The organism is Paenibacillus wynnii (assembly GCF_030812855.1).
GTDB lineage: Bacteria > Bacillota > Bacilli > Paenibacillales > Paenibacillaceae > Paenibacillus_AQ > Paenibacillus_AQ wynnii_A.
The window spans coordinates 1-57,671 of record NZ_JAUSTK010000027.1; the positions used below are offsets into that span (position 1 = coordinate 1).

The window sequence follows — 57,671 nt, forward strand, 5'->3', positions numbered from 1 at the left end:
TTCCACGCGTACCCATCCCGAACACGACCGTTAAGACCTCCAGCGCCGATGGTACTTGGACCGAAGGGTCCTGGGAGAGTAGGACGTTGCCAAGCGGATATTCCCTGATAGCTCAGTTGGTAGAGCACTCGACTGTTAATCGAGTTGTCACAGGTTCGAGCCCTGTTCGGGGAGCCATGCTCTCATAGCTCAGTAGGTAGAGTGCATCCATGGTAAGGATGAGGTCACCGGTTCGAATCCGGTTGAGAGCTCCACAGATTTTCATCGGCCCGTTGGTCAAGGGGTTAAGACACCTCCCTTTCACGGAGGTAACATGGGTTCGAATCCCATACGGGTCACCAAATTTTCTTATCATTGCCCCTTGAGGGTCACCATACATATGGAGGCTTAGCTCAGCTGGGAGAGCATCTGCCTTACAAGCAGAGGGTCGGGGGTTCGAACCCCTCAGCCTCCACCATAATTACTCTCATATCTAAGAGGATTATGGGGAATATATATAGGTATCATCAATGGGGATTAGCCAAGTGGTAAGGCAACGGACTTTGACTCCGTCATTCATAGGTTCGAATCCTATATCCCCAGCCAGATGCGAGCCATTAGCTCAGTTGGTAGAGCACCTGACTTTTAATCAGGGTGTCGAAGGTTCGAGTCCTTCATGGCTCACTTTTATTATTATCATGCGCGTATGGCGGAATTGGCAGACGCACCAGACTTAGGATCTGGCGTTTCACGACGTGGGGGTTCAAGTCCCTCTACGCGCACCATATTTTTTTGCGGACGTGGCTCAGCGGTAGAGCATCGCCTTGCCAAGGCGAGGGTCGCGGGTTCGATTCCCGTCGTCCGCTCCAATATTTTTGCGCCCTTAGCTCAGCTGGATAGAGCGTTTGACTACGAATCAAAAGGTCGGGAGTTCGAATCTCTCAGGGCGCGCCATTTATATTCTTCTCCCATTTATACTGTCGGGACGTAGCTCAGCTTGGTAGAGCACCTGGTTTGGGACCAGGGGGTCGCATGTTCAAATCGTGTCGTCCCGATTTTACATTTTTGCGGGTGTAGTTCAATGGTAGAACTTTAGCCTTCCAAGCTAATAGCGTGGGTTCGATTCCCATCACCCGCTCCAACTTTTCATATTGTTTCGGGACGTAGCTCAGCTTGGTAGAGCACCTGGTTTGGGACCAGGGGGTCGCATGTTCAAATCGTGTCGTCCCGATACTACAACTTTATAGTTGTCACTAGACTCTTACTTCGGTAAGAGTTTTTTGTTTATGTAATTGCTAGATTTAGTTTCTATATTAAGGCTCTTTCTCAAAATCAGTGCTAGACTTTCCGTTTGCTTCACTGTACCGGGGACGATTTCGATCTAACTTCGCCTGATGCTCACCGGGTTTGGGGAATTATGCCTTACAGTAGCCGATTCGGGGTTGCGGACCAGTCCTTCGGCGAATTAGAGGGGAAAATGCCCGCTAATACCGACCGAAACGACTTTATTTTGAGATGAAAGGGAAAATATCCCTCTAATCTTAGCCATGCCGCCCCAACGAGGTAAATCCTCAAAATTAGCGGGCGAAATCCCTTCTAATTACCCAATCGGGGTGCCGGGCACAGAAATAGAGGGGGAAAATCCCTCTATTAGGATATAACGGCTTTCTGTCCTTCCCGTCACCTGTCAAGCACTGATTATGGTGTTGAGCCTATATTAATTTAGTTTTTCTATTAACAGTTACATAAAATGAATCTCAGGTGGTATACCTATCCGCGAATAATAGATCTCTAAAGATTCGCCTTGTTCCGGAGAGGTATTGGCTAATAGCAGCTTTACTGCAAAGGAATTTGCTTGTCGTTCCAATTTACCAGGACAAAAGTAAGAACTCTCCTCTAGAAAAAAACGATTAATGCCCTTATGCAAACGATCGTGCCCCAGTTCATGTGCGCAAACAAAGCGCTGCCACTCTACAGGCAACTCATTATGAATGACAATAAACCTTCTTCTTAACTTACGGTAATATAACCCCTTGGTACCTTCCCCCAAATTCATAAACCGAATATGAATGCCGAGTGCTCTGGAAAGCTCAAAAGGGCAATTAGTTTTATACTTTTTAATCAGTTTATCGATTAGTTCATCCATCTTTTTCACCTGCAGCATCTTTAATGTATTGGTGGGCATGCTCTATTCTTCTGAATGGGGTCTATGAATAGGTTTATTTCTTTTGTTCATTTGCTTAGCTTCCCAGAACAAGCCGGTCAGTACGTCCTTAATCCGCTGCTTGTCCTCCTTATTTAATGGAATACCATCAAACATTAATTCTCCGTCATCCTCTAACATTTTCCGAAAATCACGCTTGTCCTTGCTCGTAGCCCATTCTGGAACTACTTCAACAGAAGTCAGTTCAGCCTCTTGCAAGTATCCGGCTTGATCCATTAGTGATTCATAGGGAACTTTAGTCGCTTCAGCAATCTTACGTAGTGTCGAGGGTTTCGGTATTCCTCTAAGTCCATTCTCAATACGTGAAATTTGTGATCCGCTTATACCGGCCGCTGCTGCCAGTTGGTTGATTGTTAGACCCTTTTCCTCACGAAGCTGTTTCAGATATCTACCAAATGACTCTTCCATCTCACAACACTCCTTATTCACTGTCTGCCTCTTATGATTAATATAAGCCATTATTGCCAAGAGGTAAACAAAAAAGTGAACAATTATGCCAAAAGGCAAGAAATCTTGGGAATTACAGCTGTTAATCACCCAAAACAGATGAAAATGGGATTTTACGCAATACGGAAAAAAGTGGTATATTGTTATAAAAGGGGAACATAATACGAACAAAGAAATTTTAACATATCCCGCCGTATTTATCTGCAAAAATAATCTCACATCATTTCAATCCATGAAGGAGTGTTACATCTATGAATATATCTGTTTTACCTGAGTTAGATCGCCGCCGGACACAAGTCGCCATTGAGGGCATGCTGGAGAAGTATCGTATATTTAAGACAGTTACCTTTGAGGCCAAAGAGGCCGGTACTACCTATTCTTATATAGAGAGATTCCATGGACCAACGAATAAGATTACCGATCAGACAGCCTCTATAGCTACTCATAATGTTGACGTACCTGCAGCTAGGATCGCTTACTGTGCCTATATAGATTCAGTGGTGGAGCGACTGGATACTAGAGAACAGCAGTTAATTCGTGAACGATACTTAAGAAGAGATGAAATGTACGATTACACTATCTACAATCATGTGTTTGATCCTCCGGTAAGCAAGGATACGTACGTTAAGATTCGCTCGCGCGCTTTTTACAAAATGGCTCTGGCATTTATGGATTTAAATCTACTGTCCATTTCCTCATTACTCAAAACTAGTACAAGTACACAGCAACGAGAGATAGGAAGTGCTTTTTAAGAATCAACTTGTTATCCATTATCAGAGAAAGGGCTGTATCTCCTTTATGAGGGGGTACAGCTCTTTTAATATATAGAACCTTCCTTATGTAATGAAAATTACCCGCCGAGGAACCCCTCTCGAACCACCTTAACCCAACCCTTGCTCCCCCTTAGGATATCCAAAAGCTCGTCTTTAGATCGCCGGTAAACCGTCTCCATGCGGAAGTAAAAGGGATAAGATTATAACATGGCAAATGAGGCGGAAGAACATCGAGAGGCATGAATGCCTCATAAGGGTTCCGACAAAACAAAAGAGAACTAAACATGCGATGCAGTGTTTCTTTCGGCATTTGCCATAAAATGAAACGGGTCATGTCCTTAACGGATAATAAACGTTCAGCATCTAGGAGGGGATGAACAGCATTAATGATTCAGCAGGTTTAAAGTTAACACCATCAAGGATGGGCCGTAGAACGGTCTAGAAAGGACGTAACAATGTCGGTACAGCAATTGCGGATGGGTATCACCATCGCGCTGGAACAATACTTTCCGGATGTGCCTGTAGTTGTAGACGAGGGAACGACCCAGGGAACTTTTTTTCAACCTAGACTGATCTCGGTTACCTATGAACGGCAGCGAGAGAGCAGAACCGTGGCAATCTACCGTTTTGGTATCCGTTATAAGGGGGGCAATCCTCTGGAGGCTGAAGAAATGGTAGATCAGTTACAGGAAGCTCTTGAGCGAATTCTGCTAGACGGAGGCTCCAATCGGGGTAACAGGCAGATCTGGGCGGCTGGTGAGGAGGGGAATGATCCTCTCTTTACGGTAGAGTACACGTTACACCTGCAAAATGAAAAGTCGGAGGCAGTGATGATGGGCCATGTGATTGGAGGAGAAAGGCTGAAATGAAGACAACGGATCAACAGGCAAGCAGCTTCGGAAAAGTGCAGATTATGCAATCAACGCTGTTCTCTCCCCAGGCTAAGGATGTATTGGATGTTATTTTGGAAGAGAACAAGAGTTATACCTTGGAGAATGCTAAACAATTAATGGAGTTTTTTCTAAAAAAGGAGGCTAACTAATGGCTGGAGGAACATGGACAACGCAAAACAAGGTACGTCCCGGCGTATACGTAAATATTGCATCAAGTAAAAATGTGGTGGGTAAAATGGGTGATCGAGGAATCACCGCTCTAGCTTTGGCACTCCCTTGGGGGCAGTCGGGCTCTATTATAAGTCTCACTCCGCAGGATGATGTGTACAAGCTGCTCGGTTACGAGCTGACACACAGTGTGTTGTTGCCGGTGCGGGAAGCGCTGAAACGGGCAGGTATACTTTTACTATATCGTTTGAATAACGGTGTAAAAGCAGCTGTAACGAATAACGGCCTGCAAGTCACGGCTCTATACGGTGGAGTACGCGGGAATGATATCTCTATCGTGATTGAGAAAAACATTGAGGATAACACGAAGTTCGATGTAATAACATTGCTTGAGGGTGTTGAAGCGGACAAACAAACGGTAGCTACTGCTGCAGGGTTAATATCTAACTATTACATTCAGTTTCTGGCGAACGGCAGCGAAGGATTACAGGTTACAGCAGGCATGCCGCTCACAGGCGGGGCAAACGGGACGGTAACTAATCTGGAGCATAGCCAATTTCTCAGTGCGCTTGAGGTTCAGGACTTCCAGACTGTGGGGTTGGTGTCGCAAGATAATTCGCTGAAGGCGCTCTATACTTCCTTTGTGAAGCGTCTTCGTGATACGGAAGGCAAGAAGGTCCAAGCGGTATTGGCGGATTATGCTACGGCGGATCATGAAGGTGTAATCAGCGTGAAGAACGGCGTTGTCCTGAGTGATGGCACTATTATTGATAAAAATAACGCAGTGGCTTGGGTTGCCGGTGCAACGGCTGCAGCTGCTGTGAACGAATCGCTGACTTATCAAGGTTATGACGATTCTATTGATGCCGACGTCCGCCTAAGTCATACCGAAACAACGGCTGCTCTTTTGAATGGTGAACTCCTCTTTACTTATAGTGCCGGAAAAGCCGTGGTAGAGCAGGATATTAATACGTTTACGAATTTCTCCCCGGAAAAGGGACTGGCTTTTGCTAAAAACCGGGTGCTGCGTGTACTGGATGGTGTGGCCAATGATCTAAAGCGGATTTTTGAAAGCTATTATGTAGGCAAGGTTGCCAACAATGCAGATGGCCGGGGGATGTTCTGGTCGCAATGTGTGACTTATCTGAATGATCTGCAGAACCTTGGAGCGATTGAGAATTTCAATGCACAAAGTGACATTGTTGTAGTAGCCGGAACAGACAGTGACAGTATTGTCCTTGATGTGGCAGTAAAGCCGGTCGATTCCGTGGAAAAAGTATATATGAAAGTGAAGGTGGTATAAGATGGCGTTTCTGAATGCAAGTGACACAATCTCCGGCCAAGAAGGCCGTGCTTTTGCAACCATTGGGACTCAAACAGTAGAAATGTTTTATGTAAAAACTTTGGAAGCTACGGTGGAGAAGCAAAAAGCGGAAGTGAAAACGCTCGGTCGCCGCGGTGTTCAACATAAAGCTACGGGATGGTCGGGCAGCGGATCGATGACGATTTTTTATATGACTAGCCGTTTCCGTCAAATGATGCTGGATTATATGCATACAGGTGTGGACCAATATTTTGATATTGTGGTCACCAATGAAGATCCTTCCTCAAGCATCGGTGCGCAAAGAATCATGCTGAAGGGCGTGAATCTGGACAGTGTAATTATGGCTTCGCTGGATACGGAATCGGATGCACTGGAAGAAGAAGTGAGCTTCACCTTTGAGGATGTACTGATTGAGCAATCTTTCACTGAGCCGACCAAAAGGACGCTGTAATAAGCAGCATGATTTTAAGATGACGTGAGCAAGATCGGCCCGGGTGCGGTTAGCAGCGGGTCTCTTCTCTGTCTTAACAAAAATCTAGGAGGATGAAAATGAGCGAATTGAGTTTGTTTTTTGCGCAAAATGTAGCCTGTGATACGACGGAGGAGTTTGTGGTCTCCCCGCGGTTTAAAGACAAGGAAGGAAATCCCGTAGCTTGGAAGCTGCGCAGTATGAATGAAGATGAGAATCAGGAGTGCCGCAAAGGAGCTACGCGTAAAGTTAAAGGTAAAAATGGCGTCTACACTTCGGAAATTGATCCCAACGATTATATGGCCAAGCTGATGACTGCAAGTGTAGTTCATCCAGATTTGAAAAACGCGGAGCTTCAGCGCTCCTACGCCGTACTTGGTGCTGAATCTCTGTTACGCAAAATGCTGCTCCCCGGTGAGTTCGCTGCGCTTGGTGAAAGGGTTCAAGCGTTGAACGGTTTTGCAACCGATATGAACGAAATGGTGGACGAAGTAAAAAACTAATCAACGAGGGCGACAGTGAAGCGAACCTCGCTTACTACGCCCTCCACGAACTGCACATTCTGCCTCATGAGCTGATGAAGCTATCTGCCCGCGAGCGTGCCGCGATATATGCGATGATCTCGATTCGTGTGGAGAAGGAGAAGCGGGAGCGGGCAAGGAGTAAAGGGAAGAAGAGATGAATGAAGGGGGTGAATGAATGGAAAGTCCGGCAACAAGTATGGCATTGGTTCCGATAACTGCCGTAACGGTATGGCAGGATGTAAATTCACAGTGGGACCGTCTGAATCAGAATTTTAACAGAGCGAGCAACAATTTGAATGATCTTCAGACGGTGTTAGAGCGGATTTATGAGGAAAAGAACAAGTCGTTTATGGAAGGTTTTACCCGAGCGCAAGAAGCAGCCCAAAAGCTTTCCTCACGAACGGGAGGATCAGATGACGAAGGGGCATCCCCTGTAAAGAAAGGATTCCTCGGCAAGGCTGACAAAATACTAAAAGCATTGGACGTCAGCGCTTTCGAAGTCATCACTTACATCGGTGAGAAAGCCGTCGGTTACATTCTCTCCAGACGAAAGGAAGCTGCCGCAGCTGTTGCGGCAGGAGGTGCGGTTAGCGGAGTATCGGCTTCATCGGGGACTGGAAGTGAAGCGGATTCTCCAAGGTCTGTTAGGGAAAAACAGAAGAAGCCGGGGATTCTCTCGAAGACGATGGATTCTTTAGGTTCTTTGGATGTGGGCGGAATATTTGCCGGTGTAAAATCGCTAGGGGAGAAAATTCTCGGGCAGAGTGAAGATTCAAAATATAAGAAGAGCATGGAAGATCTACAAGGCAATATGAATGGTGCACTTGAAGCCATGGGTCAGAAGGCGACGGCAGCATTGACACCCGTGCTTGATATGTTGAATAATGCTTTCAAATCAGGACAAATGACTCAAGTGCTGAATTTTATGGCCAATGTGTTCATGGTAATTACTACGGTTATTGGCCTTGTCATTGAAGGTCTATTCTTCATGATGGGTGTCATTCAGCAAAATTGGGATGTGGTAGGTCCCATTTTGGCGGCAATTGCGTTTGTCTTATTGGCTGCGATGATCATTCAGGTATATGCATTGGCTGTTGCTTGGCTTGCCGCCAACTGGCCTATTCTGCTTATTGTCGCTGCGATTGGTCTGCTTATCTATTGCCTCCAGCAATCAGGTGTGTCTGTCGGCGAAGCGGTAGTCGCGATTGCGGCTGTTTTTGGCTGGCTGAAAGCATTTATTGAGAATATCGTGATCTATTTTTATAATATTTTCATCATTTTCGCGGACTTCTTCCGCAATCTGTTCATAGATCCGGTATTTGCTGTGAAAAAGCTGTTTTATGATATTGCCATAAACTTTCTGAATTTTCTCTTTCAGATGGCAGTAGGAGCAGAGAATTTCGCTGGAGGATTTATTAAAGCAATGGCTGAGGCTATTAATTTTGTGTTGAAGAAATTTAAGAACCTCACGGATTTTTTGAGTAATATACCGGGCTTCGAATTTCTGGCCAACATCAGTCCCAATCTACTGGATACAACCAATCCACATGTGTTCAGTGATTTGATCGGTAAAGCCAAGGATATGATTCCTGAACCTACCAGTGACAAGGAAGTGCATAACAGCAAAAAGAAAGAGTTCGTGGATTATGCCGCTTCTGTTGATAATGCAAGCAAGGGTGCTGAAAAGTTGGTCTCTAATTTTTCTAGTAAAGTTAACTTCAAGAAAAAAGGTGATGAAGATAAAGGCACCTCCGCCACCGCCAACAACATCAACAAAGTGAATGAGGTCGGAAAGATCAACGATACCGTTAACATCTCCAGTGATGATCTTAAATTGCTGCGCGATTTGGCGGAGATCCAGGCGATTCAGAATTTTGTAGAGCTTGCACCTACGGTTCAGGTTACTACAGGTGATATTAACAATGCCGGGGACATTGATACCATTATTAACAAGATCGGACAGAAGCTGCACGAACAGCTCCTTTCTTCGGCTCAGGGGGTGTACACCTAAGTGGAGGAATACGGAATATTTTTAAGCTTCAATAGTCAGGAGGAAGTCTTCCGGCTACCTGTAAATCCGGAGACACTGGAAATTAAAGAGAGCGGAGACAGCAAGAGCTACTCTATTATTAACTTCGGGGAGATCAATGCTATCTCAGCACCTAAGCTGACTGAGCTAACGTTGGAGAGTATTTTTCCGGCCCAAATGTATCCTTTTGTACTCACTAATGACTTTGAAAATGGGAAGCTGAAAACACCTTTTGAGTATGTGCAGATTATTAAGCGTTGGATGGAGAGCCGCAAGCCGATTAGATTGGTGATTTCAGGTGTGAGCAGCCCCGCATATAACAAGACGAATGAACAAGATTGGATCAAGGAATCCAGGGCGGATAGAATGAACAAAACCGATAAGTTCAAGACCTTGTTCGATATCGTCACCATCAACATGCCCGCAAGTATCGAGAGTTTCAGTTGGAAGCTCAGCGCGGGGAACTCGGGGGATATTGATTACTCACTGTCTCTTAAAAAGTACGAGTTCTACCAAGCCGTGCCCGTTAAAGTCGATAAGGGCGAAGTGAAAGCAGACAAAAAGCGGGCCACTGACAAAACATCCCCTGCCACTTACAAATTGAAAAAGGGCGATACATTGTGGAGTGTTGCAAAAAAAGTCCTGGGTGACGGCAGCAAATACAAAGTCATTCAGAAGCTAAATGGCATTACCGATAGCCAGTTGACCAAGCTTCCTGTCGGAAAAGTCATCAAGCTACCGCAGGGGGAATAACCGATGGAACTGCTGGTGAAGAACAAAGAAGGGTTGATCTGGGATATTTCTGGGATTGCTACGGATATATCCTGGAAGACCTCGCGCTCGGGCAAGCCGTCAACATTGGACATTACACTAGTGGATAGCGGGATTTATCAGCATCCTAAATTCGCTATCAACAACGGGGATATTTTGCATTTTCGCAAGGACGGGGTGAATGTATTCTACGGCTTCGTCTTTAGCATCGATACGGGTTCAGATCAGCAAATCAAGCTGACAGCATACGATCAGATCCGATATTTGCTGGGCAACGGCAGTTATGTGTTGAACGATGTGACGGTCAGTGATTTGATTCGAAAAATTGCAAAGGATTACGGACTGCGCACCGGTGTGCTGGAAGAGGCCGAGTACAAGATCCCTTCCCTCATCGAAGATAACAAGAACCTGCTGGATATTATTCTGGGTGCCGTTGGCAGTGAACTGCAGTATAAGGGGCGGCTTATGGCTTTCTATGATGATTTCGGCAAGCTTACGCTGAAGAGTCCGAAGTCGATGGTACTGAACCTGATCCTTGGGGCGGGGCATGATTTGTATGATTTTTCACAGAAAAAAAGCATCGACGACGAAACGTATAACTCGATTTTCCTCTATCAGGATAATAAGCAGACGGGCAAGCGTGAGTTCTACCCGGTTAGCGACAAGGAGAATGTAGCCCGCTGGGGGATTCTTCATCTATACCAGAAGGCCGACGATCAAGCAAATGCCGGTCAGATCATGGAAAAGGCGAATAATCTCCTTAAGCTGCATAACCGGGAAAAGGTCAGTCTCTCCTTGCAAGCGATCGGCGATATCCGGGTACGTGCGGGGAATTTCATTTATATCCTGCTGGATGGGTCCAAGGCGCAGCTGTTCCTGGTGGACCAGTGCAGCCACAAGCTCGCCGGCGGTGAGCATACGATGTCTCTCGATATTAAGGTGGTGTAGAAGCAATGCTGGATATTATTAAAAAAGCGAGCCTCGGAGCCGTATCCAACACGAACCCGGTGGCTTTTTCTTATGGAGTGGTAACCGGAACGGCGGAGCTGCAAATTCAGGTAGATCAACGCTTCACGTTATCTGCCCATGCGCTGGTGCTACCGGAATCGGTGACTGAAAACAAGCTTCTGCTTAATGGACAAGAAGTAGTTCTAAGGCGGGGTCTTGAAGTAGGTGACCGGGTACTGATGGCAAGGATGCAGGGTGGGCAAAGCTATGTGGTGCTGGACAGGCTGGTGAATCCATTATGATTCCGGCAATCGGAAGGGACGGGCCGATCACCAGTCTTTTGCAGGGGGAGATCAGCGCCGGTACAGGGGAAGAACCAAGTCTTACTTATCGTTTGGATTTGGATAGAAAGCGTATCTCCGGCAGTATTGACGGGCTTGAGGCTGTGCAGCAAGCAGCGGTTAAAATTTTGCAGACGGACCGATATGAGCAGTTGATTTACAGCTTTAATTATGGAACTGAGTGGAGACTGGTGCTTGGCCAGGACAGGTTATTGGTAAGATCGGAGATTCGGAGGGTTCTTACCGAGGCTCTGCTTCAGGATGACCGGATCACCGGTATCGAAGATATGGAAGTTCTTTTTAGCGGCGACAATCTAACTGTAGAATTTACTGTTGTTAGCCAGTACGGGGATTTTCAGATGAGAAAGGAGATGAACGGTAATGTATGAGGACCAGACATTTGAGGCGTTATTGGAACGGATGCTGGACCGGGTGCCCGAAGGAATGGACAGACGGGAAGGGAGCATCATTTACGACGCTTTGGCTCCAGCAGCCGCAGAAATGGCCCAGATGTATGTGGAGCTAGATATCAATCAAAATCTTATGTTTGCTGACACCGCGAGTGGCGATTATTTGGATCGAACGATTGCATGGTCAGGAATCGTACGCAAGGAGGCCATAGCAGCCCAACTGCGTGGAGTGTTCTATAGTGCTAATGATGCATTGATGGATATAGCGATTGGCAGTCGATATTCTCTAGACGATATCAATTACAGGGCGATTGAAAGACTTTCATTAGGTACTTACCGAATGGAGTGCGAATCTGTTGGTTTGGAGGGCGGACAACGGTTTGGTTCCATGCTTCCAATCGATTACGTCAACGGACTGGTGCGTGCTGAACTAACGGAGTTATTGGTGCCGGGGGCAGACCGGGAGACGGATTCTAAATTGCGCACTAGATACTTTACTACAAGCCGAAAGCCAGGCACAAGCGGCAACAAATATCATTATCTGGAGTGGGCATTACAAATTACAGGTGTTGGTGGCGCTAAAGTCTATCCACTCTGGGATGGACCAAAGACGGTGAAGGTAGTCATTATTGATACGGATAGTCTCCCCGCCTCCAGTGTGCTGGTGCAGCAGGTGCAAGACTACATTGATCCCTCAGCGGGGCTAGGGGAAGGACAGGCTCCAATCGGGGCGGTGGTAACAATAGCGGCAGCCGCAGGTAAGTTCATTAATATAACTGCGACAGTTACTCTGGCATCCGGGTATGCACTCCAAGATATCGTCAACTCTTTCAACTCTGTTTTGGAGACATGGCGTAAGGGCAGGGTCTTTGCTACTACTTATGTAAGTCATGCCGTAATCGGTGCTTTACTGCTCGGAACGGACGGAGTATTAGATTACACCGGTTTGCTGCTTAATGGCAGCACCGTCAACGTGGCTTTGACGGATGAGGAAGTACCACTGATTGGCACCGTTAATTTGGGGGTGTGATATGTCTTATCCTGATGACATTGATATATTTTTCGATAAATTGAACAAGAACCCGACAGGTAATAACTACGTAGTTGAAGAACAAATAAGCCTTACAAACGGGGCATATAATGGCCCGCTGAAGCATGACAACATAAATAATGGAACATTACAGGTGTACACGGGATCCAGGTTTACCGGGGAGAAAGTGACAAACTTTACGCTCTCTATTCCTGATACTACACCATGGCGGCGCGAGATAAAGATATATACCAGTTCGCCGACAGTATACGTTACCTATGAGACACCGGGTGATACCGTTGAGGCTGATGATATCAATGTGCTGCAGACGGCAGTGTCAGCCACGCAGACCGAGGTCGACAGGTATAAAAGGAACGGAATAATTGACGGTGGATCATTCGTGAGAGGGGTGTAATATGGCACAAGCAATACGAATTAAGCGGGGCACCAAAGCAGAGTTAGGCACATACGGCGCGCTGCAAGCGGGTGAAATGGGCTTTTGTACAGACACCAAGGAAATCTATATAGGAGACGGTACAACCAATTCCATGGTCGGCCGGGTGCTGTCCGGAACGGAGGCATCTAGGCCTGTGGCGGCATCCGTGGGGCGACTGTACTATGTCACAAGCGGTACCAATGCAGGTTATTTGTATTTTGACAGCGGTTCGGCCTGGGTTCGAATAAATGCCCAATCTCTGACAGACTTGACCGGCACGATCGATAATGTTGCTGACGGAACAACTTATGCCAAGGTGCTGAAAGCGGATATCAGCAGCGGACATGTCAATAAGGTGTCGGATGGCACTAACGTAAAGACAGCAGCCGAGATCAAGACCCATATTGATGATGCCACTAAGCACCGAGTGATTAACGATATTGGTACGGCAGTAACAGACATTTGGTCCGCTCAGAAGATTAAGAACGAAATCGAATTAGCGAAACACAATATCGAACCACAAGCATCAGTAAAAGACCAACACTTGACTACTCCGCCAGTAAGCCCGGCAGAAGCCGATCGGTATATTATTCCGGCGGCAGCAACCGGAGTATGGTCGGGCAAGACAAACCAAATCGCCGAATATCAATCCGCAGCGTGGGTGTACTATACACCGGCAGTTGGCTGGACGGCCTACGTTGATGACGAATCCAAGATTTACTCATGGAATGGTACTGCTTGGGTGCGGACCGGAGGAGCGCTGCAGACGATTACGGCCGGAGCTGGGTTAACAGGCGGTGGGCAGGCAGATTCGGTGACCCTGAATGTTGGGGCGGGCAACGGTATCACCGTAGCGGCAGATTCCATAGCTGTCACCGCGTCAAAGGGGATTACTGTAGATGCCAGCGGTGTGGCGGTAAATATTGATGCAGACAGCATTGTGTATGACACGGCGAACAGCAATCGTCTGATGATAGGCACAATTGACGGAGGGACGTTCTAGGGGGGCGGTGAAATGGCAAGGAAAGTATTAATCCAGATCCGGCGTGGGTTGGAAAGTGCGATCGGCACGCTGGCCAATGGTGAACTTGGATACTGCACAGATACTAGCAAGCTTTATATCGGTACGACTGGCGGTAACGTTCTGATGGTGGCTGCACAAAGTGCCGGGGATATGCTCAAAAGCATTTATGATACGAATAATGATGGCAAGGTGGATTATGCCTCCATTGCTGACAGTATTCCGTGGTCTGGCGTTACGGGAAAACCTGTTACCTATCCTCCTTCAACGCATACTCATCCGGAATATATCAACAAGGGTGCGCTGACATGGAATCAGCTTAAGGGGGTGTGAGGTTGAGCTACGGAAACTCTTTATACAGTACATTACTATTTACTGCCGAAGACACAGTAGATTCCGAAAACCTTGAAGCGGTAGATCTTATGAAGTACTTGCTGCCCTATTATCAAGGTGTTCAGGAAATGGAGGAGCTGCAGGAGACAATCGGAATTGAGATAGGAAGCCTGAAATCCAGCTCCATAAATGTGCTTAATCAGGCGTTCATTGAATCAGCTACCTGGAGTCTTGGGCGTTGGGAGTCAGAACTTGGGTTAAGCACAGACCCTTCGAAGTCTTTCGTTAGTCGGCGAGAAATGATAACGGCTAAGTTACGCGGCTCGGGGACGACAACACCGGAAATGATACAGCGAACGGCATCGGCTTTTTCCGGCGGTGATGTTCTGTTAGAAGAGGTGCCAGAGGAATATCGGTTTATCGTCCGATTTGTCGGCATTTTGGGCATTCCCCCGAACATGGCCGGGTTAATCCAGATGATTGAGGAGATTAAGCCTGCGCATTTGGCGTACGAATTTGTATACACCTACACGTTCTGGTCAGCGCTCAGTTCTATTTCATGGAATACAGCAGGTGCGAAGACCTGGAACGAACTTAGAACTTATGGATAGGAGAGTGAACTATGCAAACAACAGGTAATTTAGGGCTGAAGAAGCCGGAGGGTACTGACCTAGTAGACATTGCAGACCTAAACGGCAATATGGATATCCTGGATACTGCCGTGAATGGAAAGGTAGAGAAGATTACGGGTAAACAGCTGTCTACCAACGATTACACTGCAACTGAGAAAACAAAGCTAGCGGGCATCGCCACAGGGGCGAACAACTACACCCATCCAAACCACACCGGAGACGTGACAAGCACGGGAGACGGTGTGACTGCGATTGCTGCTGGTGTGATTGTCAATGCTGATGTGAACGCTGCAGCAGGAATTGATGCGACAAAGATTGGGACAGGAACGGTTTCAAATGCCGAGTTCGGATATCTGGACGGCGTGACAAGTGCAATTCAAACACAAATTAATACAAAGACAGGAATTGTTGACTATGTTCGTCAACCAGGATATGCGGCAACAGCTGGTACATTGTCGGCTTATACGGCCACTCTGACTCCAGCTCCTACGAGCGTAGTGGAGGGATTCGGGATTACTATTGTTCCGAATGTTACAAACGGGGCAAGCCCAACACTGAATGTCAACGGTCTCGGGGCAGTCGCGCTCAAAGATCAAAAGGGCGTAGCGTATGCAGCAGGAAAACTGCTCGCCGGAAAGCCTTACATGTTCCGTAAAGTTGGAACGGATTTTTTGGCAGATAGCTCGGGTGGCGCTGGCGATGCACTAGCTGGAGATATCCGGGCAGGAAAAAAAGCGGCTACCGATGCCGGAGATATTGTCGGATCGCTGGTGGTGCAAACAGGTGGAACGGTTACGCCTACCGCGTCAAATATCGTCAAGCCAGCCGGGATCTATGATACAGCGATTACTGTTGCTGGGGTAGCGGTTCCGGCTGCTAAGGTGCTGAATGATACCACGATTGCCGGGGTAACGGGTACGATGGCAGCAAAAACAGGTTTAACGGATGCCACAAGTTCCGCATGGGACGGAAATTACTTATATGCTCGTACACCGTTAGGTGGATATACCGTTCAGGGAGGTATAGCAGGGCAAGCTGACATACGAATTTCAGCCGCGCAAGCGAGAGCAGACACAAACATTATAGCGTCAAATATCCGAAATGGTACTTGGATATATGGGGTAGTAGGAACGTTGGTAGAGGGAAAAAGGATGGCAACGGGCACCACTACCTCATCGGGTTCTGAAACGTTTTGGTACGTGAATAATAGTACGGGTGCAACTATGCCCTCTGTATCTGTTTCGGGATTGTCATTTCAACCAAGAGTGATATTTTTGATGATGACCGGGGGCGGTAGTAGCTACACAATTTATGAAGACCACATAAGCGATAATTATTATGCAAAATCAGTTAAAGTATTCAATTGGTATAATAACGGGTATGATTCCAGCGTGGTGCAAAATTTTAAAGGCGATACGGTTGCATATTCTAATGTTGGTGGTTTTAAAATGCCTGTAGTAGCAGGCGGTTATTCCTACGCATGGTTTGCATATGAATGAAAAGGAGGACGTATTATTATGAACATCGGTAGAAATATATACTTTGATAAAGAAGTTGGAATCATTATTCAAGACACGGGAGAACGTTCTGGTAACGTAGTAGAAACTACCCTTGATCAAGACTTTGAAGTATACGTAAACCTTGCGGAGCGTGTACGCAACACCGTAGACGTTATCGAATTAGAATACGGAGACTACGCGCAAGACTTTCAAACGGGACAGCTAAAGGGTATCGACCCAGTAACCAAAGAGCTTCTATTCAGTTATCCCGACCCACAAACACCGGGAGAGGTAACACCGCCACAGCCTGCACTGTCCGAAAAGGTGAAGACACTAGAATCGGATGTGCTGAATACACAAATGGCCTTTGCGGATACCTTCGAACAATTGCTCAGCGCACAGGCTGAGACCACAAGTATGCAGCTTGCACTTGTTGACGTTTATGAGCAGCTGCTCGCATTCAATGTTTAAGGGAGCCAGAAAAAATGGCTCCTTTTTTATTACTCAAAAATAGCATTCAAAGGAGCCTTTATTCGGTTCCATTTCTGCATTCAAAGAGGAGGTGAGGCAATGGTCACAGTATACGTTTCTTTGATCGTAAAAGGTTTTAAGACTTTTGCGCAAGTTCCAGCAAGCTTGCAGCCAGCCGTTAAAGCAGAGCTGGAGGCGATAGGTTCAGGCACAGATGGCAAGCCGTCTGTAACAGTATAGTGAGAAAAATAGAAGAGGTCGGGCAACAGCTCGGCCTTTTTTTATTTTTATGGAGGTGAAAGAATGGAAACGAATCTTATCAACGCCGCGTTAAAAGATAGCCTTTGGGCGGTGCTGTTTATATCGCTGTATATGTACCAACTGAAAGAATCCCAGCGGAATCAAGACGATGCGCATGCTCGTGAGGGGAAGCTCATGTCTTTTATTGATGAAATCTCAGCACAGTTTGAAAAGCTGGCGAGGCAATATGAAAGACTGTCAGAGGATGTTCGCGAGATCAAAAACGATATCAGTGAACGCCGCGCAATAAAGAGAAAAGGGGACTCGGAATGAGTCCCATTGAAAAGGAGGTAAATATGCTGAACCTGACCCAAATTAAAAGTAAATGTTCAACCCGGCTTGCCGGACTTCATCCCGTAGTACTGAGTGCTGCTACGCTGCTGATTGAGCGTTGTTATTCAAGCGGTGTTCCTATCCTGATCACCCAAGGCCTACGGACGATTGCCGAGCAGGCTGCGCTATATGCGCAAGGACGTACAAAGCCCGGGGTTATTGTAACCAACGCAAAGGAAGGCTACAGCTATCATAACTATGGGCTGGCTATTGATTTTGCCCTGCTCTTGCCTAGTGGTACAGCAGTATCCTGGGATAAGTGTCGCGACGGCGACGGTGATATGACGGCTGATTGGCAGGAGGTTGTACAGCAGGCCAAGGCGCTCGGGTTTGAGTGGGGCGGTGATTGGTCCAGTTTTAAAGACTACCCCCATTTGCAAATGACATTCGGGCTAACTCTTGCGGAACTGAGGGGCGGTACGAAGCCGTCAGAGGGTGCAATTAATGCGGCTTATGCAACCATTAAGGCAAGAGACGCACAATCGGTGGAAAAAGTCGTGACGGCGGTTATACAGGTGAACGGAGTGAAAGTGGCTGATGGAATACTGGAAAACGGGATCACATATGTTCCGGTTCGAGCTCTGGCGAAAGCGTTAGGAGCGAAGATAAGCTACGATTCCACGACCCAAACTGTCAAAATTACCAGCCGTTATGAAGAAAAATAAGCCATTATTAAGCTATGGAGGATTACAAAGATGAATAATGACGTCTTAAATCATGTATTAAGCTTTGCATCAGTATTGTCAGTATTTGTTCTGGCGCTGGTTCAGTTGGTCAAAAAAAGCATCTCTATTCCCCGAAATGCCGTGCCAATTACTGGGCTAGTAATAGGGCTAATAGTCGGCGCCGCCTCCGGTCCATTTACACATTTGGACATTATTTTACGTCTCTGGGCTGGAGCTATAGCGGGACTCTCGGCTACTGGATTATTTGAGCTGGCTTTTAAGGACAGACCAGGTTTTACGGGGGATAGTAAATTATAAACCTACATTAATATATAGAATTTTCACAGCGAAAATAGAGCCCGCTATCAATACTCTCATATGACTTAGTCGAAACAAAAAAAGCCAGCTCACGGAGCTGGCTTTTTTTGTTCATGCTGGATTAAAAGCTTACATAAACTACTGTCTCTTCAGCCATCATAAATACATATTTATATTAATAATAAGAACTGCATAAATAGTCATAATGGTGTATAATCTTTAAAGTGCTCTGCCGCTTTACCGCGCAATAAAGTTGAAGATTTTCGATTTGTTTTATTGTATGATATGAGGAAAGCTTTTTAATAGACAATGTTAAGACATTGATCCGGAAGAGGATGGGGGGAGCAGCATGACCGAACTTACGACTACCGTTAGCAAAAGCAATTCAAACAATCTGCTGCGGCGGGACGTACGGTTCTTGGGGAATATCTTGGGCGAGGTCTTGGTACATCAAGGCGGGAATGAATTGCTGGAGATTGTTGAGAAAATCCGAGAAACCAGTAAATCGTTGCGCTCATTGTTTTTGCCTGAACTGCACAGTGAATTTAAAGAGTTGATCAGTTCTCTTGATCCGGATAACCGCCATCAGGTTATACGGGCGTTCGCCATTTATTTTCAATTGGTGAATATAGCAGAACAGAATCACCGAATCCGCCGGAAACGGGATTATGAACGTTCAGCCGGGGAAACGGTTCAACCTGGGTCTATAGAGAGCGCCATCCAAGAATTGCGGGAACGTGATTTTTCGCATAATGAGGTCGAAGAGATTATTAAAGGCCTGTCATTGGAACTAGTGATGACTGCTCATCCGACTGAGGCTATGAGACGGGCGATATTAGATATTCACAAGCGGATATCTGATGATGTCATGGGGCTGGATAACCCTACATTAACCTTCCGGGAACGTGAGCAGCTTCGTGAGAAGCTATTAAATGAAGTAATAACATTATGGCAGACCGATGAGCTGCGTGATCGTAAACCGACTGTGCTCGATGAGGTTCGAAATGGGATGTATTATTTCCATGAGACGATTTTTCACGTCCTGCCGGATGTTTATCAGGAACTTGAGCGTTGTTTAAGTAAATACTATCCTGGTCAGAATTGGCATGTTCCTACGTATCTGCGCTTTGGTTCATGGATCGGGGGCGACCGTGACGGTAATCCATCCGTAACCTCTTCCGTAACTCTGCAGACGCTTCGGATGCAGCGCAAGCTCGCCATACGGGAATATCAACGGATCATGAGAGAGCTTATGCGTTACTTGAGTTTCAGTACAAGTATTATTGATGTGACTCCTGAACTTGCTGAATCTATTGAGCAGGATCGAGCCATCATCAACCTGAACCCGGTCGACGCTTGGCGTAATGATCATGAGCCTTACCGGATCAAGCTGAGCTATATGATCTCCAAAACTCAAAACGTCTTGGACGATGAGAAAAAAGGGACACCGGAACGGTATTCTTCACCAGAAGATTTTATACATGATTTAAATGTAATTGACCGCAGTCTACGCTTCCACTATGCAGACTATGTGGCTGATACCTATATTAAGAAGCTCATCCGCCAAGTGGAGCTGTTTGGATTCCACACGGCTACCCTCGACATTCGTCAGCACAGTCAGGAACATGAAAATGCGATGACTGAGATTTTAGCAAAAATGAACATCGCAGAAAATTATGCTGAACTGCCGGAAGAGGAAAAAATCGCACTCCTTGAGGGTTTGCTAAATGATCCTCGTCCGCTGACATCCCCTTATCAGGTTTATACTGAGAGTACAGAGGAATGTCTGGAAGTATACAGAACGGTATTCAAAGCGCAGGACGAATATGGCAAACAGTGTATAACCAGCTACTTAATTAGTATGTCAGAGGCCGCAAGCGATATTCTTGAGGTAATGGTTTTTGCTAAAGAAGTAGGGCTGTTCCGCAAGGATAAAGATGGCACAGTAGTATGTACACTGCAGGCGGTACCTTTATTCGAAACTATTGAAGATCTTCATGAAGCTCCGCAAATTATGGATACGCTCCTGAGTATGCCTATTTATCGTCAGGCTGTAACCGCCATGAATGATTTACAGGAGATTATGCTTGGATATTCCGACAGTAATAAAGACGGCGGTGTGGTTACCGCGAACTGGGAGCTGCGTGTCGCCCTGAAGCAGATCACGGCTACAGCCGATAAGTTCGGCATTAAGTTGAAATTCTTCCACGGACGCGGTGGAGCGCTCGGACGCGGCGGAATGCCGCTGAACCGCAGTATCTTGGCACAGCCGGCATCAACAATTGGTGGCGGGATTAAGATTACGGAGCAAGGCGAAGTAATTTCTTCACGTTATTCTATGCGCGGTATTGCTTACCGAAGCTTGGAGCAGGCAACCTCTGCATTGGTAACGGCAGCTATACATGCCAAAACTCCGCAAACGGATCTGTATGAATCCAAGTGGGAAGAAATCGTTGCCCGTATTTCTGAAGTATCACTTAAAAAATATCAGGATTTGATTTTCCGTGATCCGGATTTCCTTACTTATTTTAAAGAGTCGACTCCTCTGCCTGAGGTGGGTGAGTTGAATATCGGCTCTCGTCCTTCCAAGCGCAAGAACAGTGACCGTTTCGAGGATCTCCGGGCCATTCCTTGGGTATTTGCATGGACGCAAAGCCGTTACTTGCTCCCTGCCTGGTATGCGGCCGGCACCGGCCTTCAGAGTTTCTATGACGGGCAGGAGGAGAATCTGATGATCATGCGACACATGTATGAGAACTTCTCATTCTTCACTACCTTAGTCGATACTCTTCAAATGGCGATCTCCAAGGCTGATTTGGTCATTGCTAGGGAATATGCAAGTATGGGTAAGAACGAGGAAGCTCGTCTGCGGATTTTTGGACAGATTGAAGAGGAGTTCAAACTAACCTCTGAGCTGATTCTAAAAATCACAGGCCAGCAGGACATTTTGGATAATGTACCTGTTATCCAAGAGTCAATTCGTCTTCGTAACCCGTATGTAGATCCGCTCAGTTATTTACAAGTGCAATTACTGTCTGAGCTTAGAGAACTGCGTGATGGCGATGGGGATGACCCAGAGCTGCTGCGTGAGGTACTCTTGACTATTAATGGTATTGCTGCCGGCCTTCGTAATACGGGCTGATGAATTAGATACAAGAACCGTCCGTCCGTAATTAATGGGCGGACGGTTTTTTTGTGTTTCAGCCTAGATAGAAGCTGAGTGTTCACCGCAGCTTCTATCTCACTGCTCCCTCAATTGTTACCAAAATGTAATTTGGAGAAAAGCAGCGGGCTTTTTATTCCAGTGATGGAGTAATGTAGAGAAGGCTTGGGACTGGAGAAGCGTAAGCGTTCGCCTTTAACCTCTGATTTCAACCGCAAATTGCGGTTTAGATCAAGAAATCAGAGGATAACAGCGACCGGAGGTCCAACATTCTTAGGAATAACGTCATAATTACCTGAAATCGCTGCTGCTATATTTTAGACATTTTATATAGAAGGTAACAATACATATCTTGATTTTTATCCAAACTTGAATTACGCTTTAATTGCTTGTACCGTGGATAGGTGTATTCCTTACATACCAAGGACGGCAAGTCTGGGGGAGTTAGCAGGTGGAGAATGTGGAAGGCAGATTGACAAAGCTCGCCTTAAATGGTGATCAAAGAGCATTTGCCGAACTTGTGGAACTATATAAAGACAAAATATATCATCTGGCGTATCGGATGCTGAATAATCGCCATGAGGCGGAAGATGTTGTTCAGGAGACTTTTTTGCGCGTGTACAGAAATTTGGATCGTTATGATGATAAACAGAAATTTTCGACATGGATTTACCGTATTGCAACTAACCTGTGTATTGATCGGCTGCGCAAGAGGAAGCCAACCTATTCTCTGGACGCCGAAATGAACGATCAGGAGGGCATTGACGGCTATTCCATGATTCCAAGCGATAATGTGACACCTGAAACGGAATTGTTGCTATCAGAGACTCAAACCATGATTTATGAGGCTATTGATAGTTTACCTGTGAAATATAGGTCGGTCATGATTTTAAGGTATCTGCAGGATTTGTCGCTTCAGGAGATTAGTGATGTGCTGGACATGCCTGTAACGACAATTAAAACCCGTGTACACCGCGGACGTGAATTTTTACGTAAAAAATTGGCTCCGAAAATGTAAAATTTCATTCATTTATGTGAAACGTCTTCTGTTTAACCACGTATGTAAGTTATGCAAGACTCATATAAACTGTCTTCGGATATTAATTAAATAGCACTCATGAAAGGATTGGCTCCTATGGAATGCAAACTGGCCGTCTCTATGATGCATGACTACCTGGATGACGACTTGCCCGATCAGCAGAAACGGGAATTGAAGGAGCATCTTATATCCTGTCCGGATTGCCGAGTAAAGTTCAAAGAACTAGAACAGACAGATATGCTGATGTTCTCGCTTATGCACAATAGCCCAGTTGCCTCGGATGAACTCGCTCATCGAATTATGAACTCGCTGCCGATAGCCAAGAAAGATCGTCGTTTTATCAGCTGGATCAGAAGTCATCCTGCACTTACTGCGGCTTCATTGTTTCTCGTGGTGATGCTACTTAGCTCCGTCACATTCTGGAATCAGGACGGACAGCTGGTGGTAAAAGGTAGTGACCTGGATCAGGTTGTAATTAAGGGAGATACAGTAATTGTACCTTCCGGCAAAACGATCACCGGGAATCTTACGGTTGAGAACGGTAAAGCCCAAGTATACGGGGATGTAAACGGCAATGTTACCGTTATTGACGGTTCATTGTATCAAGCTTCAACCGCCCATATCTCGGGGCAAGTCAAAAGCATAGACCAAGCGGTAAGTTGGCTCTGGTATAAAGTGACGAATATGTTCTCTGATGTCGCCTACCGTTAAGTACAAGCGATTGTTTAACAGGAATATCATCTGCGCCTCTTTTTCCGGAAAGATGGCGCTTTTTTGTTGTCATAAACTCCCAAGGATGACAACTCTCACGCTAAACTTGCAACCGGAGCGTGAACGTTATAACCTAAGTATGATACACATAACAGATATATTACATAAACCCAGCTAATATGAAATGACGGGGGTTTGACACTATGAGCTACTTTACAGATATGACATGGAAAGAGTCCATTAAAGATATAATTGATATTTTAATTGTCAGCTACATTATTTACAAAGTACTCAATATGGTACGTGGAACCCGGGCGGTTCAGCTACTGAAGGGTATTTTGGTGCTGGTCGTCATTTGGGCGCTTAGCACTCTTTTAGATTTGTATACGCTCAAATGGTTGATGAATCAGATGTTTACGTTTGGAGTACTAGCCATATTCATCATCTTTCAACCGGAGCTGAGGCGAGGGCTAGAACAGCTGGGGAGGGGGAAGTTCTTCGGACGTTCAGCTGAAAGTGATGAAGAGATTAGCAAATTAATTGGTGAAGTTATTAAAGCCGTGAATTATTTAGCACGTAGAAAAATAGGCGCATTAATTGTGTTTGAAAGATCAACTGGACTTAATGAATATACGGAGTCCGGTATTCCCATGCAGTCTGTGGTCAGCTCGGAGCTGTTGATTAATATTTTCATTCCTAATACACCTCTTCACGATGGGGCGCTAATTATGCAGGGCAACCAAATAGCTGCTGCTGCTTGTTATCTGCCACTTTCGGAGAACCCGTTTATCAGTAAAGAGCTGGGTACACGGCATCGTGCTGCGATAGGTATTAGTGAAGTCGCCGATTCCGTTTCTGTTGTTGTATCCGAGGAGACCGGCCAGATCTCACTAGCCATAAATGGGCAAATCGTGCGGGACATTAAGGAAGAATCACTCATATCCAAGCTTTACGAAGAACTGCGGGCAACTTCACCGCTTAAGGACAAAAGTTCTGCTTTCTGGAAACGGAAGGGGGACAACAGCCATGGATAAGTGGATGAAGAACAATAACTTTAATAAAATCCTTGCACTTGCGATCGGGATTATCCTTTGGACGATGGTTCATATTGATACTGCGCCCAATACCCAAACTGCCGCAAGCATGAGCACAAAAATAATAGAGAATGTAAAAATAGAAGTATCCGGATTTGATGAGGACAAGTATGTGCTTGATCCTTTAGATGCGAGCAGTGTGAGGATGGAAGTGCGCGGTAAAAGCTCAGACATTAACTATGTGTTCTCTGATGCTTATAAGGTCACGCTTGATTTAAGTAATGTTAAGCCAGGTACGTTAACTATTCCTTTAACGCCTTCTTTACCTAATGGTGTCGATCTTGTCTCTATGACTCCGCAGGAGGTCAACGTTCATATTGAGCTGCGCAATACCAAGTCTTTTCCTATAACAGTTGTTACTAAGGGTAAGCCAGCTGAAGGTTACCAACTCGGTACGCCGGTTATTCAGCCCGTGGGAACCGCGGAGGTTACGCTTTCCGACAGTGAGCTCAGCAGGGTAGCGAAAGTTCAGGGAACTATAGAGCTTGAGGGTGAGAACGAGACTTTTAAAGAAAAGAAAATGAAGCTGATTGCGTATGATAGTGCTGGGAACGAAATAAAGGATGCCGTTATAGTGCCCTCTACCGTATCTGTGGAATTGCCAATCACTCTACCTTTCAAAAGTGTACCGCTCGATATTGGCTTTACCGGACAACTTCCGGATTCCTTAGTGCTCTCAAGGGTAACACCAGAAATCAATAGTATTGTTGTCTATGGATTCGAGGAAGCCTTGGCATCCATTACATCTTATGAAGCCTTAATTGACCTAGGTTCATTTGACTCTGCCGGCACGACGCAGAGGGCGATGGATTTGACTCCGCCAGCCGGAACACAGAAACTTGAACCCGGGATGTTAAATGTTACGATATCAGTCTCAGAAGTCGCTCAGCGCACCATTGAAGGTATTCCGGTGACTCTGCAAGGATTAGGACCCGGCCTACAGGCCACTGTTACTAATCCTACTAATGAAGCTGTTACGCTGACATTGTCGGGATCACCGACTTTGCTGGATCAATTGGATCAGGATAGTATAAATGTTGTCGCGAATCTTAGTGGACTGACCGCCGGAATCCATGAAGTATCGCTTCAAGTGTCGTTGCCAAGATTTGTGACTTTGAACAATTCGGGAGAACGCCTCGTTGCAACCGTTGAACTTAAGGGGCAGCCAGCACCGGTAAATTCGGCAACTCCTAACGTAGACAACAGCACTCCAATGCCAAGCTCAGAACCCGTGTCAGGCGGGGGTAACACTCCTAGTGTGCAGCCAACTCACAGTGAGCCTGTTCCCGGAGTGACTGCAACTCCTTCAGCAGGTAAAAGTGAGAATAGCGGTGCTGTTAATGGTAGTTCAAGTGCCGGAGATACCAGCAGTACTGGGGGAACGTAACTTTTTTTATATTCTAACGTCTATTTTTACAGCACAGTTCTACACATAATAGACATTTAGCCATACAATAATTCATTAAGCTGTAGCAGCATAATAAAAGGAGAACAGATATGGGAAAGTATTTCGGAACTGACGGTGTGCGCGGAGTCGCAAACCAGGAATTGACTGCAGAAATGGCTTATAGTATTGGTCGCTGTGGAGGATATGTATTAGCAGGTAACGTGGAGAAGCCGAAAGTAGTTATTGGAATGGATACACGTATTTCTGGACCTTTGCTGGAGTCAGCCCTTGTAGCCGGTATGCTGTCCATTGGGGCAGATGTTATCCGTATAGGTGTTGTAAGTACACCTGCCGTTGCGTATATTACGCGTTTATTAAAAGCTGATGCAGGTGTTATGATTTCTGCCTCACATAATCCGGTAGAAGATAACGGGATTAAGTTCTTTGGTGGAGATGGCTTCAAGCTTACGGATGAGACCGAATTGCGGATTGAAGAACTGATGGATGCCGAAAAAGACGAGCTTCCTCGTCCTGTAGGGTCAGGTCTTGGTACAGTCACTATCGATAATGACTCCAAATATCTGTATCTGGATTATTTGAAAACAACGGTATCCAACAATTTTAAAGATATCAAAATCGTGTTGGACTGCGCTCATGGCGCAGCCTATGAGCTTGCACCTAGATTATTCAGAGAGCTTGGCGCTGAAGTTATCGCCATCGGAGCTGAGCCTAATGGTCTGAACATCAACGATGGATTCGGTTCCACACATCCGGAGACGCTGCGTGCGGAAGTATTACGACACAATGCTGATCTGGGACTAGCTTTTGATGGAGATGCGGATCGTCTGATTGCCATTGATAATCATGGGGAAGAAGTGGACGGTGACTTTATTCTCTGTATCTGCGGAGATGCCATGAACCGCGCCGGCAAGCTGAAGGATGGAACGATTGTCTCGACCGTAATGAGTAACATTGGTTTTTACAAAGCCACTGAGAAATTGTCGCTGAACACTGCTAAGACGGCTGTAGGTGACCGTTATGTAATGGAAGAAATGCGTCGTGGGGGCTATAATCTGGGCGGAGAGCAGTCCGGACATGTTATTTTCTTGGATTACAATACTACAGGCGATGGTATTCTGACCGCTATTCAACTGGTGGATACCTTGAAGGCTTCTGGAAAGAAGCTAAGCGATTTGAAGTCGATGATGACCAAATATCCGCAAGTACTTGTGAATGTGCGTGTACAGGATAAAACGAATTATCCGAATAATCCAGCTATTGAAGCGGCTATTATAGAAGTTGAAGGCAAGCTTGGCGACAATGGCCGTGTGCTTGTGCGTCCATCCGGTACGGAGCCTTTGATTCGTGTGATGGCGGAAGGTCCTAATAAGGATGAACTTGATCAATTTGTAGGACAGATTGTAGAAGTAGTACAACGTGAACTAGTCTAATTTATATCCTATTCCATGAATGGCCGGTGTGCGGAGGCTAAACTTCGCATCATCGGCTTTTTTAAAATGTAAATAATCTACAGGTCATTGCCAAAGCGATGTAAGGTGCATATAATAGATAAAGTGTCATTCAAGAAGGAAAGCGAGGATCGTAAGGTTTGTTACACAAGCGCCAGAGCTTGGTCTTGCGCGGGAGAAAAGGGAAAGCCAATGATTGCCTGTCAAGGCTGGGCTGAACCGGATCACGGCAGATGTAAGCTGACGAGGTGGAGGTGTTCGAAATGTTCGGCGGGGACCTCCCGGTGATGTACCAGAGCCGTAAACGAAAGCGGAAAATGGAAGGGCGACCTTTCACACAACGCTCTCGTGGGTGCAGCAGAAAATGAATATTCATGGGTGTGCGTATTTAGGAGCAAGAGCGGTCTGCCGCGGCAGGGGAGAAGTCTGTACATTTCATGAGTGATAATTATGAACAGTTTATTTTGTTGAGCGAATGACAACAGAATATATGCTTTTTCTCAAAACATGCTGCACGGCACGTTTCTTTCCTTACGCCGCCACATTACGACTAATTGGACGGGGGAAATAATAATGTGTGGTATTGTCGGATATATTGGTAATCAGAATTCTCAAGGTATCTTGGTTTCAGGCTTAAGAAAGTTGGAGTATCGTGGGTATGATTCCGCGGGTATTGCGGTGTTCACTTCAGCAGGATTGCAAGTTGTTAAGGCGCAGGGTCGCTTGGCGAACTTGGAAGCAAGATTGGAAACTAGCCCATTAACAGGCAGCGCAGGGATTGGACACACACGTTGGGCTACGCACGGTAAACCTTCTGATGCGAACTCCCATCCACATACGGATTCAAGCCAGAAGTTCTCTGTTGTTCACAACGGTATTGTCGAAAACTATCTGGATCTGAAGGAAGAACTGATGGCTGCAGGCTGCCACTTCTCGTCTGAAACCGACACTGAGGTTATTTCTCACCTGGTCGCTCGCGAATATGACGGAGATATTGTCAAAGCGGTACAAAAAGCTATCACTCACATGCGTGGTGCGTTTGCACTGGGCGTATTAACAGAGTACGAACCAGATAAACTGGTGGCTGTGCGTCAGGCTAGTCCTTTGATTATCGGTCTTGGCGAAGGTGAAAACTTTATCGGGTCTGATATTCCTGCTTTGCTCGAATATACCCGCAACGTATATATTTTGAACGACGGCGAAATGGCAGTCCTGACACGGGATGCTGTCGAACTGATGACGATAGAAGGCAACTTTATTTCTCGGGAAATGATTACTGTCGATTGGGATGCTGTAACGGCAGAAAAAGGCGGCTACGAGCATTTCATGTTGAAAGAAATTCACGAACAGCCTAAGGCATACCGCGATACTATGCGTGGCCGTATTAATGCAGAAGGCAACAAGGTTATTCTTCCAGAGTTGAACTTGACTGTTGAACAGATCAAGAACATTCGCAATGTTCAAATCGTAGCTTGCGGTACTGCCTATAACGCAGGTCTTGTAGGACGCAGCTTGATTGAAACCTTGGTACGTATTCCTGTAGAAAATGACATTGCTTCAGAGTATCGTTACCGTTCACCAATTGTAACTCCTGAGACTTTGGTTATTGTTGTCAGCCAATCCGGTGAAACTGCGGATACGTTGGCTGCTCTGCGTGAAGGCCAAGCAAACGGCGCTCATGTATTGGCAATCACTAACGTAGTGGGCAGCTCCATTGCCCGGGAAGCTAATGATGTTCTCGTAACCCTTGCTGGACCTGAAATTGCGGTTGCTTCTACTAAAGCCTACACATCACAGCTGATCGCATTTACTCTGCTAGGCTTGTATATGGCTGAAGTACGCGGCACACAAAGCGAAGAGCAAGTGGCTGAGATTCTTACAGCTATGCAAGCTCTGCCAGAGCAAGTGGAAGAAATTTTGGCTCAAAAAGAAGCTATTAAAAACTATGCAGAGCAAATCTCCAAGCATAAGCACCTGTTCTTCATCGGCCGCGGCGTAGATTACGCAGTTGCTCAAGAAGGTTCGCTGAAGCTGAAAGAAATCTCTTATATTCACTCCGAAGCTTATGCTGCCGGCGAATTGAAGCACGGTACATTGGCTCTAATCGAAGAAGGCGTCCCTGTTATTGCCCTGGCAACTGTAGAATCCGTCCTCGAAAAAACTGTAAGTAACATCAAAGAAGTGAAAGCCCGCGGCGCAGACGTACTGGCAATCACTCATGAAGAGAATGTAACTGACCTGCTTAGATCGGTTGACCAAGCCTTTGTGATTCCTAAGACATTGCCTCTGCTGACTGCAACTTTGTCTGTAGTTACGCTGCAATTGCTGGCTTACTACGCTTCCTTGGCTCTGGGTCATGACGTGGATAAACCACGTAATTTGGCGAAGAGTGTGACGGTGGAGTAGGGTAAAGATGGTTCGGAACTAATTTTTCCGGTGCGAAAAGTTGGGAACCAGTAAAGAAAGTTTGGAAAAAATACCGATGATGTTTTTACATCATCGGTATTTTTAATCTCAAGAATTATTTACTTTTAAACAACCGGAAAAGGACAAGAATTTCAGAATGTTACTTCCTTACTAAATCTATTCTAATGTGATTTTGGTCGATCGATATCTCTTGTTTTTTCTTTGGTTTTTACCCTCAATTAGCCTCTTTCATTTGCACAATAATTTCCCCAAAATGAGCGTTATTCATTTTCAAGAGAAAAATCCGAGGTTAACATAAGTTCATCTAGCCAATTTCTAAATTCAATTTCTTTCTGATGTCCTCTATCTAAGAGAAGCTGAATTAAAGGGAATATCATCATAATAAAACCAAAGATCATTATAATAAAAGTAATTATTATTAGCCATTCTGTAGTATTAAGGTTATGCTCCCACTTAACTTTTACCAATAAAAATTTAATTGCTATAGGAATTATAAATAAAATTGAACCAGTAATTCGAGAACTTACTTTTTTTCGATTTAGTTCTCGATTCATTATTGTTATGAGGTGTAATATCCTTAATCTACTCAGTTGTGGCTGATCAACAATTAAAAGATTGAATTTTAAGAGTAGATGTTGCAATCTTAGTTTATTCATTTTCCTTAGGAGTTCATTATCAATTTTTTTTAATTTTCTTAAAAACTGCCACATTATTATACCAATGATAAATAAGGAATTATATAAAAGTCGTAATCATTTGTTACTCCCCAGATTGCAATTGTTATTGCTATAGTTGCTTGAATACCCATGCGAAAAATCCATATAGAAGATAAATATTTTCTTGCGAATTTTTTCGTTGAAAACTCCCTCTTGTACTCTTTAATAATCTCGTAGTATGTATTCATTGTTCTCTCCTCATGACTTTAATTGTTTAATACAAAATACGAATTTGCTAGATGTATAGTTTCATCAGAGGAAGAATTACAGGAAACCAGATTCATTTTAGTATTATGTAAGTGTCGAGTTACAAGAGTCTAAATACGCTTGAAGCTTTATATTTCTAGTTTGAAAAACACGTCTCATAATTATGATGTTCTCCAATTTCCCAGTTGTAGAAACACTTCGATTAAATGTACTACATTTAAATACTGGAAATTAAGTTAATGTTAATATATGTTCTGTAACGTCAAAATGTCAGTATTTAGAGTTCCTCCTGGTAAACGGTTTTCTGTTTGTACGAACGGTGCACGTAGGACTTGTGCAGTAGCCCAAATCACATACGGTACGGCAACAACTTTCGTTGTCGAAGTTGCAAGACCGGATGACTGGTCAATATCAACGCTTATCCTTCGATCAACTGATCAATCTTCATTTAGAATTATTGAGCGGAATATTAAGTTACTTCTCGAGAGTCTAGTTGAAAAGAGTGTCACTGGGATCAGTATGTTCTAAATCGATGCAACAATATGAGTGTCGAAAAGGTTAAGCACTACCAGAGTGATGGCATAAGGGATTGGGTGCAACGACTTGCACGAAAAATAATAACATAATGAACCCAGACGAAATTATTTTTTAGTATTGTAATACTAGAATATATTGTGGTATTATTTAGGTGTAAGTTCCTAGTGCTAGAGGGTGATAAATTGATAGAATCGTTCTGGAATATCTGTTTACTTCATGATATTAGCTCCCGGGATCAATTACTACGGGAGGCAGTAAGAGTTACTCAGACTAAAAGTATGTTGGAACAACAAGGAGAAGCTTACCAGAGTCTTCTAGAGCCGGAAGTATTGTTTCGATGGATGAAGGAATATGTAGGCGAAAGAGAATTAGGGCATTTCCCAGGTGATCAAAGTTTATTTTATAAACTGTATCAAGCTGGGAAGGATATCGACTTGTTGGAATATGCCCTTCAGACGTTACAGCAAGATCGGGTTACCGGAGGTATCATCGTTCATTCTGGTATCATGGATAGGTTTGTAACTATGTGCGATCGGCATCATTATCGATCTCTTCTCATCACGGAGACAGAGAAATATATTCGAGGGCTTGTGGACACGCAGTGTTTCAAGCAACCCTTCCGGATAACGCTACTCACAGAAAACTATATTTTCGCAAAACTTCTTAAGACCTACTTTGAACCATATCACAACGTTAATATCATTCAAGGATCAATTTATCATCCGTTGCCGTTAACAGAAAAATTCGAGGCTATACTTACCATTCCAAATTTCGGTATGAAAATGGATGAAGATAATGATGTAATCATTCGGGACTCCGAGGGCGTGGCAGTTAATCATCTTATTCCGCTCTTGCAGGAGGGCGGTAAGATTAGTGTAACTTTCCCCGCACGGATGATGTTTCAATCGGGTAGTATCGCGACATGGCGCAAGCAAACGAATGGAATAGTCCCAGTCTGTAATATTAATTTGCTTCCTGATGGGTTGTTTCGTCCCTTCACTTCCATCAAGACTTACCAAGTAGAGTTTGGAAGTTCTCCAGTAAAAGATGTACTTCTAGGTCGATTACAGCTCCAGAAGATGACGTTGGTCACTGAACGGGAAATCAACATCCATTCTGAGCAGTTTCTAATGCTGGATAATTGGCGAATTGACATGTTATTGGAAGAAGATCACGACTTGTTACACGTGTTCCAGCAAGCTGTTGTTCCTAAGGTGAAACTACGGGACGTAGCAGAAATTTTTCGGGGCAAATCCATCCTGAAACAAAATTTAAAGGCAGGAAGCATTAGGGTGCTGAACATCTCTAATTTGGATGACGGCGAAGTCATTCTAGACGAACTAGAAACGATTGATGAGGAAGAGCGGAAGGTTAGACGCTACGAGATTCTCAAGGATGACTTGGTAATGACCTGCCGGGGAACGGTGAACAAACTGGCAGTATTTCCGGAGTCTGAAGGGATAGTCATTGCATCTGCGAATATTATCGTTATTCGTTTCAAATCAACAATTCTAAGTCAATATGCGAAGATGTTTCTGGAAAGTCCTGTTGGGTCAACGCTTATTCAGAGCTTTCAACGCGGGACAACGGTTATGAATTTGAATCCGGCAGATTTGGCGGAGATTGAAATTCCTCTTCTCACGAAGAAGGAACAAAGAGATCGAATTGATAGATATAACGAAGAAAAAGAACGATACAAAACGATTGTCCAAGAGGCAACAACCCGTTGGGAGCAAGTGAAAAATCAACTTTACGGTGAACTATACTGAGGAGGACCAAGAAGACATGGCAACTGCTAATATAGGATTTGAAGAGAAATTATGGAGTATGGCTGATAAACTGCGTGGGAGTATGGATTCCGCAGAATACAAGCATGTCGCGCTTGGTTTGTTATTCCTGAAATATGTTTCAGATGCATTTGAGGAGAAATTCGAGTCACTTAAAAATGAACCCTATGCAGATCCAGAAGATCGGGATGAATACATAGCGGCAAATATATTCTGGGTACCAAAGGATGCGCGCTGGAGCAACATTAAGAGTAATGCCAAAAAACCAGAAATCGGTCAAATTATCGACCAAGCAATGATCGACATCGAGAAAGAAAATCCCTCGCTTAAAGGTGTGTTGCCAAAGGATTATGCTAGACCCGCACTTGATAAAACACGGCTCGGCGAAGTTATTGACTTATTCTCGTTCAAAGTCGGTGATGAAGCAAGTCGCTCCAAAGATGTACTCGGTCGGGTATACGAATACTTCTTGAGTAAATTTGCAAGCGCAGAAGGTAAAAACGGCGGCGAATTCTACACCCCGAATAGCGTTGTTCAGCTACTAGTAGCGATGATCGAACCCTTCAAAGGCCGTGTTTATGATCCTTGCTGTGGTTCAGGCGGGATGTTTGTTCAAAGCGAGAAGTTTGTAGAGGAACACCAAGGTAAGCTTGGCGATATTGCGGTATATGGTCAGGAATCAAACCCAACTACTTGGAAATTGTGCAAGATGAACTTAGCGATTCGCGGACTTGACAGCAACTTGGGTGAGCATCACGCAGATACGTTTCATAATGACCTGCACAAAAACTTAAAGGCGGATTACATATTAGCCAATCCTCCGTTTAATATCAGTGACTGGGGCGGGGCTAGACTGACAGACGATGCTCGTTGGGCCTATGGAATTCCGCCTGTTGGGAATGCCAACTATGCTTGGATTCAGCACATGGTAAATAAACTTGCTCCTAGTGGTGTGGCTGGTTTTGTACTCGCCAATGGTTCGATGTCCACGAGCACAACTGCAGAATTTGAGATTCGCAGTAAGCTAGTCACTGAGGATTTGGTGGATTGCATCGTCACTTTGCCAGGGCAGTTGTTTTATTCGACGCAAATCCCAGTTTGCCTGTGGTTTATGGCCAAGAACAAAGCTCCTAAAGGACAACGTGACCGCCGTGGAGAAATCCTATTTATTGACGCACGCAAAATGGGGCAGATGGTGGATAGAACCCATAAAGAGCTAACCACCGAGGATATCAAGACAATTTCAGATATATATCATGCTTGGCGCGGTCAGGTTGATGCGGGAGATTATGAGGATGTTAAAGGTTTTTGCAAAGCAACGAAACTTGTAGAAGTTCAAGAGCACGAATATATTCTAACACCTGGTCGGTATGTTGGAATTGAAGATGTCGAGGAAGATAGCGAACCATTTGAGGATAAAATGGTTCGGCTAACGGCAGAATTAGCTGAGCAATTCACTAAGTCCCTTCACTTGGAGAATGAGATTCGCAAGCAGCTTGGGGGGATTGGGTTTGAGTTCTAATGATCAAAGATGGGAAGAGGTAAAGCTATTAGATCTAATTAGCATTAGGCACGGATATGCATTTCAAGGAGAGTTTTTTTCTGAGGTGGAAACGTCAAATATCCTATTGACACCAGGTAATTTTAAAGTTGGAGGAGGATTCAATGATAGTAAATATAAGTACTACAAGGAGGAAGCATTTGTACCCGAAGACTATATACTACAAAAAGATGATCTGATTATTTCAATGACAGATTTAAGTAAGAATGGTGATAGCTTAGGGTTCCCGGCTTTAATTGATAAACTTACCGGAAAACAATTTCTCCATAATCAAAGAATTGGTAAGGTTGTCCTCAGCCAACCGGACAAGATTGATCAAACTTTTTTGTATTACAGTCTTTGTACAAGAGCATATAGACATCATGTTCTTTCAACATCCACGGGATCCACTGTGAAACATACTGCACCCAAGAGAATATTAGAATATTCTTTATTGCTTCCATCTATACAGGAACAACGACAAATAGGTAAAATTTTAGCTGAATTGGACAAAAAAATCCAACTAAATAACGCCATCAATAAAAATCTTGAAGAAATGGCTCAGGCTGTTTTTAAGCAATGGTTTGTGGATTTTGAGTTTCCGAATGAAAATGGAGAACCCTATAAGCCCAGCGGTGGTGAGCTTGAGGAAAGTGAATTTGGGTTAATTCCTAAAGGGTGGAAGGTTGGAATAGCAACAGACATATTCAATGTTCAAAGCGGAGGTACTCCTAAAACAGGAATTTCTGAATACTGGAATGGGGAAATACCATTTTTCACTCCAAAGGATACCACAAATTCATTCCATGTAATTGATACAGAAAAAAAGGTTACTGATGAGGGCCTCTCAAAATGTAACAGTAAGTTATATGAAATGGGTACGGTATTCATTACTGCTAGGGGAACAGTAGGCAAACTTGCAATTGCAGGCAGAGATATGGCAATGAATCAATCATGCTATGCATTAGTTTCGAAGAATGGATATACTCAAAAATATATTTTCCTTCAAACTCAACAATTAATTAATAAAATCAAAAAAAGTGCTACTGGGGCTGTGTTTGATGCAATAACAGTATCTACATTTCAAAGTTTGAAAACCATAATACCCAATCTTGATTTAGTGATGCGATTCGACAATATAGTTGAAGGTATATTTTCCTCCCTATTAAACAATGCAAATGAAAATCAAATATTATCAAATCTTAGAGACACCCTGCTCCCCAAACTCATGTCTGGTGAAATTCGAGTACCTGTGGAGCAAGAATACGCACAGGCTGTAGATCTGACAATGGTTGCAGAAAGCAGTGAAAAATATAGTGCCAACTAACTAATCAAGGGAGGTGCAAAACCATGGCGCTGTACACCACATCCTACACCGAGAGCGACCTAGAGCAGGCCGCTCTCGAATGGTTCGAAGAGTTGAATTACAATAGAGCTTACGGTCCGGAAATCTCACCTGAAGGTGAATATCCGGAAAGGCTGCTCTATCAGGATGTAATTCTTAAAGATCGCCTTCGCGAGGCTCTGATCCGAATCAATAAGCGACTACCACGAGAAGCGATTGAGGAAGCGATTCGTATTATTGAAGTGCCTCGTAGCCCAAGCCTGTTGATCAATAATAAGGCTTTTCAGAAAATGATTACCGATGGTATTGACGTACAGTACCGGGCGATCGATGGAGACTATCCAACAGAGAAAGTTTGGCTATTCGATACTCATCCTGACCGAGTAGATAATAACGACTTTCTGGTCGTTAATCAATTCACAGTAATCGAGAATCAAAAGGATAAGCGGCCTGATGTGATAGTTTTTGTGAATGGTCTTCCGATCGCAATCTTGGAACTGAAGAGCGCCTCCAATGAAGAAGTGGGAATTAGCGATGCATACAACCAGGTACAGACATACAAAAAGGCGATCTCATCTCTTTTTACATATAACTCATTTTTAGTCATCAGCGATGGTGTTAATGCTCGTGTAGGAAGTTTGACGGCAGATGAAGAACGGTTCATGATGTGGCGGACAATCGACGGTGAAGATGTGGCCTCCTCCTCTCTCCCTCAACTCGAAGTGTTAATCAAAGGTATATTTGAGAAAAGCAGGCTGCTCGATATTATCAAGCACTTTGTATTGTTTCAGACAGATGGGGAACATCTTTTCAAAATATTAGCCGGTTACCACCAATACCATGCTACTAACAAGGCGATAGCGTGTACGGAGAAAGCGACGATGGAGGAAGGCGATCGAAAAATTGGTGTCATCTGGCACACGCAAGGCTCCGGTAAAAGCCTATCCATGGTCTTTTACGCCGGAAAGCTAGTACTGACAATGGACAATCCGACGATTGTTGTCGTAACAGACCGAAATGATTTGGATGATCAACTGTACGCTACGTTCAGCAAGTCGAAAGATTTGCTACGTCAAACCCCTCAACATGCAGAAAACAGCACACATTTACAAGAGTTGTTATCGGTGGAGTCAGGTGGGATTATTTTCACAACGGTCCATAAATTTTCACCTGAAGAAGGCGATTCAAAGTACCCAGTACTCACCAACCGCCGTAATGTGATCGTCATCGCAGACGAAGCTCATCGTAGTCAATATGGATTTCAGGCCGAGATGGTCACAGCTGAAGATGAGGCTAACATTAAGTACGGATATGCCAAATACATGCGCGATGCATTGCCAAACGCTTCCTATATTGGCTATACAGGAACTCCTGTTGAATTGACCGATAAGAATACCCCTGCTGTCTTCGGTGATTATATCGATATCTATGATATGACGCGAGCAGTGGAAGATGGAACAACCGTCAAGATCTACTATGAAAGTCGAATTGCTCGGTTGGAGTTATCTGATACAGAACGGCCTATCATAGATAATGAATATGAAGAAATTACGGAGTATCAAGAATATACACAGCAAGAAAAGCTGAAGTCCAAGTGGGCTCGATTGGAAGCGTTGGCTGGCTCGGAGAAACGGATCAAACAAGTAGCCAAGGACATGGTCAATCACTACGAGCAACGTCAAGGTGCCATGTATGGTAAAGCGATGATCGTTGTTATGTCGCGTCGTATTGCCATTGATTTGTATAAAGAAATTATCGCGCTTCGACCAGATTGGCACAGTGATGACGACAACGAGGGTAAAATCAAAATCGTTATGACAGGAACCTCCAGTGATCCAGCAGATTGGCAGCCTTATATTGGAACGAAGCGCCGTAGAGAACATTTGGCAAAACGGATGAAAGATTTGAAAGACCCTCTGGAGATAGTAATAGTCCGCGACATGTGGTTAACGGGATTCGACGTCCCTAGTATGAACACCATGTACATTGATAAGCCCATGAAGGGACATAACCTTATGCAGGCCATTGCCCGTGTAAACCGGGTATTCCGAGACAAGCCAGGCGGTCTAATCGTGGACTATATTGGCATCGCGGATATGTTGAAATCAGCACTTCAACGGTACACGGAAAATGATCGCAAGACTGCGGGTATCGATACGGATCAGGCGGTTGACTTCATGCTTGAGAGAATACTACTTATCCGAGAACTTTTGCATGGACACGACTTTAATAGATTTACTTCAGAGAAAGCTTCTGAGCGGATGAAGGCGATCATTGAAACGGTGGACTATGTACTGGGACTCGGAGATCAAGGAAAACGTGATTTTGTGAATTGGACGACGGAGTTGGCAAAAGCCTATGCCTTATGCGCAACTACAGAAGCTGCAGAGCAGGTTAACTTGGAGATTAGTTTCTTCAAGGCCGTCAAATCAGGAATCGTCAAAATTATCACGACAGAAAACAAGAAGAAAACAACAAATGAGTTAGATGCTGAATTAAATCAACTGATCTCCAAATCGATAATGTCCGACGAAGTCGTTGATATTATGGAAGCGGTCGGATTGCAAAAACCAGACATATCGATATTGTCGAATGAATTCTTGGAGAATGTGCGGGGAATGAAACAGAAGAACCTTGCAGTAGAGTTGTTGAGAAGACTACTTCAAGGTAAAGTGAAGGCTGTTTCAAGAGTCAGCATTATTCAGTCAAAGAAGTTCTCCGAGATGCTGGAGGAAGCTGTTCGTAAATACAACAACCGTACAATCGAGACAACACAGGTCATTGAAGAGTTGATCCAGATGGCCAAAGAGATGAATGCTGCAGTAAAACGTGGTGAAGATCTCGGGCTTATTAAGGAAGAAGTAGCCTTCTATGATGCCTTGTCCTCAAACGAAACAGCCAAAGAATTAATGGGCGATCTAGTTCTAAAGCAAATTGCTCATGAATTAACCCAGGCCATAAAAAGCAATATCAAGGTGGATTGGACGCTTCGGGAGAATGTCCGAGCCCAGATGCGGATTACCGTCAAACGTTTATTGAAGAAATATGGTTATCCGCCGGATCTTGAGAAGATGGCTATAGACCTCGTCATCCAGCAAGCGGAATTGATGGCCCAGGCGGAGACAGAAGAATTTAAATACTAAAAGACAAACAGACATCAGGTGTAGCTAAAAGAGTTTTATTTAGCTACGCCTTTTGTCATTTAATGGGGGATTAGAATGTCTAAGAAAATATGTTTTGTTGTCATGGGATATGGTGTTAAGACTGATTATTCAACTGGTAGAGAACTTGATTTAGATAAAACGTATCAAAACATTGTGAAACCAGCTGTAACTGAAGCAGGTCTTGAGTGTATACGTGCTGATGAAATAAAGCATTCTGGGATCATCGATGTTCCGATGTATCAACACCTTTACACTGCAGATGTAGTTATTGCGGACTTATCTACTTATAATCCAAATGCATTTTATGAGCTTGGTATTCGGCATGCATTAAAGCCCCATACGACAATTGCAATTGCAGAAAAAGAACTTAAATATCCATTTGATTTGAATCATACTGTTATTCGCCCGTATGAGCACTTAGGTAAAGGAATTGACTACGATGAAGTCAATCGATTCCGCAAGGATCTTCAGGAGACAATTGAGTCTATTTTGAGTAATCCCAATATTGACAGCCCAGTTTATACTTATTTACATGAATTAACTCCTCCGGTGTTGAGTAAGGCACTTGAAATAGTAACGCTACCTAATCCAAAAGAATCATTAAGTTCATTTTTGAATTTTGCTCAAGAGGCGATAAATAAGAATGATTTTATTACTGCTAAGAGCTTATTTCATACAGCACTAACTATTGATCCTAATAGTTCTTACATTAAACAAAAAATTGCTTTAGCTACATATAAGAGTAAATATCCGGACGTACTTTCATCATTATTTGCAGCTTACGAGATTTTGTTAACATTAGATCCAGAAATTACAACTGATCCTGAAACATTAGGTCTTCTCGGTGCTGTTTGTAAAAGGCTATGGGAATCAACAAATGAAAGAGCATGGTTAGATAAGGCAATACACTCTTATGAGAAAGGATTTTATATTAAGAATGATTATTATAACGGAATCAACTTTGCATTCCTTTTGAATGTGAGGGGAAGTATAAGTGATCGAAATGATGCTATTGCAGACTATGTATTAGCATCAAGGGCTCGACTTAGAGTAATTTCAATATGTGAAGCTTTATTAGAAAGTAGTTTTGATACAAGGGGCGACAAATATTGGATACTAGCTACTCTGGAGGAAGCATACTTCGGAATTAATATGCACGATAAGTACACCGAAATAAAAAAACGTGCAGAGTCAGCTGTAACAAGTGATTGGGAAAGAGAAACAACTGAAGAGCAAATTGGTAAGTTAGCAATACTTTTAGAAAAATCTCTGCTTTAAACATAATGAATTAGGAGGCAAACAATGACTAAGATATTTATTTCGCATAAGAAAGAGGATTCTGAGCAAGCGGGTAATATCGCTTACCAACTTCGAAGAAGTGGGGTTGATGTTTACCTCGATGTCCTGGATCCTCGCTTACAAGATAGTGGTGAAGAGCTTTCAAAATATCTTCAAGGTAGGTTAAACCAATGCACTCATTTGTTAGCGGTCCTCTCGTACAGTACGAGACTCTCTTGGTGGGTGCCATTTGAAATTGGTATTGCAACTGAGAAACAATACCCTATCTCAAGCTATCTCACATCAGGAACTAGGAATGATATGCCGGAATACCTTTGGAAATGGCCTGTGTTAAGGAGTGCAGAAGATTTACAGAAATATATAACGTTATTAACAAAGCCATCTTCAACTTTATTGAATGAGGAGAAGAAACATTGGGAATTTTCGGCTAAGGGCACGCCTCAAAACTATGCAGATGCTTTTCATAGAAGACTTAAAATTAATTTGGGACAACCATAAAAAGTGAGGGATTTGAATGGGTTTACCTAGAACATTTATTGGATTCAGCAGTAAGGATATTCATTATTACCATCTAATGCAAGCTTGGAAGAAGAATGAAAGTACTGATTTTTATTTCACTGACTGTCAATTAGCAACAGAGGTTAATTCAAATAATGAAGCCTATATAAAAAAGCGTTGTAGAGAGCGTATTAATATGTGTGGGTATTATATTATGCTGATTGGTGATGACACACGTCACAAGCATACATATGTAAAATGGGAGGCAGAAGTAGCCAAAGAAAAAGGATGCACTATTATTGGAGTAAATCTTAATGGCTCAAAACATTTTGACTCTATACGTACTCCAGCAGTAATAACAAATATCGGAGCGATATTTGTTCCTTATACACCGAAAATTATTAAGTATGCTCTTGAGAATTATCAAATGAAGACCTCTGAGGATTATTATTATAAGGATGGGGTGTACCAAAGTTTGGGGTTGATTTAAATTCTCTGGATGTACTACTTGTAACTCTTCCGATGTGAGCTTATTGAACCCAATAGTATTCAATTGATAACAGCGAATTGAAAACTCACAAACCGTGTAATTATTAATGAAAATGGAGTTGATTAATTTGTTGCTTAAAGATGAACTCAAAGCATATGACAATACTGAGGATAGATTAGCGGGCTTTAAAAAAGCAATAATTCTACAATTTAGCAACTATCGTAGTGAACAATATAAATATGCGAAATTTGAATTGTTCCAAGAGGGTGTAGAACATCCTGATTTAGGGTTAATACAGGACGATGATTATCAGTTCGACAATGAGGAAGTTAGTGTTCACTTAGTAAATGAGGTCATAATAGAACTAGGACTAAGTGATCTAAAATTCGGAATCCAAGAGAAACATAATACTGATTACGAATGCTTAACATTCAGTTATAGATTGGACGATCTTTGGCATCATCTCGTTGAATTATCTGATTTTGATTTTTTTGTATCAATGGTCATTTTATTACGTAAAGCTGAATCCCGAAAAAGTATCAGAGAATTGCTAGCAATAGTGAGTAATGAAATCAAACGTTTCGAGATTAAGTTACCAGATAAGAAAAATGAAAAGGTATTTATAGCTATGTCCTTCGACTCCTCAATGATACAACTAAGAGAGGCTATTCATGAGGTGGTTAGGCAATTTCATCTCGATCCAATATTCATTGATGAGAAAGAACATAATAATCAAATTGTACCTGAAATGATTATGGAAATTGAACAATGTGTTTTAATTATAGCTGATCTAACACACCATAAACACGGAGTGTATTATGAAGCTGGCTATGCTCATGCTAAAGGTAAAGAAGTTATATTTAGCTGTAAGGATACTGATTATGAAGGTAGACATTTTGATATATCGCACATTAACACAATTAAATGGGAAAGCCCAAATGATCTGAAAGATAAGCTACATAAGAGACTAGAAGCAACCCTTTATAAAATGGAAAATAATCAGTTTGATGTTGCAACTTGTTAAATGAGTCTAATACTTTATTTTTTCGATGCTATATAGTTTTAGTCGCGTTTTAGATACCAGTCTAAAACTTATTTCTCAATACCTGACGATTATGTAACCAAAAAACCGCGTCAGATCAACAACCCCAGTCTAATACTTTATTTTCTTCGAACAAATTGTCCGTTTGTAAAAATGTCGGAAAGCAGTAAAGAATATTGGTAAGTAGTAAACAAAGTTGGAGAGTAGTAAAGAATGTAGGAAAGCAGAGATTCAATCTACAATTCTATATTTATAACTACAAACGATAAACTTCCTCAGAAACATTCCCGATGATTATGTCCGCATCGGGAATGTTTTATTATTTAGAAAGAGGGTGGAGTATTTTGACACTTGGGGAAAAGATAAAAAGTATCCGTAAAATAAATAAGTTTAATCAAAGTGAGTTTTCAAAAAAAATTGGTATTACGCAAGGAACTCTAAGTGAATTGGAAACAGACAAGTATCTCCCGTCACTTGATACTATATTGTCTCTAAAATCTATTTTTGGTGTAGATTTAGAATGGCTTTTATTCGATATAAGTGAAAAAAAATCTAACGAAGTGTTTATGTCGCGAATAGATGAAAATGAGCTGAATTTAATTTTGGATTTTAGAAAGTTACATAAAGGAGATAAGCGAGAGATCAGTGAGATAATAAAGTTAAAAATCAATTTTTATTCAGAAACTTGAGTACGGTTGGGAGGCTGTAAAATAAATTGTGTAAACTCCTAAACCAAGCTACTCTAGTAGTAGACAACGAGAGGCAGGAGAACACAGTGGGAATGTTTACGAAAGAACAGTTAAAGAGCTTTATTCAAGAGAACGACATCAAGACGGCCGGAGATATCCAGAATGCCTTGAAGAACCTGTTTGCGGATACGTTGCAGGAGGTTTTATTTCACAACCGAACGGGGACAATTAGCAATGCTCTTGCATTCATGTATCGAAATTATATGAATTATTCGAAAATTGAGAATGAACAAGAATCAATCTTTAGCACATTTGACAGTTTAAGAGACAATTATTTTATTTCTACACAGAGTAGGGATAATGTATTGGCAGCTCTCTATACTTTTGGTCCATTAAAACGTAGCTTCCAAGTAAAACCTATAATAAAAATAATTCATGAAGAAACCAAGGCAGGGTACGCCTTTCTAGAAGGTGACCAGTTACTGTCTGTAGATGAAAACCAGTTAATTCAACAAAAGAATACGTAAAACAAAAATACGATTGGAAAAAAATGATAAACACTATTTTAAGGTTTAAAGAGGAAATATATATACATTAATTATAGTAGATAGATACTATATTAATAATCAACTAAAATATGGTAATATGTATAATAATTTATATCATTTACACTTTTGGGATGTAATAAATATGATCAAGTTTTTAGGATTGGGTTTGGCAACGTCTTTGCTTTTTGCTCAAACTAAAGGCTTAACAGTAGCGGATTCAACATCGATATAAAATTCTTCAGGTTCCGAAGCTTCTTCTGAAGTTTATTCTACAAGCAGGTATACATATAGCAATAATATCTTCGAAGGACCGGGAACGAAGGTTTTGATAGGTGATGGGGTTGAAGCGCCAAAAATTTCACTTTTTCAGAGGCCTATAAAATAATTCCTGTGCATCATACGGGTGGAGCTTTTAATGATGCATTCACCTGTACACCTTCAGATGGAGTAAACTTGAATATATGGAAGAAGAATATAAGCGGTCATGCAGTCCAATTTCAAGTGAAAATCAATGGATTGTTGATTACTGATCAAATGATTGCTGCTGGCGCACAGAAGACAATCTCATCTACAGATATGTTAGGAGTCGGTTATACGGATTTACTCGTGCACATATATAGTACATTGGGATACACTCTAGATGTCGACGTAAGTGCTAGACAGTTCTAATTATAAAAGAGTATTAACAAACCCGTCAGGCTTATGCTTGACGGGTTATTATATGTATGCTACCGCGACAGTTGAAACTGCACCCGATGTATCAGATGAACCTATCGTTATTAACTTAGGGAAGCACGGAAATGATGAATATATTCCCCTTAATCCTATGTCTGCTGTAGAATGGAAAGACGCTTCTTCTTTTCTAAATTCAGGAGTAATCACCCCAATGTCAACTGATGGACAAAACATTGACTGGAATTTTTTTGATGTTAATGATAGAGTTTGGTCTACTGCTCTTCCAATTCACAGATACGGTTCGATTACAATTAAGTTAGTACAGACATCTGGTACTTCGACCCCGGCTTCAATAAATTACCAATTCAGCACTAAAGATTACACCATACAATCAGATGTAGTTCAAGTTAATGGTAATGTTTCTAGCCCAGCAACAACAATCACAATCACTCATGTACCACAAGGAACCGCTGCAAAACCCCTATATCTGCTAATTGGAAATCATACTTATAATTCTTCAGGCACTAAAATAAATGTCTCAGGTAATGGTTATACAATCAGTTAGGCTGAAGGGAGGTGTGAAAATTGCGTGTCAGACCAATCGTAATAGGGCTGGCTACACTTCTAGTTGGTTCATTCATTCTAATGGGTACAATAGACGTTCAGGCTGCAGAGGTTAATCAAGTTACACCTGTAACTGATACAGTAAAAGCTATTGTTCCAGAGTATGCTGCTGATCGTTTAGACCATCCCGATGTTATCTATACTCCAGATGGAATCTATAAAAAGCAACAACTGACTGTATCGGAATTTACTCAAGATCAAATATCGCTTGACGCTACAAAGACGACTACTGAAACGTTGGTAATTGTTGATTATGACGCTACCTATATGAAAGTAGAAGAAAGTAACTAAAGGAACAGAAAAAAAGCCAATCACATTTTCTGGACTGACCCCGTAACGTGGGACAAATCAAAACACCTTCAAGAGAAAGAAACCTTATCGTAAGATAGGGAGATAATCTTGGAGGTGTTTTTGCGTTGGCAACCAGAGAGATCTACCCCGTAGAAATAAAGATGAAAGCTATAGAAATAAGATGGCAGGAGTACCCGTGAGCGATGTTATGAAACAGTCAGTTAATGAGGATGTCTTTCACTCCGCGATGCTTCAAGTCATTCAGAACGCCGAGCCAGAACTTAGCAGACTCATGTTCCCCAATCCACATGCCCAGAACATCCTTGTGTCCATCTAAATCAATGCCGATGACCATGTATGCAGCCTTGTTCACAATGGCATTGTCCTGTCTCACTTTGTAGTGAATAGCGTCCATAAATACAACCGCATAGACCTGCTGTAGTGGCCGATTCTGCCACTGTTGGACTTGAGGCAGGATTCGGTCTGTGATGTTTGAAACGAGGGTTGGCGATAGATCTACGCCGTAAATATGATTGTAGTGAGCCTGGATATCCCTTGTGGACATTCCCTTCGCATACATGGAGATGATCTGGTTTTCCATGCCAGAGAGATCGTTCTGATGCTTCTTTACGACTTGGGGCTCGAACGCTCCTTGTCGATCCCGAGGGGTACGAACCTGGATGTCGCCCATCTCCGTGGTCACTGTCTTGGCAGGCATCTTACCGTTTCGGCTATTACTAGTCTTCTTATTCTTCGTGTCATGCTTAGCGTAGCCTAGGTGAGTATCCAGCTCCGCTTCCATGAACTCCTGCAACGTATCCGCAAACAGGTTCTTCAAGGCATTCTGGATATCTCCGGCCGTCTTGATGTCGTTCTCTTGAATAAAGCTCTTTAACTGTTCTTTCGTAAACATTCCCACTGTGTTCTCCTGCCTCTCGTTGTCTACTACTAGAGTAGCTTGGTTTAGGAGTTTACACAATTTATTTTACAGCCTCTAACAATGCTGAAGGGATATTTAGCAAGACAAGCAAACCGGTTGAAACCAAGCAGCCTAGGCCATCGTATTCGGTTTGTTCGTTCTCTTTTCCATTACGCTTATGAAGAGACGTATTCGACTACGAATCCATCTTGAAATTAAGAGAACATAAACTAGATAAGCGTATTCCTGAGTTCTTAATTGAGGAAGATATTATACACTAGAAGATCTCATGCCAGTTACTCAGGGAAAGAGCTCTGCTTGAGTTTCTCTACTGACCGGCTGCCGGATTGGCGAGGTGGAGAAGGTTAACATCGAGGATCTAAACTGGGAGAACTGCTCAGCGATCGTTAATGGCATGGATCAAAGCAGAGAGAAGAGAGAAGAGAGAAGTTTACTTCACGACAGAGTGTAAAGTATGGTTAAAGAAGTATCTGACCAGCCGTGAGGACTCCTGTAAAGCCTTATTTGTAACCGATACCCATCCAATAAAACGAATGGCCATACCTACGATTAGATGGGGATTAAAACGACTGGAAAATCGGGGAGAAATTGAAGCGAATGTCTACCCACATCGGTTTCGGCATACCTATGCGTGCCAACTACTTAATAACGGTGCCTCTCTGAATTTTATCCAAGGAATGCTCGGTTATGAGAAGGCATCGACCACTCAAATCTACGCTCAGCTACGCGGCGAGCGCCGGAGAGAACTATATAGAAGATTTTTTTAATTGGTGGCGGATAAATCCGCCGCTGTTCAATTAAAGGGCAGGATAACACAATAGTCAGCGAGAATATATGCTGAAAAATAATTTCTTAGCCAGTGAAGGGAGTTTTTATGAAAAACGGAAAGCAACCATTTGTCATTGCAATTGCAGGTATTTCTGGTGGGGGGAAAACGACAATTGCAACCCAACTAATGGAACCATTAAAAGAATATAAATCATCAAGGGCTGTCCTAATACCATAATTAGGATGGCCCTATTTTTTATAAATGGGGTAAAATAATGAATACTATTGGTAAAAAGGTTAAAAATTCTGATTACAAAAGAAACTGAATCAAATCGCTTTCGCTGATGCAATAGGGATATCATATGGGAGACTGAGTGAGATCGAGCAAGGAAAGACAAAACCATCAGCTGATACATTGTAGCAATTGAGGGGAAAATTTAATGTAGTTCTTAATTGGCTATTGGACGCATAGCAGCTTAATTAAGGTTAATTTTTAAAAATAAAGTTAATTTAATCAATTGTTCGCAGCACTCATGACATACGTGCTTTTTAAGTGGTTATATGGATGTTAGCTATTGCTAGGGTACTCAAAAAATACGCCTATTTGTCGAACCTCCTAAATCCAGTATCTGGCTAATCAACTGGCGTGATCATTTTGTTCTAAGTTGTATTTTTAGATTTAACGAACATCTTTAATGTGAATTGATTGTAGTTGGTTGCAACAAGTGTTATTCTATCAACGGTAAACTCAAAATTTTTGCTCTTCAATACATCTAAGTAATAGTCACAAATTTAGTTATAAAGAAAGGTAATACTATGATAAAAGTTGAAAACTTATCCTTCTCATTTCCGCAAAAAGAACTATATAAAAACATTTCATTTACGCTTGAAGAGGGACAACATTGCGCTTTTATAGGAACAAGTGGCAGTGGGAAAAGTACACTAATCGATATACTGATGGATCCAGAAAGATATTTGTTTGATGGCAAGTTAGAGATAGACCCTACTTGCAAAATTGGGTATGTAAGTCAGTTCTCACAACCAGACAAAACTAAAGAAACAACTGTTTTTGAATATATAGGAGAAGAATTTATTAAGATACAAAATGAAATACAATTGATATGCACTGAAATGGAAACATCATCGGATATTGAATCGTTACTGGAAAAGTATCAATTAGCTTTAGACGCATTTGATGCAATCGGTGGGGAAGATTTTGAAAGCAACATTAATAAGAAACTAAATCTGGCAAACCTCATGAAGCGAAAAGATGTTAGGGTATCCGACCTGAGTGGCGGGGAATTCAAACTTATTCAAGTGATGAAGGAAATGCTTGAGTGTCCAGACTTAATGATTATGGATGAACCGGATGTATTTTTAGACTTTGAAAACCTAAATGCGCTTAAAAATCTTATTAATGCTCACAAAGGAATACTGCTAGTTGTTACGCACAACCGATATCTATTGAATCATTGTTTCAACAAAATTTTGCACCTTGAAAACATGGAGATCCAAGAGTTTGATGGACGATATATTGAATATAACTTCTCATTACTTCAGACTAAAATTGAGTTACAAGAACTCACAATCGCTGAGGATGAAGAAATTGAGAGAAACGAAAACATCATCAATAATCTTAGAGCTATCGCAACTTATAATTCAGAAGCATCTAGAGGGAAAGCGTTAAAAGCCAGAGTTAAATTCCAAGAAAGATTGGAAGCGCGTAGAATTAAAGCGCCATTTGTTGATATTAAACAACCGAATATCAGTTTCGGTATCGATAATGAAATTGAAGAAGACAGAACTGTTATAAGTGTCAATAATTATAGTGTTTCCTTCGATGAGTTGATTTTAGAAAATGTTAACTTTGAGATAAAATCTACTGATAAAGTAGCCCTTATCGGTCCGAACGGTACAGGGAAAACGACTTTACTCCGAGAAATCTTTAAAAATAATCATGATTCCATTGAAATAAATGCTGATGTTAAAGTGGCTTATTTATCTCAGCTTCAAGGCGAAATGTTAAACGATTCTAATACAATACTCGAAGAATTCATCGATGCTGGGTTTAAAACTTATGAAGAGATTAGATCATATATTTCAGACTATGGCTTTGAAGGAGAAATCGTTAATCAAAAGATAGAATCTTTATCAGGTGGAGAAAAAAATATGCTTCAATTGGCTAAAGTTTGTGCCAGTAAAGCAAACGTATTGCTTCTTGATGAACCGACAAGTCATTTAGACATCTATTCACAAATAGCACTGGAAAAAGCCATTGAAGACTATAAAGGTGCGATTCTCATGATTTCTCATGATTTCTATTCTGTGGTAAATGGTATGGATTATGTTTTAATCATTGACGATAAGACGATTAGAAAGATGAAAATACAAAAATTTAAAAAGATGGTTTATGCTAGTCATTTTGATAGAGACTATTTAGAAATGGAACAAAAGAAAAAGTCAGTTGAAATGAAAATAGAATTGGCTTTAAAAGATACTGATTTTGAACTTGCAAAAGGTTTGGTTGATGAGCTAGAAGAACTGATTAAGTTGCTTTAAATCATAACCCTCTGATTGAAATGAGTGAATTAATCAGTTTTTCTATCCAGTTTGTAATGGAACCTTGATGAGAAAAGAAGAGCCAGCGGATAAATAGCCGCTGGCTAGAAAGTTATTCACCCGTTAGGATGATTTTGTTCTTTGCATCCACCGGTTGCCGGGTCTTCCGCAGATGCTGGAAACTGGCGACTCCAATCAAAACAGCCCCGGCAGCCGTGATGCCGCCGATTAATCCAAACACCGGAATAGGTGACTCTACTCCATATAGCCCCAGCAGACCAGCTCCCAGTATAGGGCCGAACGTGGTCCCGATCTTAACAAACTCCGAGCAACCGAAATATAACCCTTTTTTATTCTCCGGGGACAGCTCATCCACCAAGGCATCGAACCGTGCGCCAATCAGCAGTTCCCCCAGACTGAACACCGTAATGAATAGCAGCGGCATCACCGGGGAGACGGGCAAAACAAAGAACAGAAAGCTTATGGCAATCAGCAGATTGCTGGTGATCACCACGTTGAAAGGATTCCACTTCGAGATCAAGCGGAGTACAGGAAATTGCGCAGCCAGAATAACTATTGCATTGAGCGACAGGATCACAGAGTATATTCGGGCACCATCTGCCAAGGCGGAAGTAGCGGCTAAATATTGCGATACGGTCCCGTTCAGCTGTGAGTACCCGAAGAAAGAAAAGCTCATTCCGGCCAGCAGGAGAAGAAATATATAGTCTTTGCGGATTGCGCCAAGATCCTTAAGACTAAGTATATTCCGGGATGGAACAGAATCGTTCATTTGGCTTGCTTGCCTGAAGAAAAACTGTGTGGAAGCTCCATACAGAATATAGAGAATGCCGAGAATGACATAAGGAAAGAGCGTCAGCTTCATATTGAACAACAGACTTAACAGGGGGCCGACAAAACAACCCAGGTTAATCGCCGTATACCGCAGATTGAAGACGAGCAGCCGGTTCTCCGGGAGCGTTTCGGTGGACAGCACTTTTTTACTGGCTGGCTCGAAGATTGAGTAGCATAATCCGTTAAGGCCGTTAAGCAGGAGGAAGGTTGGGAAGCTGTCTGCATAATAGAAGAGAATGAAGACGACTCCCCAGACAATGGGGACAACGGTGATGATTTTGTGCAGGGGAAGCCGATCCGCAAGCGCCCCGCCGAAGCCGCTGAAGACTACATTAACAAGCGGATTGATACTGAGAACACAGCCAGCCAGAAAGATGGGGATATGCTTTTGACTCGTCAGAAAGATGGCTAAATAGGGAACGCTCATAAAAAGTGCAGTTCTCGTAAAAAAAGTTCCGGCCAGAATGTTCCATACTCTGCTGTTCAATTTCCGTGATATTTGAAAGCCCATGGTAATCCTTCCCCCGCAAATTATATTTTTATTTGTGCCGAGTTTAGCATACAATGAAAAATAGATCTGAAAATTGTGCTGTATACTCACACGGCAGAGCGGAGTGGTGAAGTAAGTGTTTCTGGGCCCTACGATCAAGCAGATCCGTACATCTAAAGGAATCAACCAATCTATTCTGGCGGACGGAATTATGAGCCGCTCCAACTTGTCACGTTTTGAGGGTGGTAAATATTATCCCGGATATGACAAGCTGATTCTGCTGCTAGACAAGCTGGAATTGTCCCTTGAGGAACTGCTATTCCTGCATAATGACTATGCACAGCCGGTGAAACGGACTCTTCACTTAAGTCTGGTGGAAGCGGCGAACCGTTATGAATTCGACAAGGTGCGAGCTTTCAGCTATGAATGCCATTCCCTGTACCGGGCGACGCACACGGAGGCTTATTATCATTTGTACCTGCTGGGCCAGGGCTACCTGATCCGGTATCAACGGGAAGATGAAATCAGGCATCTGAGTGAAATAGCAGGTGAGATCAAGCCGTATCTGCTGGGTGTAGACAGATGGTATCTGTATGAGTTCAAACTGCTCAATAATTTTCTGTTCACGCTAAGCAGCGGTGATGCGATCTTTTTTGGACTCAGGGCGGCGAATGAATTTGACAAATACCATGACTTTGCCGAGAGCCGGACCATCCAGCAGCATTTGATGAAGAATATCTCGACCATTTGCCTGAAGGAGCATAACTATGAGCAAAGCCTGATCTTTCTTAAGAAAGCCCTGCCGTTAGCGGATAAAACAAATCTGCTGTACGATAAAATTGAGACCTTGGTGTACTATGAAGTTACGCTGCTTTGCCTGAAGCATAAAGAGAGTCCGGCTGAATTACTGAGCTATCTGAACATTCTCCGGCAGCTTGAGTTCACAGACAGCTATGACGCATTGCAGCAGGTGTGCCAGAGGCATCTGCCGGGTGTTCTCTGAAGAGCTGGAATCGGGAGATAGCCTTCGTTCTACAGCAAGTGTTCCCGAGACCTACGCCATTTCCTGCAAAAAACAGGTGCAGCCCATAACCAGGCGGCACTTGTTTTTGTTTGTTTTTTACTTACAGAGTGGATTAGGTATCCTAAAATCAAAATTAAAGATGTTCCGCGCCTTTATGATATTGATGTATTCAATCGTTGCGAGCCGGTAGATAATTATGCCGCAGGCTGTCGAGAAAGTCTCGATAGTCTTTATAGCTGAATCTTCCCGGCTTTAATTCTAAGCAAAGGAACTATACGTGGGAAAGCAGATGCTGTTAAATACGTCCCTAGAATTTCATATGATATGGAATAGTAGCAGAAAATAGCGAATCCAGGGCAGCTTTCAACAATTCTTCCTTAGCGGATAATTAGTAAACATGCTAATATAATGACAAAAAGGGTTGAAAGCCCTTACTTATCTCGACGCGGGTGATCATTCTTTTGATCCCACGACGAAGGGAGGGGAGACTGCGTGCGGGGGATGCTATCGAGGTTAAAGTTTAATACGCTGCGAAATCAAATGCTGGTTGGTTTTCTCGTTGTCATGCTCATCATTTTGACGTTCGTTGGGGGGATTACCTTCCATTCGGTCTCGACGCTGCTTAAGAATAACGCGGAGAAGCATATTCAACAAACCGCGATTCAGGCCAATGGCCGCCTAGAGGGCATTCTCGAACAGATTAATTCTCTCACGACGCTGGTATCGACCAACCAGTATATCCAGCAACTGCTTTTACGGGATATAGAGGGACAGCCCGCTACCTTTGCAGAACGGCAGGCGCTGCCACCCATTATCAATCTGGTTCAAATGTACACGGAAGGCATCAAATCCGTGGGGCTTTACAACAAAGACGGAGCGAGGTTGTACCCTCTCGACGAAAGTAGCCTGAGAGATAAGGTACCTGAGGATTGGATTACAATGGCGACCAAGAAGGAAGGAAGCCTCGTCTGGTTCGGCATCGACCCGCTTGATTCCACATCGCTTGTGGCGATTCGGCAGATCAGTCTTATCGATAGGCATTTCATGACAGGCGGGTATTTGCTCATCCGCTCAGACCGTAGCAAGTTTGCACTGAACGACTCTTTGTCCGAAGAAGAGGAAAGGGAGACGGTGTTGCTCCTCGCTTCCGACGGCCAGCTCATCACCTCTAATGATGAAACCATTTCGCAAGAGACGGCGTCCATGCTAGCGGAGGGAGGGGGCGATCAAGTCGCTTCTATCGGCAATCAGTCCTATGTGGTCGTCAAGCAGCGATCTTCCGTAACGGGATGGACTCTGCTTATTTTAACACCGGTTAACGTCATCACCGAAGGCATATCGGTATTGCGGATGACTATCGTCGTATCGGCCATCATGGGCACCATTTTGTTCACCTTGCTCTCTTTTTTCCTGTCTACCCTCATCACTCGGCCAGTTTTTAAGCTGATCAAAGCCATGAGAGGTACCAATCTCGGTGTTCTGAAGTCCATCGAAAACGTGTCGTCCACCATGGAAATTCAGGAGCTGAATTATTCATATAATAAAATGGTCGATAACATTAACGAGCTGATCCAGTTGGTATATGAAAAAGAGCTGTCCCGTAGCCACACCGAGTTAAAGGCACTTCAAGCCCAAATCAATCCGCATTTTTTGTTTAATACTCTGGATGTTCTATACTGGTCACTGCTGGATAAGGATGAAGACCAACTGGCAGGGTATGTAGTCGCCATGTCTGATTTGTTCCGGTATACCATCACCGGGCCGAACAAAAGTGGATGGGTGAAGCTGAGCGAGGAATTGGAGCATGTGAAGCGATATTTGCTAATTATGAAAATGCGATTTGAAGAGCGCCTGGATTGGGAAATTGAGTCTCCTCCCGAATTGGGGGATGTGGACCTGCCCAGACTGTTGTTGCAGCCGCTGGTGGAAAATGCCATATTACATGGTGTCGAGAGCAAGATTGAACCTGGCCGGGTAAGGCTGAAGGTTGCTCGCAACGGAGAACGAATCGCCATTACGGTAGAGGATGACGGTGTGGGAATGGACGAAGACAAGCTGAGTTCTCTTCTGGAAGAGCTCGAGAGCGGGAAGGTGACTTCTTCTAAAGATTCCGGTGTCGGAATCGCAAATGTACAGAGGAGACTTCAACTGTTTTTCACGGGAAAGGACGAGCAGAGTGCAGTAATGGTGATTGATAGCCGGAAGGGTGAAGGCACTCGAATTAATATTCAAATTCCTGTACAAGGAGGCAGAACGCCATGAGGAGCCGAACGATTCTTATTGTCGATGATGAACCTAGATCGAGAGAAGGAATGAAGAAAATACTTGGGGTATGGGCGGCCGGTAAATATGAGATCCTCACGGCAAGCAATGGAACAGCCGCTATGCAAATTCTTGAGGAGATTCCCGTGGAACTCATGATCACAGACATCCGCATGCCGGAAATCAGCGGCCTAGCTCTTGTTAGCCAAATGAGAGAGAAACAGATCCAGTGCCAGCCATCTGTTATTCTCATCTCCGGCCATGCTCAGTTCGAATATGCCCAGCAAGCGATTCAGTTGTCTGTAGTAGACTATTTGCTAAAGCCGGCCAGCCGGGAAAAGCTGATCGCATCTGTGGAGAGTGCACTGAAGGCGGGGGAAGAGCGAGAGCATATCGTCTTCATGAGGAAGATGACCGATCCGCAATTGATGGCTATACGGGATGAAGAAGCCGCGCTAAGCGATCCGGTCCGCAAGGCCATGCACTATGTGGAAACGCATATAGAAGAAGCGGTCAGCCTGCAGGAGGTCGCCGGGCATGTGCATTTGAACGGTAGTTATTTTAGCGCGCTTTTCAAAGAGCAATGCCAGATAACTTTCAGCGAATATGTCGCCCGCAGAAAATTGCAGAAAGCGAAGGAATTGCTGCTGAAAACAAATCTGCCCATAGCGGAAATTGCCAGCCGCACCGGTTATCAGGCCGTCAAATATTTTAACAAGCTGTTCAAGGAATACGAAGGAATGAGTCCGGGGCGCTATCGATCGATGAGGAACGGAACGGAAGCCCATATCCAATAATAACTAGGCAAGGGGGGATACCCACGAAGAGAATCGGATTATGTCGTGCTCTACTCCTGGCTTTGCTACTGGTAACAACTGCTTGCAGCGGTAAAGAAGGAGACAGTGTTAAGAGCGGCGGCGAAAAAATCACTTTAAAAATGATGCATCTATGGCCGGACGGCAACAACTCCGCACAAAACAAAATGGTAAAAGAAATCATCCATGAGTTTGAGAAAGCCAATCCGAATATCAAAATCGCGACGGAAGTCCTTGAAAACGAGCAGTACAAGAGCAAGCTGACCGTGCTTGCCGCATCCAATGGTCTGCCGGACATCGGATTTACCTGGGCAGCCGGTTTCATGGATCCCTATGTCAAGGGTAACAAGTTTTCGGTCTTGGACGATCTTTTACAGGGGGAGCTGAATGGGAAATTCGTAGCCGGTACGACGGAACCGTACTCTTTTGATGGTAAGACCTATGCTCTCCCGGTCGAACTGAACATTGTTCCGGTCTATTATAACAAAGAGATATTTACAGAATTCAACCTGCAGCCTCCACAAACCTTGGACGATCTCAAAACGATCATCCGAACGCTGAACGATAACGGCATTACTCCCGTTACCCTTGGCGGCAAGGACGGTTGGCCGGCTTCCTTCTGGTACATGTACCTGGCCGATCGCATCGGAGGGTCGGAAGTGCTGGATAAAGCCGTTGCGGACCAGGACTTCACGGACCCTTCATTGCTTGAGGCCGCAAGACAAGTGCAAGAGCTGGTGAACCTGAACACGTTCATTAAAGGCTATAACGGATTGTCTCACGACGAGGCCAAAGTTCAGTTCATGAACGGGAGATCGGCCATGTTCGCCATGGGTACTTGGGAACTGCCCGACTACACGACCACGGCGGACATATCCCAGGAATTTAAAGACAATATCGGTTATTTTAAATTCCCTAAGGTTGCAGGCGGCAAAGGTAATGTGGATGATTGGGTTGGCGGCCCTGGAACTGGATTGTTCGTTTCCCAAAATTCCGAGCATGTCCGGGAGGCCAAAAGATTCGTCAGCTTCTTCGTTCAGAAGTGGGGAGAGCATTCTGTTGTCGATGCGGGTGTAATCCCCGCCACCAAAGTAGATACCGCGGCCATCAGGCTCCCGCAAATGTTCATTGATCTATTAGACGAATTGAATAAGGCCAATAAAGTTACCCTTTATCTGGATACTCAGATGAAACCGGTCGCTTCCAGTATGCATATTAATTTGGTTCAGGCGCTGTTCGCCGAAGCAGTAACTCCTGAAGATTTCATCAAGAAACAGGATGAGGCGCTTAAAGAGGATAAGTAAAGATAGGGAACGACAAGGATAATAGAGACGCCAAGATATATATCCTTGGTGTCTTTTTTATGCCTAATACGAACCATATCCAAAAATAGTGGAAGTTTTCCCAATAATGGGTTCCTTATGCCGGAGAGTGATAACCTCTATAATTATGTATGCGGTTACATAAAACCGAGGAACATAAAAAGGGGAGGCAAAGTATGAAAAGTATGAAACGTGTTTTAGTAGGGATTTCTACATTGCTCGTGATGTCATCTGCTCTTGTGGCATGTGGGGGAAACAATTCAAACTCAAACTCAAACGCATCAAGCCCAACTACAGCCCCAGCAGCAAACGCTACCGAGGCTCCAACTAAGAGCACTGAGAAAGTGACTATCAATCTCTGGAGTTTCACGGACGAAATTCCGAACATGACCAAAAAGTATGTGGAAACACATCCTGATGTGAATGTAGAATTCAAAACCACAGTTATCGCAACCACCGATGGCGCTTATCAGCCAGCTCTTGACCAAGCTCTTGCCGCTGGCGGTAAAGATGCTCCCGACATTTATGCAGCTGAATCAGCGTTCGTGCTGAAGTATACACAAGGCGATGCATCCACCTATGCTGCCAACTATGCTGATCTGGGCCTTGACGACCAATTGGTTAAGGACGCTGGCATTGCTCAATACTCGGTAGATATCGGCAGCAAAGAGGGTCAACTGAAAGGCCTTGGCTACCAAGCGACAGGCGGATCCTTTATCTATCGCCGCTCCATTGCCAAGGAAGTGTTTGGAACAGACGATCCGGCCACCATCAAAACTGAAGTTGGACCAGGCTGGGATAAATTCTTCGATGCAGCTGCGAAGCTGAAAGCTAAAGGATATGGTATCGTTTCCGGTGACGGCGATATTTGGCACCCGATCGAGAACAGCTCTGACTTGGGTTGGATTGTTGATGGTAAGCTTCATATCGATCCGAAGCGCGAACAATTCCTGGATCTCTCCAAGAAGCTGAAAGACAATGGCTATCATAATGATACTACTGACTGGACGGAAGCATGGTACGCAGATATGTCTGGCACCGGCGCTCAACCAGTTTTCGGATTCTTCGGTCCTGCTTGGCTCATCAACTACGTGATGAACGGTCAAGTTAAAGACACGAATGGTGACTGGGCTGTTACCGAGCCACCGACAGGCTTCTTCTGGGGAGGCACCTGGTTGCTCGCTCACCAAGAAGTTACTAAAGACGATGCGAAGAAACAAGCAGTTGCTGACTTTATCAAGTGGGTTACGCTAGATACCTCTGATACAGGTCTTCAATCTTTCTGGGCTAACGGTACAATGAAGGCAGGCGAGCAAGGTACGAAGGACAGCGTGGCATCTGCTGTTGTTATGGCGAAGTCTAACGGAGAAGTTCCATTGCTTGGCGGACAGAACATGTTCGACGTATTCGTTCCAGCCAACGCTAACGCTTCAGGCAAGAACTTGACCCAGTTTGACGAAACGATCAACAAGATCTGGCGTGACCAAGTACGCGAATACACTGCGGGCAACAAAGACCGCGACAAAGCAATCGAAACCTTCAAACAACAAGTCAAAGAT

Annotated in this window: 54 protein-coding genes, 12 tRNA genes, 1 rRNA gene and 1 pseudogene (1 of these 68 running past the window's edge); 64 read left to right on the forward strand and 4 right to left on the reverse strand. The window is 43.7% G+C overall.

The window, feature by feature from the left end; translation table 11 throughout:
* The 13 genes from rrf to J2T20_RS20265 form a co-directional block, all read left to right on the forward strand.
* Positions 1 to 95 (forward strand): 5S ribosomal RNA (gene rrf, locus J2T20_RS20205); the annotation flags it as partial.
* A gap of 6 nt (positions 96 to 101) precedes the next feature.
* Positions 102 to 177 (forward strand) — tRNA-Asn (locus tag J2T20_RS20210).
* Between the two features lies 1 nt (position 178).
* A tRNA-Thr gene (locus tag J2T20_RS20215) sits at positions 179 to 254 on the forward strand.
* Positions 255 to 266: 12 nt separating this feature from the next.
* A tRNA-Glu gene (locus tag J2T20_RS20220) sits at positions 267 to 341 on the forward strand.
* 40 nt (positions 342 to 381) lie between these two features.
* Positions 382 to 457: transfer RNA gene (locus tag J2T20_RS20225), tRNA-Val, on the forward strand.
* Positions 458 to 510: 53 nt separating this feature from the next.
* Positions 511 to 585, forward strand: a tRNA-Gln gene (locus J2T20_RS20230).
* Positions 586 to 590: 5 nt separating this feature from the next.
* A tRNA-Lys gene (locus J2T20_RS20235) sits at positions 591 to 663 on the forward strand.
* Between the two features lie 16 nt (positions 664 to 679).
* Positions 680 to 764 (forward strand) — tRNA-Leu (locus J2T20_RS20240).
* A 9-nt stretch (positions 765 to 773) separates the two neighbouring features.
* Positions 774 to 848: transfer RNA gene (locus J2T20_RS20245), tRNA-Gly, on the forward strand.
* Between the two features lie 8 nt (positions 849 to 856).
* Positions 857 to 933 (forward strand) — tRNA-Arg (locus J2T20_RS20250).
* A gap of 27 nt (positions 934 to 960) precedes the next feature.
* A tRNA-Pro gene (locus tag J2T20_RS20255) sits at positions 961 to 1,034 on the forward strand.
* Between the two features lie 12 nt (positions 1,035 to 1,046).
* A tRNA-Gly gene (locus J2T20_RS20260) sits at positions 1,047 to 1,120 on the forward strand.
* A 16-nt stretch (positions 1,121 to 1,136) separates the two neighbouring features.
* Positions 1,137 to 1,210: transfer RNA gene (locus J2T20_RS20265), tRNA-Pro, on the forward strand.
* 510 nt (positions 1,211 to 1,720) lie between these two features.
* On the opposite strand, the gene J2T20_RS20270 is transcribed toward J2T20_RS20265, so the two are convergent.
* Both J2T20_RS20270 and J2T20_RS20275 read right to left on the reverse strand, forming a co-directional pair.
* The gene (locus J2T20_RS20270) at positions 1,721 to 2,125 is read right to left on the reverse strand and encodes an ImmA/IrrE family metallo-endopeptidase (protein ID WP_307591141.1); all 405 of its coding nucleotides are present in this window, start codon (positions 2,123 to 2,125) and stop codon (positions 1,721 to 1,723) included.
* 42 nt (positions 2,126 to 2,167) lie between these two features.
* The gene (locus J2T20_RS20275) at positions 2,168 to 2,611 is read right to left on the reverse strand and encodes a helix-turn-helix domain-containing protein (protein ID WP_307591142.1); all 444 of its coding nucleotides are present in this window, start codon (positions 2,609 to 2,611) and stop codon (positions 2,168 to 2,170) included.
* A gap of 290 nt (positions 2,612 to 2,901) precedes the next feature.
* On the opposite strand from J2T20_RS20275, the gene J2T20_RS20280 reads away from it, so the two are divergent.
* The 42 genes from J2T20_RS20280 to J2T20_RS20485 all read left to right on the forward strand — a co-directional run bounded on the left by J2T20_RS20280 (position 2,902) and on the right by J2T20_RS20485 (position 45,080).
* On the forward strand, positions 2,902 to 3,402 hold the full coding sequence (locus tag J2T20_RS20280; protein ID WP_307591143.1) for an ArpU family phage packaging/lysis transcriptional regulator: 501 nt from the start codon (positions 2,902 to 2,904) through the stop codon (positions 3,400 to 3,402).
* A gap of 476 nt (positions 3,403 to 3,878) precedes the next feature.
* Positions 3,879 to 4,292, forward strand: a complete 414-nt coding sequence (locus J2T20_RS20285; RefSeq protein ID WP_307591144.1) for a phage tail terminator family protein — start codon at positions 3,879 to 3,881, stop codon at positions 4,290 to 4,292.
* A complete protein-coding gene (locus J2T20_RS20290) occupies positions 4,289 to 4,465 on the forward strand; it encodes a hypothetical protein (protein ID WP_307591145.1) in 177 nt (58 codons plus the stop codon). Before J2T20_RS20285 ends, J2T20_RS20290 begins: the two co-directional genes overlap by 4 nt.
* Entirely contained in the window at positions 4,465 to 5,787 is a 1,323-nt protein-coding gene (locus J2T20_RS20295) for a phage tail sheath family protein (protein WP_307591146.1), read from the forward strand. The genes J2T20_RS20290 and J2T20_RS20295 overlap by 1 nt, the downstream gene beginning before the upstream one ends.
* A 1-nt stretch (position 5,788) precedes the next feature.
* Positions 5,789 to 6,259 carry a phage tail tube protein gene (locus tag J2T20_RS20300; protein ID WP_036648008.1) on the forward strand — a complete coding sequence of 157 codons (471 nt, stop codon included), beginning with the start codon at positions 5,789 to 5,791 and terminating at the stop codon, positions 6,257 to 6,259.
* A 98-nt stretch (positions 6,260 to 6,357) separates the two neighbouring features.
* Positions 6,358 to 6,780, forward strand: a complete 423-nt coding sequence (locus J2T20_RS20305; protein WP_307591147.1) for a phage tail assembly chaperone — start codon at positions 6,358 to 6,360, stop codon at positions 6,778 to 6,780.
* Between the two features lie 196 nt (positions 6,781 to 6,976).
* Complete coding sequence (locus J2T20_RS20310; protein ID WP_307591148.1) at positions 6,977 to 8,812, forward strand: hypothetical protein; 1,836 nt, start codon at positions 6,977 to 6,979, stop codon at positions 8,810 to 8,812.
* On the forward strand, positions 8,813 to 9,583 hold the full coding sequence (locus J2T20_RS20315) for a LysM peptidoglycan-binding domain-containing protein (protein WP_307591149.1): 771 nt from the start codon (positions 8,813 to 8,815) through the stop codon (positions 9,581 to 9,583).
* Positions 9,584 to 9,586: 3 nt separating this feature from the next.
* A complete protein-coding gene (locus tag J2T20_RS20320; RefSeq protein WP_307591150.1) occupies positions 9,587 to 10,549 on the forward strand; it encodes an XkdQ/YqbQ family protein in 963 nt (320 codons plus the stop codon).
* 5 nt (positions 10,550 to 10,554) lie between these two features.
* Complete coding sequence (locus J2T20_RS20325; protein ID WP_307591151.1) at positions 10,555 to 10,851, forward strand: DUF2577 domain-containing protein; 297 nt, start codon at positions 10,555 to 10,557, stop codon at positions 10,849 to 10,851.
* Complete coding sequence (locus tag J2T20_RS20330; RefSeq protein ID WP_307591152.1) at positions 10,848 to 11,279, forward strand: DUF2634 domain-containing protein; 432 nt, start codon at positions 10,848 to 10,850, stop codon at positions 11,277 to 11,279. Before J2T20_RS20325 ends, J2T20_RS20330 begins: the two co-directional genes overlap by 4 nt.
* Positions 11,272 to 12,330, forward strand: coding sequence for a baseplate J/gp47 family protein (locus J2T20_RS20335; RefSeq protein ID WP_307591153.1), 1,059 nt, complete (start codon positions 11,272 to 11,274; stop codon positions 12,328 to 12,330). The genes J2T20_RS20330 and J2T20_RS20335 overlap by 8 nt, the downstream gene beginning before the upstream one ends.
* 1 nt (position 12,331) lies before the next feature.
* The gene (locus J2T20_RS20340) at positions 12,332 to 12,745 is read left to right on the forward strand and encodes a phosphoglucomutase (RefSeq protein WP_307591154.1); all 414 of its coding nucleotides are present in this window, start codon (positions 12,332 to 12,334) and stop codon (positions 12,743 to 12,745) included.
* 1 nt (position 12,746) lies between these two features.
* Positions 12,747 to 13,769 (forward strand): DUF2793 domain-containing protein, encoded by a 1,023-nt coding sequence (locus tag J2T20_RS20345; RefSeq protein WP_307591155.1) that lies wholly within the window; start codon positions 12,747 to 12,749, stop codon positions 13,767 to 13,769.
* A gap of 12 nt (positions 13,770 to 13,781) precedes the next feature.
* On the forward strand, positions 13,782 to 14,120 hold the full coding sequence (locus J2T20_RS20350; protein WP_307591156.1) for a hyaluronate lyase N-terminal domain-containing protein: 339 nt from the start codon (positions 13,782 to 13,784) through the stop codon (positions 14,118 to 14,120).
* A gap of 2 nt (positions 14,121 to 14,122) precedes the next feature.
* The gene (locus tag J2T20_RS20355; protein ID WP_307591157.1) at positions 14,123 to 14,731 is read left to right on the forward strand and encodes a putative phage tail protein; all 609 of its coding nucleotides are present in this window, start codon (positions 14,123 to 14,125) and stop codon (positions 14,729 to 14,731) included.
* Positions 14,732 to 14,742: 11 nt separating this feature from the next.
* Complete coding sequence (locus tag J2T20_RS20360; protein WP_307591158.1) at positions 14,743 to 16,251, forward strand: hypothetical protein; 1,509 nt, start codon at positions 14,743 to 14,745, stop codon at positions 16,249 to 16,251.
* Between the two features lie 18 nt (positions 16,252 to 16,269).
* A complete protein-coding gene (locus J2T20_RS20365) occupies positions 16,270 to 16,722 on the forward strand; it encodes a hypothetical protein (protein WP_307591159.1) in 453 nt (150 codons plus the stop codon).
* Positions 16,723 to 16,821: 99 nt separating this feature from the next.
* Complete coding sequence (locus J2T20_RS20370; protein ID WP_307591160.1) at positions 16,822 to 16,962, forward strand: CD1375 family protein; 141 nt, start codon at positions 16,822 to 16,824, stop codon at positions 16,960 to 16,962.
* Between the two features lie 63 nt (positions 16,963 to 17,025).
* Positions 17,026 to 17,295, forward strand: coding sequence for a BhlA/UviB family holin-like peptide (locus tag J2T20_RS20375; protein ID WP_307591161.1), 270 nt, complete (start codon positions 17,026 to 17,028; stop codon positions 17,293 to 17,295).
* Positions 17,292 to 18,020, forward strand: a complete 729-nt coding sequence (locus J2T20_RS20380; RefSeq protein ID WP_307591162.1) for a M15 family metallopeptidase — start codon at positions 17,292 to 17,294, stop codon at positions 18,018 to 18,020. The genes J2T20_RS20375 and J2T20_RS20380 overlap by 4 nt, the downstream gene beginning before the upstream one ends.
* A gap of 30 nt (positions 18,021 to 18,050) precedes the next feature.
* Positions 18,051 to 18,338 (forward strand): holin, encoded by a 288-nt coding sequence (locus J2T20_RS20385; RefSeq protein WP_307591163.1) that lies wholly within the window; start codon positions 18,051 to 18,053, stop codon positions 18,336 to 18,338.
* Positions 18,339 to 18,687: 349 nt separating this feature from the next.
* Positions 18,688 to 21,480, forward strand: coding sequence for a phosphoenolpyruvate carboxylase (gene ppc / locus J2T20_RS20390; RefSeq protein WP_307591164.1), 2,793 nt, complete (start codon positions 18,688 to 18,690; stop codon positions 21,478 to 21,480).
* 472 nt (positions 21,481 to 21,952) lie between these two features.
* Entirely contained in the window at positions 21,953 to 22,519 is a 567-nt protein-coding gene (gene sigW, locus J2T20_RS20395) for an RNA polymerase sigma factor SigW (RefSeq protein WP_307591165.1), read from the forward strand.
* A 117-nt stretch (positions 22,520 to 22,636) separates the two neighbouring features.
* Positions 22,637 to 23,251 (forward strand): zf-HC2 domain-containing protein, encoded by a 615-nt coding sequence (locus J2T20_RS20400; RefSeq protein WP_307591166.1) that lies wholly within the window; start codon positions 22,637 to 22,639, stop codon positions 23,249 to 23,251.
* Positions 23,252 to 23,454: 203 nt separating this feature from the next.
* Positions 23,455 to 24,285 carry a diadenylate cyclase CdaA gene (gene cdaA / locus J2T20_RS20405; protein WP_307591167.1) on the forward strand — a complete coding sequence of 277 codons (831 nt, stop codon included), beginning with the start codon at positions 23,455 to 23,457 and terminating at the stop codon, positions 24,283 to 24,285.
* Positions 24,278 to 25,732, forward strand: coding sequence for a CdaR family protein (locus tag J2T20_RS20410; protein WP_307591168.1), 1,455 nt, complete (start codon positions 24,278 to 24,280; stop codon positions 25,730 to 25,732). Before cdaA ends, J2T20_RS20410 begins: the two co-directional genes overlap by 8 nt.
* Positions 25,733 to 25,842: 110 nt before the next feature.
* On the forward strand, positions 25,843 to 27,183 hold the full coding sequence (gene glmM, locus J2T20_RS20415) for a phosphoglucosamine mutase (RefSeq protein WP_307591169.1): 1,341 nt from the start codon (positions 25,843 to 25,845) through the stop codon (positions 27,181 to 27,183).
* A 591-nt stretch (positions 27,184 to 27,774) separates the two neighbouring features.
* Positions 27,775 to 29,607, forward strand: coding sequence for a glutamine--fructose-6-phosphate transaminase (isomerizing) (gene glmS, locus J2T20_RS20420; RefSeq protein WP_307591170.1), 1,833 nt, complete (start codon positions 27,775 to 27,777; stop codon positions 29,605 to 29,607).
* A gap of 1,645 nt (positions 29,608 to 31,252) precedes the next feature.
* Positions 31,253 to 32,857, forward strand: coding sequence for a restriction endonuclease subunit S (locus tag J2T20_RS20425; protein WP_307591171.1), 1,605 nt, complete (start codon positions 31,253 to 31,255; stop codon positions 32,855 to 32,857).
* 16 nt (positions 32,858 to 32,873) lie between these two features.
* Entirely contained in the window at positions 32,874 to 34,397 is a 1,524-nt protein-coding gene (locus J2T20_RS20430) for a class I SAM-dependent DNA methyltransferase (RefSeq protein WP_307591172.1), read from the forward strand.
* A complete protein-coding gene (locus J2T20_RS20435; RefSeq protein WP_307591173.1) occupies positions 34,387 to 35,742 on the forward strand; it encodes a restriction endonuclease subunit S in 1,356 nt (451 codons plus the stop codon). The genes J2T20_RS20430 and J2T20_RS20435 overlap by 11 nt, the downstream gene beginning before the upstream one ends.
* Before the next feature lie 23 nt (positions 35,743 to 35,765).
* Entirely contained in the window at positions 35,766 to 38,903 is a 3,138-nt protein-coding gene (locus tag J2T20_RS20440) for a type I restriction endonuclease subunit R (protein ID WP_307591174.1), read from the forward strand.
* A 75-nt stretch (positions 38,904 to 38,978) separates the two neighbouring features.
* Complete coding sequence (locus J2T20_RS20445; protein WP_307591175.1) at positions 38,979 to 40,202, forward strand: TRAFs-binding domain-containing protein; 1,224 nt, start codon at positions 38,979 to 38,981, stop codon at positions 40,200 to 40,202.
* 24 nt (positions 40,203 to 40,226) lie between these two features.
* On the forward strand, positions 40,227 to 40,721 hold the full coding sequence (locus tag J2T20_RS20450) for a toll/interleukin-1 receptor domain-containing protein (protein ID WP_307591176.1): 495 nt from the start codon (positions 40,227 to 40,229) through the stop codon (positions 40,719 to 40,721).
* Positions 40,722 to 40,737: 16 nt separating this feature from the next.
* Complete coding sequence (locus J2T20_RS20455; protein WP_307591177.1) at positions 40,738 to 41,211, forward strand: TIR domain-containing protein; 474 nt, start codon at positions 40,738 to 40,740, stop codon at positions 41,209 to 41,211.
* Between the two features lie 127 nt (positions 41,212 to 41,338).
* Positions 41,339 to 42,235 carry a nucleoside 2-deoxyribosyltransferase gene (locus tag J2T20_RS20460; RefSeq protein WP_307591178.1) on the forward strand — a complete coding sequence of 299 codons (897 nt, stop codon included), beginning with the start codon at positions 41,339 to 41,341 and terminating at the stop codon, positions 42,233 to 42,235.
* A gap of 362 nt (positions 42,236 to 42,597) precedes the next feature.
* Positions 42,598 to 42,942, forward strand: coding sequence for a helix-turn-helix domain-containing protein (locus tag J2T20_RS20465; protein ID WP_307591179.1), 345 nt, complete (start codon positions 42,598 to 42,600; stop codon positions 42,940 to 42,942).
* 92 nt (positions 42,943 to 43,034) lie between these two features.
* On the forward strand, positions 43,035 to 43,469 hold the full coding sequence (locus J2T20_RS20470) for a hypothetical protein (protein ID WP_307591180.1): 435 nt from the start codon (positions 43,035 to 43,037) through the stop codon (positions 43,467 to 43,469).
* A 474-nt stretch (positions 43,470 to 43,943) separates the two neighbouring features.
* Positions 43,944 to 44,159, forward strand: a complete 216-nt coding sequence (locus J2T20_RS20475; RefSeq protein WP_307591181.1) for a hypothetical protein — start codon at positions 43,944 to 43,946, stop codon at positions 44,157 to 44,159.
* 52 nt (positions 44,160 to 44,211) lie between these two features.
* On the forward strand, positions 44,212 to 44,730 hold the full coding sequence (locus tag J2T20_RS20480) for a hypothetical protein (protein ID WP_307591182.1): 519 nt from the start codon (positions 44,212 to 44,214) through the stop codon (positions 44,728 to 44,730).
* A 20-nt stretch (positions 44,731 to 44,750) separates the two neighbouring features.
* Positions 44,751 to 45,080 carry a hypothetical protein gene (locus J2T20_RS20485; protein WP_307591183.1) on the forward strand — a complete coding sequence of 110 codons (330 nt, stop codon included), beginning with the start codon at positions 44,751 to 44,753 and terminating at the stop codon, positions 45,078 to 45,080.
* 223 nt (positions 45,081 to 45,303) lie between these two features.
* On the opposite strand, the pseudogene J2T20_RS20490 reads toward J2T20_RS20485, so the two are convergent.
* A pseudogene (locus J2T20_RS20490) lies at positions 45,304 to 45,999 on the reverse strand (IS256 family transposase); the annotation flags it as partial.
* Positions 46,000 to 46,409: 410 nt separating this feature from the next.
* On the opposite strand from J2T20_RS20490, the gene J2T20_RS20495 reads away from it, so the two are divergent.
* From J2T20_RS20495 to J2T20_RS20505, 4 genes are all read left to right on the forward strand, one after another.
* Positions 46,410 to 46,787, forward strand: a complete 378-nt coding sequence (locus tag J2T20_RS20495) for a tyrosine-type recombinase/integrase (protein WP_307591184.1) — start codon at positions 46,410 to 46,412, stop codon at positions 46,785 to 46,787.
* Positions 46,788 to 46,894: 107 nt separating this feature from the next.
* Positions 46,895 to 47,026 (forward strand): adenylyl-sulfate kinase, encoded by a 132-nt coding sequence (locus tag J2T20_RS20500; protein WP_307591185.1) that lies wholly within the window; start codon positions 46,895 to 46,897, stop codon positions 47,024 to 47,026.
* An 84-nt stretch (positions 47,027 to 47,110) separates the two neighbouring features.
* Entirely contained in the window at positions 47,111 to 47,209 is a 99-nt protein-coding gene (locus tag J2T20_RS25845; RefSeq protein ID WP_373457837.1) for a helix-turn-helix domain-containing protein, read from the forward strand.
* 395 nt (positions 47,210 to 47,604) lie between these two features.
* Complete coding sequence (locus tag J2T20_RS20505) at positions 47,605 to 49,347, forward strand: ABC-F family ATP-binding cassette domain-containing protein (RefSeq protein WP_307591186.1); 1,743 nt, start codon at positions 47,605 to 47,607, stop codon at positions 49,345 to 49,347.
* A 112-nt stretch (positions 49,348 to 49,459) separates the two neighbouring features.
* Here the strand turns inward: J2T20_RS20505 and J2T20_RS20510 are convergent, their stop codons facing one another.
* A complete protein-coding gene (locus J2T20_RS20510; protein ID WP_307591187.1) occupies positions 49,460 to 50,710 on the reverse strand; it encodes an MFS transporter in 1,251 nt (416 codons plus the stop codon).
* 115 nt (positions 50,711 to 50,825) lie between these two features.
* Between J2T20_RS20510 and J2T20_RS20515 the strand changes: the two genes are divergently transcribed.
* From J2T20_RS20515 to J2T20_RS20535, 5 genes are all read left to right on the forward strand, one after another.
* Positions 50,826 to 51,692, forward strand: a complete 867-nt coding sequence (locus J2T20_RS20515) for a helix-turn-helix domain-containing protein (protein ID WP_307591188.1) — start codon at positions 50,826 to 50,828, stop codon at positions 51,690 to 51,692.
* A 522-nt stretch (positions 51,693 to 52,214) separates the two neighbouring features.
* Positions 52,215 to 53,975, forward strand: coding sequence for a cache domain-containing sensor histidine kinase (locus J2T20_RS20520; protein WP_307591205.1), 1,761 nt, complete (start codon positions 52,215 to 52,217; stop codon positions 53,973 to 53,975).
* Complete coding sequence (locus J2T20_RS20525; RefSeq protein WP_307591189.1) at positions 53,972 to 54,772, forward strand: response regulator transcription factor; 801 nt, start codon at positions 53,972 to 53,974, stop codon at positions 54,770 to 54,772. The genes J2T20_RS20520 and J2T20_RS20525 overlap by 4 nt, the downstream gene beginning before the upstream one ends.
* Positions 54,773 to 54,834: 62 nt before the next feature.
* Entirely contained in the window at positions 54,835 to 56,094 is a 1,260-nt protein-coding gene (locus tag J2T20_RS20530; protein WP_307591190.1) for an extracellular solute-binding protein, read from the forward strand.
* 194 nt (positions 56,095 to 56,288) lie between these two features.
* On the forward strand, positions 56,289 to 57,671 hold the 5' portion of the coding sequence (locus J2T20_RS20535) for an ABC transporter substrate-binding protein (RefSeq protein WP_307591191.1). 24 nt of this gene lie beyond the right edge of the window; the window shows 1,383 of its 1,407 coding nt (coding positions 1-1,383); its start codon is at positions 56,289 to 56,291; the stop codon falls past the right edge of the window.

Bases quoted from the DNA above. Each gene is read 5' to 3' on its own strand.
- J2T20_RS20270 (WP_307591141.1), bottom strand. From the start codon at position 2,125: ATGGATGAACTAATCGATAAACTGATTAAAAAGTATAAAACTAATTGC.
- J2T20_RS20275 (WP_307591142.1), bottom strand. From the start codon at position 2,611: ATGGAAGAGTCATTTGGTAGATATCTGAAACAGCTTCGTGAGGAAAAG.
- J2T20_RS20280 (WP_307591143.1), top strand. From the start codon at position 2,902: ATGAATATATCTGTTTTACCTGAGTTAGATCGCCGCCGGACACAAGTC.
- J2T20_RS20285 (WP_307591144.1), top strand. From the start codon at position 3,879: ATGTCGGTACAGCAATTGCGGATGGGTATCACCATCGCGCTGGAACAA.
- J2T20_RS20290 (WP_307591145.1), top strand. From the start codon at position 4,289: ATGAAGACAACGGATCAACAGGCAAGCAGCTTCGGAAAAGTGCAGATT.
- J2T20_RS20295 (WP_307591146.1), top strand. From the start codon at position 4,465: ATGGCTGGAGGAACATGGACAACGCAAAACAAGGTACGTCCCGGCGTA.
- J2T20_RS20300 (WP_036648008.1), top strand. From the start codon at position 5,789: ATGGCGTTTCTGAATGCAAGTGACACAATCTCCGGCCAAGAAGGCCGT.
- J2T20_RS20305 (WP_307591147.1), top strand. From the start codon at position 6,358: ATGAGCGAATTGAGTTTGTTTTTTGCGCAAAATGTAGCCTGTGATACG.
- J2T20_RS20310 (WP_307591148.1), top strand. From the start codon at position 6,977: ATGGAAAGTCCGGCAACAAGTATGGCATTGGTTCCGATAACTGCCGTA.
- J2T20_RS20320 (WP_307591150.1), top strand. From the start codon at position 9,587: ATGGAACTGCTGGTGAAGAACAAAGAAGGGTTGATCTGGGATATTTCT.
- J2T20_RS20325 (WP_307591151.1), top strand. From the start codon at position 10,555: ATGCTGGATATTATTAAAAAAGCGAGCCTCGGAGCCGTATCCAACACG.
- J2T20_RS20330 (WP_307591152.1), top strand. From the start codon at position 10,848: ATGATTCCGGCAATCGGAAGGGACGGGCCGATCACCAGTCTTTTGCAG.
- J2T20_RS20335 (WP_307591153.1), top strand. From the start codon at position 11,272: ATGTATGAGGACCAGACATTTGAGGCGTTATTGGAACGGATGCTGGAC.
- J2T20_RS20340 (WP_307591154.1), top strand. From the start codon at position 12,332: ATGTCTTATCCTGATGACATTGATATATTTTTCGATAAATTGAACAAG.
- J2T20_RS20345 (WP_307591155.1), top strand. From the start codon at position 12,747: ATGGCACAAGCAATACGAATTAAGCGGGGCACCAAAGCAGAGTTAGGC.
- J2T20_RS20350 (WP_307591156.1), top strand. From the start codon at position 13,782: ATGGCAAGGAAAGTATTAATCCAGATCCGGCGTGGGTTGGAAAGTGCG.
- J2T20_RS20360 (WP_307591158.1), top strand. From the start codon at position 14,743: ATGCAAACAACAGGTAATTTAGGGCTGAAGAAGCCGGAGGGTACTGAC.
- J2T20_RS20365 (WP_307591159.1), top strand. From the start codon at position 16,270: ATGAACATCGGTAGAAATATATACTTTGATAAAGAAGTTGGAATCATT.
- J2T20_RS20370 (WP_307591160.1), top strand. From the start codon at position 16,822: ATGGTCACAGTATACGTTTCTTTGATCGTAAAAGGTTTTAAGACTTTT.
- J2T20_RS20375 (WP_307591161.1), top strand. From the start codon at position 17,026: ATGGAAACGAATCTTATCAACGCCGCGTTAAAAGATAGCCTTTGGGCG.
- J2T20_RS20380 (WP_307591162.1), top strand. From the start codon at position 17,292: ATGAGTCCCATTGAAAAGGAGGTAAATATGCTGAACCTGACCCAAATT.
- J2T20_RS20385 (WP_307591163.1), top strand. From the start codon at position 18,051: ATGAATAATGACGTCTTAAATCATGTATTAAGCTTTGCATCAGTATTG.
- ppc (WP_307591164.1), top strand. From the start codon at position 18,688: ATGACCGAACTTACGACTACCGTTAGCAAAAGCAATTCAAACAATCTG.
- J2T20_RS20400 (WP_307591166.1), top strand. From the start codon at position 22,637: ATGGAATGCAAACTGGCCGTCTCTATGATGCATGACTACCTGGATGAC.
- cdaA (WP_307591167.1), top strand. From the start codon at position 23,455: ATGAGCTACTTTACAGATATGACATGGAAAGAGTCCATTAAAGATATA.
- J2T20_RS20410 (WP_307591168.1), top strand. From the start codon at position 24,278: ATGGATAAGTGGATGAAGAACAATAACTTTAATAAAATCCTTGCACTT.
- glmM (WP_307591169.1), top strand. From the start codon at position 25,843: ATGGGAAAGTATTTCGGAACTGACGGTGTGCGCGGAGTCGCAAACCAG.
- glmS (WP_307591170.1), top strand. From the start codon at position 27,775: ATGTGTGGTATTGTCGGATATATTGGTAATCAGAATTCTCAAGGTATC.
- J2T20_RS20430 (WP_307591172.1), top strand. From the start codon at position 32,874: ATGGCAACTGCTAATATAGGATTTGAAGAGAAATTATGGAGTATGGCT.
- J2T20_RS20440 (WP_307591174.1), top strand. From the start codon at position 35,766: ATGGCGCTGTACACCACATCCTACACCGAGAGCGACCTAGAGCAGGCC.
- J2T20_RS20445 (WP_307591175.1), top strand. From the start codon at position 38,979: ATGTCTAAGAAAATATGTTTTGTTGTCATGGGATATGGTGTTAAGACT.
- J2T20_RS20450 (WP_307591176.1), top strand. From the start codon at position 40,227: ATGACTAAGATATTTATTTCGCATAAGAAAGAGGATTCTGAGCAAGCG.
- J2T20_RS20455 (WP_307591177.1), top strand. From the start codon at position 40,738: ATGGGTTTACCTAGAACATTTATTGGATTCAGCAGTAAGGATATTCAT.
- J2T20_RS20470 (WP_307591180.1), top strand. From the start codon at position 43,035: ATGTTTACGAAAGAACAGTTAAAGAGCTTTATTCAAGAGAACGACATC.
- J2T20_RS20480 (WP_307591182.1), top strand. From the start codon at position 44,212: ATGTATGCTACCGCGACAGTTGAAACTGCACCCGATGTATCAGATGAA.
- J2T20_RS20495 (WP_307591184.1), top strand. From the start codon at position 46,410: ATGGCATGGATCAAAGCAGAGAGAAGAGAGAAGAGAGAAGTTTACTTC.
- J2T20_RS20500 (WP_307591185.1), top strand. From the start codon at position 46,895: ATGAAAAACGGAAAGCAACCATTTGTCATTGCAATTGCAGGTATTTCT.
- J2T20_RS20505 (WP_307591186.1), top strand. From the start codon at position 47,605: ATGATAAAAGTTGAAAACTTATCCTTCTCATTTCCGCAAAAAGAACTA.
- J2T20_RS20510 (WP_307591187.1), bottom strand. From the start codon at position 50,710: ATGGGCTTTCAAATATCACGGAAATTGAACAGCAGAGTATGGAACATT.
- J2T20_RS20520 (WP_307591205.1), top strand. From the start codon at position 52,215: ATGCTATCGAGGTTAAAGTTTAATACGCTGCGAAATCAAATGCTGGTT.
- J2T20_RS20525 (WP_307591189.1), top strand. From the start codon at position 53,972: ATGAGGAGCCGAACGATTCTTATTGTCGATGATGAACCTAGATCGAGA.